49 protein-coding genes and 2 pseudogenes (2 of these 51 only partly in view) are annotated in these 57671 nt (G+C 64.4%); 23 read left to right on the top strand and 28 right to left on the bottom strand.

Annotated features, from left to right (window positions below; translation table 11 throughout):
- The 5 genes from M3A49_RS06605 to M3A49_RS06585 all read left to right on the top strand — a co-directional run.
- Positions 1-139, top strand: the final stretch of a protein-coding gene (locus tag M3A49_RS06605) for an acetoacetate decarboxylase (RefSeq protein WP_266227977.1). 659 nt of this gene lie to the left of the window's left edge; 139 of the gene's 798 nt are visible here — the last part of the coding sequence; its start codon lies beyond the left edge, outside the window; the stop codon is at positions 137-139.
- Between the two features lie 34 nt (positions 140-173).
- Complete coding sequence (locus M3A49_RS06600) at positions 174-956, top strand: 3-hydroxybutyrate dehydrogenase (protein WP_266227976.1); 783 nt, start codon at positions 174-176, stop codon at positions 954-956.
- Positions 957-978: 22 nt separating this feature from the next.
- Positions 979-2241 (top strand): DUF3734 domain-containing protein, encoded by a 1263-nt coding sequence (locus tag M3A49_RS06595; RefSeq protein ID WP_254354574.1) that lies wholly within the window; start codon positions 979-981, stop codon positions 2239-2241.
- A 165-nt stretch (positions 2242-2406) separates the two neighbouring features.
- Positions 2407-2907 (top strand): hypothetical protein, encoded by a 501-nt coding sequence (locus M3A49_RS06590; protein ID WP_266227974.1) that lies wholly within the window; start codon positions 2407-2409, stop codon positions 2905-2907.
- A 79-nt stretch (positions 2908-2986) separates the two neighbouring features.
- On the top strand, positions 2987-3364 hold the full coding sequence (locus M3A49_RS06585) for a hypothetical protein (protein WP_266227973.1): 378 nt from the start codon (positions 2987-2989) through the stop codon (positions 3362-3364).
- 41 nt (positions 3365-3405) lie between these two features.
- Here M3A49_RS06585 and M3A49_RS06580 read toward each other — a convergent pair whose 3' ends face one another.
- The 11 genes from M3A49_RS06580 to M3A49_RS06530 form a co-directional block, all read right to left on the bottom strand.
- Complete coding sequence (locus tag M3A49_RS06580; RefSeq protein ID WP_266227971.1) at positions 3406-4572, bottom strand: alginate O-acetyltransferase AlgX-related protein; 1167 nt, start codon at positions 4570-4572, stop codon at positions 3406-3408.
- A gap of 4 nt (positions 4573-4576) precedes the next feature.
- Positions 4577-5986, bottom strand: a complete 1410-nt coding sequence (locus tag M3A49_RS06575; protein ID WP_266227970.1) for an MBOAT family O-acyltransferase — start codon at positions 5984-5986, stop codon at positions 4577-4579.
- Positions 5987-5990: 4 nt separating this feature from the next.
- Positions 5991-6731, bottom strand: coding sequence for a cell division protein FtsQ (locus M3A49_RS06570; protein WP_266227969.1), 741 nt, complete (start codon positions 6729-6731; stop codon positions 5991-5993).
- A 40-nt stretch (positions 6732-6771) separates the two neighbouring features.
- Complete coding sequence (locus M3A49_RS06565) at positions 6772-7422, bottom strand: SGNH/GDSL hydrolase family protein (RefSeq protein WP_266227968.1); 651 nt, start codon at positions 7420-7422, stop codon at positions 6772-6774.
- A gap of 44 nt (positions 7423-7466) precedes the next feature.
- The gene (locus M3A49_RS06560; RefSeq protein ID WP_266227967.1) at positions 7467-11465 is read right to left on the bottom strand and encodes a cellulose biosynthesis protein BcsC; all 3999 of its coding nucleotides are present in this window, start codon (positions 11463-11465) and stop codon (positions 7467-7469) included.
- Positions 11466-11478: 13 nt separating this feature from the next.
- Positions 11479-13809, bottom strand: a complete 2331-nt coding sequence (bcsB, locus tag M3A49_RS06555) for a cellulose biosynthesis cyclic di-GMP-binding regulatory protein BcsB (protein WP_266227966.1) — start codon at positions 13807-13809, stop codon at positions 11479-11481.
- 40 nt (positions 13810-13849) lie between these two features.
- Entirely contained in the window at positions 13850-16216 is a 2367-nt protein-coding gene (gene bcsB / locus M3A49_RS06550; RefSeq protein WP_266227965.1) for a cellulose biosynthesis cyclic di-GMP-binding regulatory protein BcsB, read from the bottom strand.
- Complete coding sequence (gene bcsA, locus M3A49_RS06545) at positions 16213-18438, bottom strand: UDP-forming cellulose synthase catalytic subunit (protein ID WP_266227964.1); 2226 nt, start codon at positions 18436-18438, stop codon at positions 16213-16215. Before bcsA ends, bcsB (M3A49_RS06550) begins: the two co-directional genes overlap by 4 nt.
- Positions 18439-18455: 17 nt before the next feature.
- Positions 18456-18902, bottom strand: a complete 447-nt coding sequence (gene bcsR / locus M3A49_RS06540) for a BcsR/BcsP family cellulose biosynthesis protein (protein WP_254354585.1) — start codon at positions 18900-18902, stop codon at positions 18456-18458.
- A 98-nt stretch (positions 18903-19000) separates the two neighbouring features.
- Complete coding sequence (gene bcsD, locus M3A49_RS06535; protein WP_254354586.1) at positions 19001-19420, bottom strand: cellulose biosynthesis protein BcsD; 420 nt, start codon at positions 19418-19420, stop codon at positions 19001-19003.
- A gap of 461 nt (positions 19421-19881) precedes the next feature.
- Positions 19882-21498 carry an MFS transporter gene (locus M3A49_RS06530; RefSeq protein WP_254354587.1) on the bottom strand — a complete coding sequence of 539 codons (1617 nt, stop codon included), beginning with the start codon at positions 21496-21498 and terminating at the stop codon, positions 19882-19884.
- 211 nt (positions 21499-21709) lie between these two features.
- Between M3A49_RS06530 and M3A49_RS06525 the strand changes: the two genes are divergently transcribed.
- Positions 21710-23788 carry an esterase/lipase family protein gene (locus M3A49_RS06525; protein WP_266227963.1) on the top strand — a complete coding sequence of 693 codons (2079 nt, stop codon included), beginning with the start codon at positions 21710-21712 and terminating at the stop codon, positions 23786-23788.
- 13 nt (positions 23789-23801) lie between these two features.
- Here the strand turns inward: M3A49_RS06525 and M3A49_RS06520 are convergent, their stop codons facing one another.
- A complete protein-coding gene (locus M3A49_RS06520; protein WP_254354589.1) occupies positions 23802-24254 on the bottom strand; it encodes a monooxygenase family protein in 453 nt (150 codons plus the stop codon).
- Between the two features lie 61 nt (positions 24255-24315).
- Here M3A49_RS06520 and M3A49_RS06515 point away from each other — a divergent pair, with 61 nt between their 5' ends.
- The 5 genes from M3A49_RS06515 (at position 24316) to M3A49_RS06495 (ending at position 28421) form a co-directional block, all read left to right on the top strand.
- Positions 24316-24879 carry a TetR/AcrR family transcriptional regulator gene (locus tag M3A49_RS06515; protein ID WP_254354590.1) on the top strand — a complete coding sequence of 188 codons (564 nt, stop codon included), beginning with the start codon at positions 24316-24318 and terminating at the stop codon, positions 24877-24879.
- A gap of 75 nt (positions 24880-24954) precedes the next feature.
- Entirely contained in the window at positions 24955-26073 is a 1119-nt protein-coding gene (locus tag M3A49_RS06510) for a patatin-like phospholipase family protein (RefSeq protein ID WP_266227962.1), read from the top strand.
- An 81-nt stretch (positions 26074-26154) separates the two neighbouring features.
- Positions 26155-26568 (top strand): hypothetical protein, encoded by a 414-nt coding sequence (locus M3A49_RS06505; protein WP_266227961.1) that lies wholly within the window; start codon positions 26155-26157, stop codon positions 26566-26568.
- A gap of 19 nt (positions 26569-26587) precedes the next feature.
- Complete coding sequence (locus tag M3A49_RS06500; protein WP_266227960.1) at positions 26588-27370, top strand: phosphoribosyltransferase; 783 nt, start codon at positions 26588-26590, stop codon at positions 27368-27370.
- A 199-nt stretch (positions 27371-27569) separates the two neighbouring features.
- The gene (locus M3A49_RS06495; RefSeq protein ID WP_266227959.1) at positions 27570-28421 is read left to right on the top strand and encodes a lipase family protein; all 852 of its coding nucleotides are present in this window, start codon (positions 27570-27572) and stop codon (positions 28419-28421) included.
- A 24-nt stretch (positions 28422-28445) separates the two neighbouring features.
- Here M3A49_RS06495 and hydA read toward each other — a convergent pair whose 3' ends face one another.
- The 5 genes from hydA to M3A49_RS06470 form a co-directional block, all read right to left on the bottom strand.
- Positions 28446-29921 (bottom strand): dihydropyrimidinase, encoded by a 1476-nt coding sequence (hydA, locus tag M3A49_RS06490; RefSeq protein WP_266227958.1) that lies wholly within the window; start codon positions 29919-29921, stop codon positions 28446-28448.
- A gap of 44 nt (positions 29922-29965) precedes the next feature.
- Positions 29966-31468: an NCS1 family nucleobase:cation symporter-1 gene (locus M3A49_RS06485; protein WP_266227956.1), complete on the bottom strand. Its 1503-nt coding sequence runs from the start codon at positions 31466-31468 to the stop codon at positions 29966-29968.
- Positions 31469-31547: 79 nt separating this feature from the next.
- Positions 31548-32825, bottom strand: coding sequence for an NAD-dependent dihydropyrimidine dehydrogenase subunit PreA (preA, locus tag M3A49_RS06480; protein WP_254354597.1), 1278 nt, complete (start codon positions 32823-32825; stop codon positions 31548-31550).
- A gap of 62 nt (positions 32826-32887) precedes the next feature.
- On the bottom strand, positions 32888-34282 hold the full coding sequence (locus M3A49_RS06475) for an NAD(P)-dependent oxidoreductase (RefSeq protein ID WP_266227955.1): 1395 nt from the start codon (positions 34280-34282) through the stop codon (positions 32888-32890).
- A gap of 123 nt (positions 34283-34405) precedes the next feature.
- Positions 34406-35671 carry a Zn-dependent hydrolase gene (locus M3A49_RS06470; protein ID WP_254354599.1) on the bottom strand — a complete coding sequence of 422 codons (1266 nt, stop codon included), beginning with the start codon at positions 35669-35671 and terminating at the stop codon, positions 34406-34408.
- A gap of 346 nt (positions 35672-36017) precedes the next feature.
- On the opposite strand from M3A49_RS06470, the gene M3A49_RS06465 reads away from it, so the two are divergent.
- Entirely contained in the window at positions 36018-36737 is a 720-nt protein-coding gene (locus M3A49_RS06465) for a TetR/AcrR family transcriptional regulator (protein WP_375541727.1), read from the top strand.
- 42 nt (positions 36738-36779) lie between these two features.
- Here the strand turns inward: M3A49_RS06465 and M3A49_RS06460 are convergent.
- Positions 36780-36866 (bottom strand): annotated as a pseudogene (locus M3A49_RS06460) (AraC family transcriptional regulator); the annotation flags it as partial.
- A gap of 314 nt (positions 36867-37180) precedes the next feature.
- Between M3A49_RS06460 and M3A49_RS06455 the strand changes: the two are divergent.
- From M3A49_RS06455 to M3A49_RS06425, 7 genes and pseudogenes are all read left to right on the top strand, one after another.
- A complete protein-coding gene (locus M3A49_RS06455) occupies positions 37181-37669 on the top strand; it encodes a MaoC family dehydratase (RefSeq protein WP_266227952.1) in 489 nt (162 codons plus the stop codon).
- The gene (gene phaC, locus M3A49_RS06450) at positions 37666-39363 is read left to right on the top strand and encodes a class I poly(R)-hydroxyalkanoic acid synthase (protein ID WP_266227951.1); all 1698 of its coding nucleotides are present in this window, start codon (positions 37666-37668) and stop codon (positions 39361-39363) included. Before M3A49_RS06455 ends, phaC begins: the two co-directional genes overlap by 4 nt.
- A gap of 273 nt (positions 39364-39636) precedes the next feature.
- A complete protein-coding gene (locus M3A49_RS06445) occupies positions 39637-41553 on the top strand; it encodes an SMP-30/gluconolaconase/LRE-like region family protein (protein ID WP_266227950.1) in 1917 nt (638 codons plus the stop codon).
- A 91-nt stretch (positions 41554-41644) separates the two neighbouring features.
- Complete coding sequence (locus M3A49_RS06440; protein WP_266227949.1) at positions 41645-42286, top strand: PadR family transcriptional regulator; 642 nt, start codon at positions 41645-41647, stop codon at positions 42284-42286.
- A 2-nt stretch (positions 42287-42288) separates the two neighbouring features.
- On the top strand, positions 42289-43608 hold the full coding sequence (locus tag M3A49_RS06435) for an FAD-dependent oxidoreductase (protein WP_266227947.1): 1320 nt from the start codon (positions 42289-42291) through the stop codon (positions 43606-43608).
- A 1813-nt stretch (positions 43609-45421) separates the two neighbouring features.
- Positions 45422-45838 (top strand): annotated as a pseudogene (locus tag M3A49_RS06430) (hemerythrin domain-containing protein); the annotation flags it as partial.
- 400 nt (positions 45839-46238) lie between these two features.
- On the top strand, positions 46239-47000 hold the full coding sequence (locus tag M3A49_RS06425) for a YoaK family protein (protein ID WP_266227946.1): 762 nt from the start codon (positions 46239-46241) through the stop codon (positions 46998-47000).
- A gap of 37 nt (positions 47001-47037) precedes the next feature.
- On the opposite strand, the gene M3A49_RS06420 is transcribed toward M3A49_RS06425, so the two are convergent.
- The 3 genes from M3A49_RS06420 to M3A49_RS06410 form a co-directional block, all read right to left on the bottom strand.
- Complete coding sequence (locus tag M3A49_RS06420; protein ID WP_028204655.1) at positions 47038-47334, bottom strand: H-NS histone family protein; 297 nt, start codon at positions 47332-47334, stop codon at positions 47038-47040.
- Between the two features lie 118 nt (positions 47335-47452).
- A complete protein-coding gene (locus M3A49_RS06415) occupies positions 47453-47782 on the bottom strand; it encodes a hypothetical protein (RefSeq protein ID WP_254355501.1) in 330 nt (109 codons plus the stop codon).
- Between the two features lie 83 nt (positions 47783-47865).
- Positions 47866-48459 (bottom strand): J domain-containing protein, encoded by a 594-nt coding sequence (locus M3A49_RS06410; protein ID WP_266227945.1) that lies wholly within the window; start codon positions 48457-48459, stop codon positions 47866-47868.
- 68 nt (positions 48460-48527) lie between these two features.
- Between M3A49_RS06410 and M3A49_RS06405 the strand changes: the two genes are divergently transcribed.
- Positions 48528-48824 carry a hypothetical protein gene (locus M3A49_RS06405; RefSeq protein WP_266227944.1) on the top strand — a complete coding sequence of 99 codons (297 nt, stop codon included), beginning with the start codon at positions 48528-48530 and terminating at the stop codon, positions 48822-48824.
- A gap of 58 nt (positions 48825-48882) precedes the next feature.
- On the opposite strand, the gene M3A49_RS06400 is transcribed toward M3A49_RS06405, so the two are convergent.
- Positions 48883-49080 (bottom strand): hypothetical protein, encoded by a 198-nt coding sequence (locus M3A49_RS06400; RefSeq protein ID WP_028204658.1) that lies wholly within the window; start codon positions 49078-49080, stop codon positions 48883-48885.
- 81 nt (positions 49081-49161) lie between these two features.
- On the bottom strand, positions 49162-49455 hold the full coding sequence (locus M3A49_RS06395) for a phasin family protein (protein ID WP_266227942.1): 294 nt from the start codon (positions 49453-49455) through the stop codon (positions 49162-49164).
- Between the two features lie 423 nt (positions 49456-49878).
- On the opposite strand from M3A49_RS06395, the gene M3A49_RS42605 reads away from it, so the two are divergent.
- Entirely contained in the window at positions 49879-50151 is a 273-nt protein-coding gene (locus M3A49_RS42605; RefSeq protein ID WP_416338923.1) for a hypothetical protein, read from the top strand.
- A 173-nt stretch (positions 50152-50324) separates the two neighbouring features.
- On the opposite strand, the gene M3A49_RS06385 is transcribed toward M3A49_RS42605, so the two are convergent.
- Positions 50325-50705, bottom strand: a complete 381-nt coding sequence (locus M3A49_RS06385; RefSeq protein ID WP_254355497.1) for a BON domain-containing protein — start codon at positions 50703-50705, stop codon at positions 50325-50327.
- A gap of 198 nt (positions 50706-50903) precedes the next feature.
- Between M3A49_RS06385 and M3A49_RS06380 the strand changes: the two genes are divergently transcribed.
- A complete protein-coding gene (locus tag M3A49_RS06380; protein WP_254355496.1) occupies positions 50904-51419 on the top strand; it encodes an RrF2 family transcriptional regulator in 516 nt (171 codons plus the stop codon).
- Between the two features lie 96 nt (positions 51420-51515).
- On the opposite strand, the gene M3A49_RS06375 is transcribed toward M3A49_RS06380, so the two are convergent.
- Complete coding sequence (locus M3A49_RS06375; RefSeq protein ID WP_266227940.1) at positions 51516-52721, bottom strand: NAD(P)/FAD-dependent oxidoreductase; 1206 nt, start codon at positions 52719-52721, stop codon at positions 51516-51518.
- A 157-nt stretch (positions 52722-52878) separates the two neighbouring features.
- Positions 52879-54063, bottom strand: coding sequence for a TIGR03118 family protein (locus tag M3A49_RS06370; protein WP_266227939.1), 1185 nt, complete (start codon positions 54061-54063; stop codon positions 52879-52881).
- On the opposite strand from M3A49_RS06370, the gene M3A49_RS06365 reads away from it, so the two are divergent.
- Positions 54062-54220 (top strand): hypothetical protein, encoded by a 159-nt coding sequence (locus tag M3A49_RS06365; protein WP_154677964.1) that lies wholly within the window; start codon positions 54062-54064, stop codon positions 54218-54220. The two genes, M3A49_RS06370 and M3A49_RS06365, sit on opposite strands and share 2 nt — an antisense overlap.
- Here the strand turns inward: M3A49_RS06365 and M3A49_RS06360 are convergent.
- Positions 54211-55530, bottom strand: a complete 1320-nt coding sequence (locus M3A49_RS06360) for a tetratricopeptide repeat protein (protein WP_266227938.1) — start codon at positions 55528-55530, stop codon at positions 54211-54213. The genes M3A49_RS06365 and M3A49_RS06360 overlap by 10 nt on opposite strands.
- A 201-nt stretch (positions 55531-55731) precedes the next feature.
- Positions 55732-57671, bottom strand: partial view of an MGH1-like glycoside hydrolase domain-containing protein gene (locus M3A49_RS06355; protein WP_266227937.1) — the 3' portion only. The gene runs 790 nt beyond the window's last position; 1940 of the gene's 2730 nt are visible here — the last part of the coding sequence; the start codon falls outside the window, past its right edge; the stop codon is at positions 55732-55734.

The following is a 57671-nucleotide window of genomic DNA, read 5'->3' as shown; positions in this document are numbered from 1 at the left end:
GCCGGTGCGCCGCGTGGTGGGCGCACGTCACGTCATTGCGGACCTCACGCTCGATATCGGCGAGGTCGCCTTCGACTATCTCGCCGCGGCATCGAGCCACGACGCGGCCCTGGGCGAACCCGAAGCCGAGCTCGCCTGATCTGTTTATCAATCGCTTTTAGTAAGGAATACACATGTCTTTGAAAGATAAGGTTGCCGTCATCACGGGCGCCGCCAGCGGCATTGGCGAACATTGCGCGCGCACGTTCGCGAGCCAGGGTGCGGCGGTCGTGATCGCCGACCTCAATCTCGCGAACGCCGGGAAGGTGGCGGACAGCATCTTAGCCGCGGGCGGCAAGGCCCTCGCCGTGGCGATGGATGTCACCAACGAGGAAGCCGTGAATGCCGGGATCGACGAAGCGGCGAAAGCGTTCGGCGGGATCGACGTGCTCGTGTCGAACGCGGGCATCCAGATCATCAGCCCGGTGGACGAGTTCCCGTTCGCCGACTGGAAGAAGATGCTCGCGATCCATCTCGACGGCGCGTTTCTCACCACCAAGGCCGCGCTCAAGCATATGTACGGCAGCGGCAAGGGCGGCTCGATCGTCTACATGGGATCGGTCCACTCGCACGAGGCGTCGAAGCTCAAGGCGGCTTATGTCACGGCGAAGCACGGTCTGCTCGGCCTGGCCCGCGTCGTGGCGAAGGAAGGCGGACCGCGCGGTGTGCGCGCCAACGTCGTGTGCCCGGGTTTCGTGCGTACGCCGCTCGTCGACAAGCAGATCCCCGAGCAGGCCAAGGCGCTCGGCATTTCCGAAGCCGACGTCGTCAAGAACGTGATGCTTAAGGACACCGTGGACGGCGAGTTCACCTCGCTCGACGACGTGGCTAACACGGTCGCGTTCCTCGCGGGCTTCGGGTCGCAGGCGTTGACGGGCCAGTCGGTGCTCGTCACGCACGGCTGGTCGATGCACTAAGCAACCAACGAACGGAGAACGTATGCGCAGCAGCAATCTAACCGCCCGCACGGAGCGCAAGCCCTTTGAGCTGCCGCGCTACGATGAAATCGCCCTTGTTTTGCAGGGCGGCGGCGCGCTCGGGTCTTATCAGGCCGGCGTGTTCGAAGGGCTCGCGCAGGCCGGGGTCGAACCGCATCGCATTGCGGGCGTGTCGATCGGCGCGCTCAACACGGCGATTATTGCGGGCAACGAGCCCGCGCGGCGCGTCGAAGCGCTGCGTGGTTTCTGGGAGTCGATCTGCCATCCACTCGACTGGTTCGGGAACCTCGGCGCGCTCGCCATGCCGCTGTTCAGCCATCAGGAATTGTCGCGCCGTTGGGCCAGCATGTGGGCCGCGGGTCGCGCACTCACCGAAGGCCAGCCGGGGTTTTTCGCCCCGCGCCGCCCGCTGCCGGTCGCGGGCTGGCAGAAGGCGATGCCGAGTGCGGTGAGCTACTACGACACCGCCGCGCTGAAGTCGACGCTGCAACGTTTCGCCGATTTCGACCGTATCAACGACGGCCCGATCCGGGTGTCGGTGGGTGCCGTGAACGTGCGCAGCGGCAATCTCGTCTATTTCGACAACGCCAAAATGCGGCTCGAGCCCGAGCACTTCATGGCATCGGGCGCGCTGCCGCCTGGTTTTCCGGCCGTGGAAATCGAAGGCGAGTACTACTGGGACGGCGGCCTCGTGTCGAACACACCGCTCACGGAGGTGCTGCGTGACGCGGACCACAAGGACACGCTCGTTTTCCAGGTCGATCTATGGAGCGCGAGCGGCAACGTGCCCGCCGATTTCCTGGACGTGGCCGAGCGCGCCAAGGACATTCAATATTCGAGCCGCACGCGCGCCATCACCAACATGCTTGCCGATCGGCAAAAGCACGCGCGCTTTATCAAGGAACTCCTCGAGCACGTGCCCGCCGAGGCGCGCCGCAGCGATCCCCTCTTCGGGCTCGCCGAGAAGGTGGCCGATGGTTCGTCGATCAATGTGGTCCATCTGATCTACAAGAACAAGCCTTACGAAGGGCATTACAAGGACTACGAATTCAGCGCCGACACCATGCAAGAGCACTGGTCGAGCGGCGTCGAAGACATTCGCGCGTCGTTTGCGCAACCGGACTGGTTCGCGATCCCGAGCCGCGAGCAAGGCTTCGTCACGCACGACATCCATCGGCGCGCGGGAGAAGTGCCCGAATCGGATCGCGCCGAGCTGAGCGCCGGCGCATCCGGACAGGTGGATCTGACCCGCAAGGTCGCGTAGGGGTAGAAATGTTAGTGGAGATATCAACCTCCTACGATTGACGAGAGGCCGCTCTGCCCAAAAGGTGGAGTGGAGCCTCGATGTGCGCCGCCAGGTCGCAGACATCAAGCCGCTGAAATCCTATCCTTGCAGTTGTCCGAGTACCAATTGCACAGGAGCCGCAGCGTGGAAAACATCAAGCCCCTCCGCCCCGGATCGAAGGCGATACCGTCTTTCCACCTCGCACACGTTCGCTCCCTGATTAGGTGTCCCGGCACGGGTGGCAACGCAATCGATCCGGCTCCGAATAACACGGCGCCCACCTGCGAGGCGCGCGTCGCCGGTCAAGTGACCGTTCTCCTGCCCAGTGGAAACGTGAGTCGCGCCCTTGCCTTCCAGTCCCCGGCTTGCGACGAAGTCCCTTCGCACCGCCTCGCACACGGCGTCCTGGATGGGACCACCTACTGGTTTCGCTGTTCCGACGCTCCGGACGTGCGTGGCGATTCGCCCTGTTTCCGGGCGTACTTCGCGCGCGAGGGCGCGTGGTTCTTCTTCTACACCCAGGACTGCGCGCTGCCGTTCGGCTCGGAGGTCAGCTTCTCCGAAGGCAGCCATCGGGCCGATATGGAGCGTTGCGAGTGCGGCTTGAGGCGACGACATAGGCGCGCGCTTGAGGGTTTTCCTTGACGCCGGGCCCGGCAACATCGCCAATGGTTGACCGACGGCGGACGTGCTAGGCTCCCTTCAAACAACTCCGGAGACTGCGATGCCGTTCATCTGCGAAAACGTTGAATGTCGTGCCGTGCTGGCTCGCGGGCAGGTCAGATCCAGTCAGGAGGACGAGGGTTGGTGTTTCTACTGCCCGGACTGCAACGCCCGCAACGAGTTGAAGGATGTCGGCATGCCTGATGGTCCTGCCCAGCTGGTTCAGCCAGAAAGACCCAGCCCTCCGCACAGGATCATCGCGACGGCTCACCCCCTGGAGGACGGCAGGTACGCAGCGCAATTACGCGTGCAGAGGGCGCTCGCGATAAAAGGCACATACGCGGTCGAGGAGCGCTGGGAGGAACTCGGCGTGTTCATCAACGCGCAAGAGGCCGTAGCGCATGCGAATTCTTTCGCAGCCGAGCTGCTGAAGGCCTGACCGCAGGCGGCCCGCTGCATCGATTACCCGGACCGGAAGCCTCAACGCGAAGCCATCGTGCCGACCGGACGGGATTTCGCTACGACAACGTCGTCTTCCGCTTCGAGCGGCGCCTGCAAATCCCGTTCGTCGAGTTCCCAAACCACGAGTTTGGGCGGCGTCTGGGCATACGCGGCGCTCGCGAAATACGCGCGCGCCGCGCCGCCGAACTTGCCGCCTTCGCGCGCGAAATTCCCCACGCCCTGGCCTAATGCCAACGCCAGTTGCGGCACGAAATCGGACGTCGTCGAATACGAGGTGCCGATGACCGCGATACCCGGCAGATCGGCATCGCCGAACAGGTCGTCCGCCGACGCAGCCGCCTGGGCCACATGAAGGTAGGCCCGGCCAGTCACGATCTCCGCTCGCGGCTGCCAGGACACCGGCAACGCATCGAGCCCCGCCAGCCGCACGAGGTCGCCCGGCCGCCGGGCGGCCAGCTTGTCGGCAACGCGGTAGCCGGGCTGGCTCGACACGCTCGAACCCGGCGGTTCGTCCATCGCCCGAATGCGCTGCGCCACCGCGCGCGCCGCGGCGCCCGCGCCGTCCTGGGTCCAGTGCGTGTCGGTCCGGAAAAATGCATCGCGCGGCACGCCGCGCAGCGCCGGGCCCAGGTCCACCACGGGCACGCCAACGGCTGCGAGACGCGCTGTCCAGTCGCTCAGGCGCGCACTCAGCGATACCGGCCGATACAGGCCGCACAGATGTTGCGGTTCGATGCGCGACTTGTCGGGCACCACGGCGACGAGCAACGCAATGCCGCGACGCGCCAGTTCGCGCTGCACGGCGGCGACCGTTTCGGCGCGCGCCGCGAGATGGCGGTCGCCGTCGGCATACACATTCAGTTCGTCGCGCAGGAACAGCCAGCCGGGACAGCCTTGCCGCACGCGCGGGCCCAGATCGCCCAGCGTCAGCCAGCCCAGCGCGCGCTGCATGCGCGCGGCGTCGGCGGCGATCGGCGTATCGGCCATGCGGCTGGCGAGTTCCTTCGACACCGTGCCGTCCAGCATGCCCGCACGCGTGACGGCGTGAGGCAACAGCGCTGCCGTCGTCGACGCGAACCGGATATTGAAGAACAGGCCCGCGAACAGGAAGCCCATCAGCATGACGGCAACGACCTTGCCGGCGCGCGTAGCGGGTAGTAGCGGTAGCGGCTTGGGATCTTCCATGGCGTCAGAACTGGAAGTAAAGGAAAGGCACCGCGCCGCGCGCGACGATCAACCCGAACGACAGCAGAAAGCCCGCGAGCGGCCACACGGCCTGCCACAACCGGCCTGGAGCCGTATCCGCGAGGCGCTCCCAGCGCGATTGCCAGACCGGCAGCAGCACACAGACGATGCCCAGCGCGGCGGCCAGCCCATGCACGGGCCGCAGCAGCACGATCGTGGCGTCGCTGAAGCCGATTCCGTTCAAGCCGAACTGGCCACGGTACATGGCGAGCGCCGCATGAAAACCCACCGCGCGGAACAGCGTCCACGCGAGCATGACGAACACGAGCGTCAGCACGTGCGACAACCAGAGCGGCACAACGGGCATGCCGGCGCGCCGCCAGAGCCGCGCCACCGTCAGTGCCACACCGTGAGCGATACCCCACAGCAGGAAGTTCCAGCTATCGCCGCCGTGCCACAGGCCCGCGAGGGCCATGGTCAGCAGCAGGTTCCGGCAGGTCTGCCACTCGCCATCGCGGTTGCCGCCTAGCGGGATGTACAGGTAATCGCGAATCCAGCTCGACAGCGACAAGTGCCAGCGACGCCAGAAGTCCTGAATGCTGCTGGCGAGGTACGGATGATTGAAGTTCTCGGGGAAGCGAAAGCCCAGCATCTGCCCCAGCCCGATGGCCATGGCGCTATAGCCCGCGAAATCGAAGAACAGCTGCAGCGTGTAGAAGCCGCAACCGAGCCACGCGTCCGCCAGCGTGGGGGCATGCATGGCGAAGACCGCGTCGACGATGGGCGACAGCGTGTCGGCCACGAGCACCTTCATGCTCATGCCCACCATGAGCCGCCGCGCGCCCGCTGCAAAAGCGTCCCAGTCGACCGTGCGCGACACCAGCTCGCGCTTGACCCACGCGTAGCGAATGATCGGCCCGGCGATCAGGTGTACGAACATTCCCTGATAGGCCCCATAGCGGATCACACTGCGGTCGGCCGGGACCGTGCCGCGCTGCACGTCGATCAGGTACGAGATCGATTGCAGGACGATGAAGGACAGTCCGATAGGCAACACGACGTGTTGCCAGGGAATCGGCCCCGCATGGCCTGCCGCCAGCACATTGTCGAGACTATCGACCACGATGTTGGCGTACTTGTACCAGCATAGGATCGCAACGTTCACAGCGATGAAGACCGCGAGCCATCCGCCGCGTGCACGGGGGCTCGGCGCGCGGTCGATGACCACGCCGCCGAACCAGCCGCAGAGCGTCAGCGCGATGAACAGCAACAGAAAGACCGGGCTCCACCAGGCATAGAAGAACCAGCTGCAAAAGAGCAGCACGCCGTTGCGCCAGCGCGCGGGCGACATGACATAGATCGCGAGGAAGGCCGGCAGAAACAGCGTCAGGAATTCGAGGGACGCGAAAACCATGCGATCAGCGGCTCACCGCGTCGTTCGCGAAGAAGATGCGCGACTGTGCACCGGCCGGCACGAGGAACACCGTATAACGCTGTCCCGCGACGAGCGTGCCCAGATTCAGCGGCTGCCCCACCGGCTGACCGCCGCAGGCGAGCTGCACCGACAGCGCGACCGGGTTGACCTGCCGGCGCTTGCTCTGGCCCGCGGCCACGCCGTCGAGCAGCACGATGTCGCGGCCCGGCACTTTCAGCGTGGGCGTCGCGCAGTGCGCATCGAGGTTGTAAAAGCCCACCGAGGCTTTGAGCGCGTTGAAGTCGTCCGGTTTTTCGCGGATCGTCACGACCTGCGAACGCGCGCCCTTCTCCACCCCGTCGAGCGCGACGATGCTGACGAACTCGCCGGGCTTAACGGTCGCGCTTACGTCCTGGTGCGCCCCGCCCGCCGTCAGCGTGCCGGCTACGGGTTTGCCCGCGGCGATCGGAAAGAAGCGGCTGGCCGGGTTCTCGGCATCGAGCGTCAGGCGTGCTTTCGAACCTGCCGAGGTCACATCCACGGGATGCGATCCGCCATCGACGAAACGCACGAACGACGAATCCTCCGCGGGACCGGTCGGGTACAGCGGGATATCGGCGGCCATGGCCGGTTCAATGGCGAACGGTACGGCCAGTTGGACGGCCAGTTGCGCGGACAGCGCGAAGCCGGACAGCGCGAGGCCGCGAACAACGAAGCGCAACGGCTGGGAAAGGACGTTTTTCATTGTTTTTCTCCAACTCTCGATGTGACGAAGCGGCGGCGTCTTACTTGTGCTGGACGACCGGCAGCTTGACCAGCGCCTTCATGATGTCGGCGCCCCAGTACTTGTAGCCGGTCGTCGTCAAATGCTGACCGTCGACCGTCGCCCATTCGCCCGGCTTCGAAAACGTGAGCGAGTCGATGTACTGGCACGGCGCGACATTGGTGGCGAGGAACGACGAGAGCTGCTTCACGCGCGCAAAGGTCTTCTGGTACTTGCCGCCCTCCGAGCCCCACGCCGGCCCGACCCAGACGCACGCCGTCTTGCTGGCGGCCAGGTCTTGCGTGAGCGCCGTGACCTGCTGCCACGCCCAGCTCTTGGGAAAATCGTCCTTGCCGTATCCGCCGAACGTGTCCCCTTCGACGATGATGACGAGGTTGGCCTTGTTCGCCGCGACCAGTTGATCGATAGGCTGCGTCTTCGCGCTGTGATCGACGACGAGCGGTGCCTTGCCGTTGCGCGTGGCGCCGCCGCAGGTGCCCGGGACCGACTTCACCCAGTCGCCCGGCACGCTGCCGCACACCCCGTAGGTATGCACCTGCGCGCCGGCGGCGATCAACTGGTCCTGCAATGTGTCGATGAGATAACCCGGCTCGCTCAGATGGCTGTCGCCAATCATGAGAATACTGAGACCTGCAAGTACGGAAGCAAGCATGAACTTAAGACTCCTGAAAAACGATCGATCTCCGACCGACCGGGCTACTGATCGTTGTAGTGCGACTGGTAAGGCATGACCGGCATATCCAGCGACTTCGTCTGCGGTGCGAAGCTGAAGCGCAGATACAGGCCAGCCACCCACTGGCGGTAGCTGGACGAGTTGTTGGCGCCCACCGACGCGCCGCCCGTGAGGTGATTGCTGAAGCGGTATTCGGCCGCGGCCAGCAGGTTGTAGCCGATGCCGGTCTTCGACTGCGCGGGATGGACCGCGCCGTCGCTCAAGCCAAGCGACGATGCTGCTGTGACGGCGGCCGCCTGCAGCGTGCTGTCGGTCGGGAAGTACGCCCCGCCGGCCTCGTGGTAGTACTGCAGACCTGCCGACCCTTGCAGCTTGTAGGTCCAGCGATCCGAGCGCTGCGCCCACGTGATGGGCACGGTGAACGCATAGAAGCGCTGCGGACTGAAGTAGCCGCCGTTGCCGTAAGTGAAGTTGTTTTGGTCGTGGCGGTAGAACTCGCCGCTCAGATTCATGCCGATGGTCAGCATGTTGCTGGCGCTGCGAAGCAGGTACCAGTACGTGCCCGCGCCGACTTCGGCGCCTTCGTTGGACTGGACGCTATAGCCGTCCAGGTACTTCACGGAACCGTAGCCGTAGAAGCCGAAATCCTGGTTGTCGAGGCCGATCGCGCCATGCAGCCCCGTGGCGGTCACGCCGCCCCAGCGCAAGCCCGAGCGCGCGTCGGTCGAACCGGCGAACGACGTGATGCTGTCGGTCACGGCGCGGCGCGACACGCCCGCGTTGAACCAGCTGCCCGCCTTCGCATCGATGGCGCTCTTGAACGACGCGCCGCCGACGACATTGGTGTACTGGAAACCCAAAGGCGTCGTGCCGATGTCGAACGCCCACTTGCGCGTCTCGTAACCCACGCCGAGACCCACGCCATGGGCGCTCTGCGCACCGGGCGCGGCGACCGTGCCGTCTTTCTGCGCCTGCGCGGCGACCGGGCCGCCGCCGAACTGGCTGCTGCTGTAGACATCGGTGCCGAGCGTGCCGCCCTCGAGTTCCACCGGCGTCACGCGCAGCGACAGCTTGCCGTTGCCGACCGGCAGCAAGGCTTCGAGCGGCTGCTGCACATCCGTCAATTGCGAGGTCCCGCCGGCGCTGTTGTTCGACGAGACGAACAGGCCACCGCGAATTTCCGCTGAGCGCTCCGAGCGGATATCGTCGAGTTCGTTGCGCATGTCGTCGAGCGAGATGGCGCCCTCCTGAGGCGCGCTCGTGGCCACCGCGTCCTGCGGCGCCTGCTCGCCGATCGGCGTGCCGGCCACGGAAGGCAACGCAGACGCACGCGCCGCCTTCGACGTCGTTGCAGGCGCGAGACCGGAAGCCGTTCCGGCGTCGTTCACGAGCGCGCCATCAGTGGCAGCGCCTGCTGTGCCCTGCGCGGCAAACGCATTGGCAGCCGGCTGGCGCTTCTCGCGAGCCGCACGGCGGCGGCGATCGTCGTCGTGCACGAAGGGATTGCCCGCCACGTGGACGCCTTGCGCCTGCACGCCGAGCCGCTTTTCCTTGGCGGCGATGGCCGTCACCAGCAGCGACTGCGCCTCGCGGGTCTTGCCCTGCATGACGTAGATGCGCGCGGCGCCCGCCAGCACGTCCGGATCGTTCGGCGCCTTCGCAACGGCCTGTTTCAAGGCGGCGTCCGCCACGCCGCCCTCGCCGGCCTGCACCGCCGTCATCGCCACGCCCAGCTCCAGACCGGGGTTGTCGGGATCGTTCGCGAGCGCCTTCCGATAAAGCGACAGTGCCTTGTTGTATTGGCCGTCGGCCGCATACATGCGCGCCAGCGCGGCGTTGGCCAGGCTGTCGTTGGGCCGCTTCGCGAGAATCGGCGCGAGCGTGTCGTAGGCCTGCGCAAGGTCGCCTTGCTGGCGTTGCTGCTCGGCCAGGCGCACGGCGTAGAGGTAGTTCAGATCGTCCAGTTGCCGGCGCTGGTCTGCGGTCAGCGTCTCGCCCTGCAACCCGCGGATCACGTCCTGGGCCTGAACGTTCTGGCCGGTCTTGAGCAGCAGACCCCCATAGGCCAGTTGCACATCGGGACCGCTGCCCTTCAGGCCGCCCGGCATCAGCCCGTGCATCAAGGCCATCGCGCGCGGCAGATTGCCCGCGTCGACATAGGCCTGGGCCAGTGCGCTCACCCGCGCCGGGTCCTTGCCCGCCGACGCTTCGAGCCGCGCCAGCATATTGCGCGCGTCGTCCAGATTGCCGTCGCGCGCCAGTTGCGAGGCTTGCGCCGCCACCGCCTGGAAATCGATCTGCTGCGCCGTCGCGACCATGTTCGGCGTTCGCGCGGCGGTGGGAATGCGCGCCATCGTGTCCTGTGCGCGCGTCCAGTCGCCCATCTGCATGGCGAGCAGCGTGCTTGCGTAGAGGGCGTCGGGATTGTCGGGGTTCGAAGCGAGCAGGCCGTCCACGAGTTCCCGCGCCTCGTCGGCATGGCCCTGCCTCAGTTCGTAGCGCGCCAGTTCCAGACGGATCCACGGATTGTCGGGATCGCGGCGCTGCGCGTCTTCGAGGATCCGTTGCGCGGCATCCAGATCGCCGCGCTGCTCGGCGGCGTCGGCGCGGCCCGCGGCGACGGCGGCACGCAAACGGTCGAGGCCGCCGATGCCGGCCTGCTGCTCGGGTGGCATGCCGTCGACCCACTTCTGGGCCTCGTCGGCGCGCCCCGTCGCGGCGAGGATATCGACGAGCCCGCTCACCGCCTCGCGGTTGTTCGGATGTGCCGCCAACACCTCGCGGTAGACCTTTTCGGCGCGGACCAGATCGCCCTGCGCCGCATACAGCCGGGCCGACGCATTGCGGCCGCCCGGCTCCGCGGGGTCCATGCGCAGCGCCTGGTCGAGCTTGCTGCGCGCGGCGGCGTAGTCGCCCACGCTTTGCGCGCCTTCGGCCTGATTCACCAGCAGCCAGAAGCGTGCCGAAGCGAGCGCCTTGTTCCAGTTGGCTCCGGCGCCCGGACGCGCGACGGCGCGCGCGAGCAGCGTCTGCGCCTGCGCCAGATCGCCCTGTTGCATGCGCACCAGACCCAGCCCGCCGAGCGCATCGGTGTCGTTGGGTTTGTCGCGCAGCACATCGGTGAAGGATTGTTCCGCGGTCGTGATGTCGCCCGCCTTGAACGCCGCGAAGCCGCGCGTCAGGCGCGGGTCCATGACCGGCACGGCAGGGGCGCCCGCCGCGCGCGGCGAGAGCATCTGATGGCGGATTTCATCGTCATCGGGATGCAGCTTCAGATAGTCCTCGAACCACGACTTGTTCTTCGGCGTGGGCGTGACCCAGGTCAGCACGGAGCGCCAGGCTTCCGTGGCCGCGCCGCCGATGTCCGGGCGCGCGGCCAGCTTTTCCAGCAACGCGACGCCCGCGGCACGATAGCGTTCGTCGCGCACCTGATGCTGGGCCAGCGCCAACTGGGTATACGGATCGGGCGTCTCGGCGTTCAGGCGCGTCAAGCCCTGAATGGCCGGATCCACGCCGCCGTCCGTATAGCCGAGGAAGGTGTAGTACTCGCGCGCCACGCTGCCCTGCGGGGCCTTGCCACCCAATGCCCTGTCGTATTGCGCGATCGCGGCCGCCAGCGCCTTCGGGTCGTTCTGGTTGACGGCGTCCTGCGCCATCTGGCGCGCCTTGGCGAACGTCGACTTGCCAGGCTCCACGGCAAGACGCAGGTCCTGCTCGAGCAGCGGCACAAAGCGGCTGTCGGGCGCAGCGGCGCGCAGCCTCGCCAGATAGTCTTTGGCGACGGCAAACTGCTTCTTGCCCACCGCGATCGACCCCATGCCATAGAGGCCTTCGGGCTGCTTCGGATCGGTCAGCAGCAGCTTCGACCAGGACTGCGCGGCCAGATCGGGCTTGTCATGCGCCTGCCAATAGCGGCCCTGCTCCAGCAGCATTCTGGAGCTAGCGTCCTGCGCCCACGCGGGGTGGCTGACCGAGGTGAGCAACAAACCCAGAACACAGGCCTGGCTGCGGCTGACTAACATGAAGGTTTCCTGATTATTGTTGCGCGTGCTGCTTTGCGCGCAGCCGCGCCTCGGCTTCGGCATCGCGTCGCGCCTGACGGCGCCGCAAGGCCACGAACCCACCTGCCGCCAGCAGCACGAGCGCGACGACACCGAGCGCCTTCAGCAGCGAGGCCAGCGACACGCCGAACGAAGCCAGCCACCAGTCGAGGCCGCGCCACAGGCCCAGATGCCCGACGTAGTACGTGTGCTCGCCCACGAGCGCATCGACTTCGGTGCCGCGGATCGACACGAGGCTGCCCTGGATGGGCTGCTTGTCGTAGTTCGGCACGCCCAGCAACGCCGCGGCCGCATCCTTGAGACCGTCGGGTTGATTGCTGACCAGCATGACCACGCTGCGGCCCTTTTCCTTCGGCGACTCGAAGCCCGCCAGCACGGCGCTTACGCCCGGCCCCGTCCAGGCGAGCGACAGGCGCCCGGGTGCCGAATCGAGACGCGGATTGGCGTGGAACCACCCACGCACGCGGCCGGGCAGATCCGAGAGCGAGAACTGCGCGCCGTGGTCGTACGCCGCGGGCATGTACGCCGCCCAGTCCTTGAGCCAGGCCTGATCGGCGCCCGAGGCGATCACAAGCAGATCCTTCGCCGCAGGCATGGCGTCGATGCGCTGGCCGCGCAGCACGGTCACGCCGCGCGCCGGATAGCCGGTCGAGTCGCCCATGCGGCCCATCACGGCCAGATACGTGCTGTACTCCTGCGGCCCTGCATTGGCGCCGAGCACGACGTCCGTGTCGGACAGGTCGGCCATGCGCGCGAACGGGAAACCCGCCTGGGCGAACGCGGCCAGGTTCGGCATCGCGATGTAGTGCGGATACCTCGACAAGTCGATCGTCGATTCGGGATCGATCGCGCCGCGCACGTTGTCGATGATGATGTCCCGGCACTCGCCCTGCTTGATGTAGTCGTACATGTAGCGGAACTGCAGCTGCGTGTTCGGCTGCAGAAGCGACTCCAGCGGCACTTCCAGTTTCGCCCGGCGCGGCAGGCTGCTGTCGGGCAGCACTTCGGCGCGCAGCTTGTCGCCGCCTTCCAGGCGCTCGAGCGGCAGCAGCGGAATCGACTTCATGAACTGATCGCTGACGCTGAACAGCAGCGACGAATTGACCATGTAAGGCTGCGGCGTGTAGCGGTAATGCAGGTCGATCGGCACGTTGGACGCGTGCCAGCCGAACAGGTCGGGCGGCACGCGCGTATTGATGCGAATGAGTTCCGGGCTGTAGCCCGACACGCTCAACTGTGTGGTGTCGATCAGCTTACCGAACGATACGGGGCGGTCGGTGCGCAGCCAGCGCGGCGCATCGTAGGGCTTGCGCGGCGCGAGATCGGCGAAATGCGTGATGAGCGCGCTCGAGCCCGCCAGCGTCTGGCTGCCCGTGACCAGCGCGTCGGCCGCCTGCTTGAGTTCCTTGCCGTCGCGGCCCATGACGAGCAGCAGCTTGCCGTTGGGATCGTTCGGGTTGCTGACGATGGCGAGCGTCGGACCTTGCAACGGCGCTCCGGCGAGCGCCGCCTGCTGCGCGCCTTCGACGATGACGACAGCGTTGCCCTGCGCGGGCACGGTGGAGAGCGACACCGGGAAGTCTGCGCCCCGATAGCTGGCCAGCGCGCCGAACCACGACGACACCGCGCCTGCGGCCTCGAGCGCGGCCGTATCGGGATTGCCCGCGAACACGACCGGCAGGTTCAGCCGGCGGATGTCCTGGCCGTCGAAGAACGGCTTGGGCAGGCGCGCCAGATCGTTGGCCTGCGGCAGCGGCTGCGTATCGACGCTCAGCGTGCTTTCGTTGCTGATGTTGGCCCACAGGCTCGAATGCAGCGGGTCCTCGCACTGCGTGGTGTAGTGGCCGATCAGTTGCAGGCGCAACTTGCTGTTCGAGGTGAACAGATACGCCGGCAGTGCGATCGTGCGCTGCAGGCTCGCGCCGGCCGTATCCTTCGGCACCGCGATCGAGGCCGCCACCTGGTCGTTGACCAGCACGTTGATGTGCGAGAGATCGGGCAGCAGCGCCGGCGAATAGGCATAGCGCAGATTCAGGCGCGCACCGCTCACGACCTGATCGTCGCGCACGCCGACCGGCACCGTGTTGCTGCCGTCGACACCGCGCAGGTTGAGCGCGTATTGCGCACCCAATTGCCGCAACGACCAGGTCACGGTCGTTGACGACGCCGCCGTAGCCGCAGCGGGCTGCGCCTGCGCGTTGTTTGCGCCATTGCCGCTAGCCGCGGCCTGGGCGTGCGCCGTCGAGGCGAAGGTGCAGCCGAACAGCAGTGCCGGCAACGCCCGCAATACCGGCTGTACGGTCATGCAACGCGCGAGGCGTGCCCGGGAAATAGCCGGCCGTCTTTTAAACATGAGAACCTCGTCGTCCTTCTTCACGTTGCGATGTCTGGGGAATGTCCAGATTCAGGCGTCTCAGGGCGCGCCGATGTAGGAGCACGCCGCCGAGCAAACCGATGAGCACGACGCTGACGAGCGTCGCCGCGAGCAGCAGCACGATGTGACTCGCGAAGAACCACTCGATCGCGAGCCGCAGCGGCAAGGAGCCGATGAAATAGCTCTGGTCCTTGTTCAGCGTGGTGAGGATGCCGTCATTGACGACCACGAGGCTGCCGCCGATCGTGTCGTCGACGCGGTAGTGGCGCGCTTGCAGCGCGTCCGCGACCGCGCTGAGGCCGCCCGGCGTATTGCCCGATACGACCACCACGCTGCGGCCATGCGCGAGCGGCGACTCGAACCCGGCTACCATGCCGTCGTGGTCGTCGCTGCGATAGAGCGCGGCGATGTCGGCTTCGCGCCTGGCTTGCGTCTGGCCGCCCGTCAGCTTGTCCCACCAACCGGCGAGCCCGTTGCCGGACGACGGAGCCGGTGCGAAGAACCCGCGCGGCAAGTCGCTGCGCCACGCCTTGAGCAAAGGCTGGTTGTCGCCCGATGCCAGCACGAGCAAGTCCTTTTGCCGCAGCGATTCGACCTGAGCCGGATCGGCCACCGTCACGCCCAGCACCGGATAGCCGGTGGCCTGCCCCATGCTGCCCATCAGCGTCAGATAGGCGGAGTCGTCGTCCGCGGCCGGCTGCGTGGGCAGGATCACCGCGGTTTCGGACAGATCGGCGAGGCGCGTAAACGGAAAGCCCGCGTTGGCGAACGCGCCCAGATCGGGCATGGCCGTGTAACGCGGCAACTGCGAAATATCGATCGTCGAAGTCGGATCGATGGCGCTCAGCAGCGGGCCGCCGGGCACGTCCTGCCAGTGGTCTTTCGTCTTGACCGGCTCGTAGCGATAGTCGAATTGCAGCGTCGTCAGCGGCGGCAGCAGATACGTCGGAATCCGCATCACGGCATGGCCGTCCGATGCGTCTCCCGGCAGCGGCAACGTCGCGATCGGCGTGTTGCCTGCCAGCACATTCAGCGCCGAACGCGTCGACTCCGGGCGCGCCGTATAGCGATAACGCAAGTTCAGCACCGCGCCGCTGTTGTTGAAACCGAACAGGCCCGGCGGCAGGCGCAGGTCCACATCGATCGCGCCGGGCCGGAGCCCCTGGATCGTGAACCGGTCCGCCGGCAACAGTTCGCCCAGCGCCACCGGGCGGTCGCCCGGCAACCAGTTCGGTGCGTCAAAAGGCTGGCGCGGTGCTGCGGCAACGGGACCGTCGATGCGGACCTGCGGGCCCGCCAGCGTCTTCGCGCCCAGCACCAGCGCCAGCGCCGCCGTGCGCAGTTGCGGCTCGTCGCGGCCCGCGACCAGCAGCAGCTTGCCGTTGGGGTCGTTGGGGTTGGGCACGATCGCCAGCGTCGGGGCGTCGACGGCGAGCGGGGCCAGGCCCAGGGAAGGCAACTCGTCGCGCAGCGCCAGCACGACGGCATGGCCATGTGCGGGCAGCGCGCCGAGACTCGCGGTGAAGTGCGAGCCGCGATAGCCCGCCTGCGCGCCCAGCCACGAGGCCACGATCCCCGCGGATTCGAGGCGCCGCGCGCCCGGTGCGCGCGGCAGCACGACGGGCAGATTCACGCGGCGCTCATCGCGCGCATCGACGAAAGGCGCGGGCAGTTGCGACAGGTCGCTGGAGACCGCCGCCGGCGCCACAGTCAGTTCGAGCGCGCTATTCGGGCCGGCTTTCAGCCACAGGTCGGGACTCAGCGGATCGTTACCTTGATCGCTGGCTTTGCTATGCGCAATCAGCTCGAGGTTGAGGTGATTGAACTCGCCGAGCAGCGACACCGGCAAATCCACGCTCACCTGCGTCGACGTGCGCGGCACAGGCTCCGGCAACGCAATCGTCGCCCCCACCACGCCGTTGAGCAGCACATTGAGGTGCGAGAGCGCGGGGAGCAACGTAGGCGAATAGCGGTAGTCGAGCACGAGCCGCGCGCCGACCACGCGCTCGTCACGGCGCAAACCGAAGTCCATGCCGCCATAGGCGTCCTCGCCGAGCAGCGTCAGGCCTTGCACAGCGTTTTGCCGCAGCAGCGGGATGCGATAGATATAGGTATCGCCCGAGTCGGTGGCGGTCTGCGGCTGCGCCGATGCAGGCGCTTCGGCCGTCACGGCCTGCGACGCAAACGGCGGCGCCGATGCGGTCGGCGCGCTGGGCGCGCTCGCGGCCAGCGCAACGTTGCCACCGAGCGCAAGCACGGCGAGCACCGAACCCAACCGCGGCGCCAGCCGGCGCGCGCACGTCAGGGCGCGCAAAGGCAACAGATGGACGGGACTCACGATTGCTTCGATCCCAACTCGCGCGCGTGCGCCTCGGTCGAGCGTGCGAGACGCTCGCGTGAGCCCATCAGCAGATGCCGGAACAACTCCTTCAGGCCGCGCACGCCGACGCCGAGCACCTCGAACAGGCTGCGCAACGGCCGGTCGCGACGATAGCGGCCCCAGGAAGCAATCCAGCTGTCGGCGCGCGAGAACGTCACGCGCATCAGGTCGCGTTCCTGATCGATCGTCAGGGCCGGGAAACTCACGCCCACGGTGCGGCCGCGGCACACCTGGACCTCGGCGGGAAACTTGCCCTCGTAGTCGTCGCGGAACACCGAGACCACGACGCGCTCGCCGCGCTGCGGCAGCGGCGCGTCCTCGGGCAGCACGAGTCCGAGGCCGCCGTGCGAATAGTCGCTGGTCTGGCAGACGACGCGACGCCCGTCGGCCAGACGGATGGCGGCCGGCAACTCGATCTGCACGCGCGGCATGAGGCGCAGCTGCCTCGACTCGGACGCCACGCCTGCCGCCGCGCTCAGGTTCATGACGTTGTAGATCACCCAGACCAGGTTGAACAGAATACTCATCGCCTCGGGCCAGCCGGGACTGCGGATCAGACCGGCCACCCCCACTGCGAAGCCGGCGAGGTTGATGAGCAACAGGACGATGTAGGGCCGCGCCATCGCCCAATCCAGGAAGGACTGCCGGATCACCCCGCCCTTGGACGTCACGTTGAAGCCTCTACTGCCGGGAAACAGCACGGCCTGGAGTGCGGGCAGAATCACGTACCACGCCAGCACCGTTTCGTAGACCTCGCTCCAGAACGAATGGCGGAAGCGCCCCTGAATGCGCGAGGCGCCGATGCTCGAAATCACGAGATGCGGCACGGCATAGGCGAGCACCATTAGCGCCGACGCATGAAAGACGTGCGCGCCGAAGAACAGATAGGCCATCGGCGTGATCAGGAACACGATGCGCGGCAAGCCGAAGAAGAAGTGCATCATCGCGCTGAGGTAGCACAGCCGTTGCGGCAGCGTCAGCCCCGAGATCAACAACGGGTTGAACTGGCGGAAGATCTCTGCCATGCCGCGCGCCCAGCGAATCCGCTGACCGATGTGGCGGCCCAGGCTTTCGGTCGCCAGCCCCGCCGCCTGCGGAATGGCGAGGTAGCCCGTGTTGTAGCCCTTCATGCACATCTTGAGCGCGGTCAGCGCGTCTTCGGTGACGCTTTCGGTCGCCACGCCGCCCACTTCGTCGAGCGCGGAGCGCCGCAACACCGCGCAGGAACCGCAAAAAAACGCGGCATTCCAGAGATCGTTGCCGTTTTGCAGCACGCCATAGAACAGGTCGCCCTCGTTGGGTACCTTGCGGTAGGTTTCGAGGTTGCGCTCGAACGGATCGGGCGAATAGAACACGTGCGGCGTCTGCACCATGGCCATCTTCGGATCCTTCAGGAACCAGCCCATGCAGATCTGCAGAAACGAGCGCGTGGTGACGTGATCGCAGTCGAACACGGCGATGTACTCGCCGTGGGTCTTCGCCAGCGCCGCGTTGAGATTGCCCGCCTTGGCGTGCGTGTTGTCGGGGCGGGTCAGATAGTCCACGCCGGCCTGCTCGCAGAATGCCCGAAACTCGTCACGGCGGCCGTCGTCGAGCAGGTATACGCGCAGCTTGTCGGCGGGCCAGTCGAGCAGCGTCGCGGCCAGCACCGACTGCCGCACCACGTCGAGCGGCTCGTTGTAGGTGGGGATGTAGACGTCCACCGTGGGCCAGGCCGACGTATCGGCCGGCAGCGGCGCAGGCCGGCGATGCAGCGGCCAGAGCGTCTGGAAGTAGCTGCACAACAGCATGAGCACCGCGTAGCCTTCGGCCAGCAACAGCAGATAGCCGAAGGTCCTGTCCAGCGAGTTGGTGAAGGACAGGGTCTGCGTCACGCGCCAGTACAGGTAGCGCAGCGACATGAATACCGACAACGCCACCAGCGACACGGTGAGGACGCGGCCGCGCACGCGGCTCAGCGCGATCGCGACGCCCATGCACAGGATGGCGAACAGCCACTGCTTCGACACCGCCAGATGGACCGTCACGGCCGACGTGAACAACAGCACGGCCGCCAGCGTCACGAGCACGCGTGACCAGCGCGACGCGAGCAGCGACGCCCCCGCTTGCAGCAGTGTGTCGTCCCAGTCTCCGGCATCGTCACTTTGCCCCGCACCGGCCGCTTGTCGTTGCGGCCGCATCGATTTCCGCTTGACGATCATGGCGCACCACGCTGCGCAACATCGCCACGAGGTTCATTGCGTTCCATGAGGCGCGCAAACACACTGCTCAGCGCGGCGGACTGCTGCACCGCGACGACAGGCTCGGGCGTGGGTTGAACGACAGGCTCTTCGAGTGCGGCCTGCTCTGCCGGAGGAGGTTCGGACGCGGCAACAGGCGTGGCGCAAACCGCGTCGGGTGACGCATCGGTCGTAACGGGCGCATCGAGCGCATCAGTCGCAACGGGAAGATCGGCCGGATCAGCGGCGTCGCCCTGCGCCGACGCGACAGGCGCGGGCGCGACGGGGTCCGGCTCCGCCGCGTCCAGCGTGGACCAGCGCCCACGCAGACCTTGCGTCTGCTCCGCCCTTTCCACTTCCCGGTACTGCGATGGGCTTGCGTCCGCTACCTCGAAAAGATTCGCAATGTCCGATGCACTGCTCATGCCCCGACCCCGTAGTATTCGTTGTGCTGTCCATCAAGGCGCGTCATGCGCGCAGCACGTTTTGTGTTTTTTTTCCTGAACTGCCGACCTGCCGACCTCTACTTACCAAACAGGAAAACCATCGTGCCCGACGCATCCGCAGGACCCGCCGTGGTCATGCGCAACTGAGTGTCGGCGCCCAACTGATGCATCCACGCTTCATAGGCCCCTTCGAGGAACGCCCCGGCCCACGCCACGTTCTCCGCGCCGAATACGGCCGTGAGCGGTGCGTGGTAATGCGTGAGCACCAGCCAGTCCTGAGCCTCGCGTATCTCGACCCGGCCCCAGTCCAGCTCGCCCCACACCTGATTCATGGCGTCCCGCATCGCAGCCACGGTGGCCGCCTCACCAGGTGCATATTGATGCGCGAATTGACCGCCCGCAGCGCGCATAAGCTGGGCCAAAAACCTGGGCGTCAGGTTCTGCGTCAACGCTTGCGTGAGGAACGACAGGAACGGACGCCATTGCGGTGCTGGCATGGAATTCATCACCTATTCATGCGCCCGGAAAGGAGACGCACAGGGTCAACAGAATTTGCAGAAGCAGCCATAGTCACCATTCGGGCAGTGACCGGCGTTAAGCGCAGGCGATCCTTGTGGGTGATTCCGGAAGAACGGCGGATCAACTGACGCGCGGCGGATTATACGTATTATTCTCGCCGTGTTTATTATTTAATTTGTCTGCAGCGCTAAATTTGTCACGCGTTCGCGACAAATCAAAAACGAAAACGTTTGCGCATAAAAAAGGGGCGCGCGAATTTAACGCCGCATCGAATTCATTAACCCATACCGCCGGCTTCCCCGAATACGAAACACGAATTCGGTCGTTTTCATTTTGAGCTGGCAATTTCTCCGCGCATTTATAAATTCACCTGGATTCGCTAATTATTCATGCCGAAGTGTCATTTCCGCGAATTCGATCAGGTGCAAACGTTTGCAGCTCATTTCCTGTGCTGTATGGCTAGCGCCGCAATACCCGCTCCAGCGAATGCGCACGCGGCAGACACAATGGCGACGGCACGCAGCGCGTCGATCATCGCGTCCGCTTCCGCACGCGCCACCAGCGTTGCGTGCGGCGTGCCGGCGCCGTCCGATGCGAGCCCGCCTTGCCCCTCCGGCTCCAGCAGCTGCCCCGTCTGGCGTGCGTTCACCGGCACGTGCAACGCGTCGAGGCGCGCCGCCAGCGCTGCGTGATGCGACCACACGAACACGATGCCGAGCACCGCCACCGCCAGCAGGCTCGCCACGCGTGCAACGGCGTTATTGATGCCAGATGCGACGCCGGTGCGCTCGCTCGACACCGAGCCCATCACGGTCGTGGTGAGCGGCGCGACGGTGATCGTCATGCCGAGCCCGAGCACCGCGAGCGCAGGAAAGAATCCGGTCCAGTAGCTGCCGCGCACGAACGGCAACGCCAATAGCGTGAACCCGAGCCCGGCGACGCCCGGGCCAACGGTCAACAGCGCGCGCGGGCCAAAGCGGCTCGTCAGGCCACCGGTGAAGCGCGACAGCAAGCCGATGATGACGGGCACCGGCAGCAGCGCCGCGCCCGCTTCGGTCGCGGTGAAACCATGCGCGCGGATCAGCGTGAACGGCAGGAAGAAGAATGCGCCGCCGAGCCCGAAGTAAAGCAGCAGTGTGACGAGGTTTGCGCCGGTGAAGTCGCGCGAACGGAATACATCGAGCGGCATCATGGGGTTGGCGCTGCGCGCTTCGATCATGACGAACGCCGCGAGCACGAGCGCGCCGGCGCCGATTGCGACCAGTACGACCGGATGCTGGAAGCCTCGCGCCGACGCCTGGGTCAGCCCGAACGTCAGACTGGCGAGTCCCCCGGCCGCGGCAAGCGCGCCGGGCCAGTCGAGCTGCCCGGGCGCATCGGGCCTGTGGCTGTTGGGCACCGATGAAATGGCGAGCGCGATGGTTAGCGCGGCGAGCGGGACGTTCAGGAAGAAGATCGCGCGCCAGGAAAATGCATCGACGAGCCAGCCGCCCGCCACGGGCCCCACCGCCGACGTGATCGCGCCGACGCCCGCCCAGGTGCCGATCGCCCGGCCACGCGCTTCGTCGTCGAACACCGCGCCGATGATCGCGAGGCTGCTGGGTACGAGCAGCGCCGCGCCGATGCCTTGAACCGCGCGCGCGGTGATCAGCGCAGCCGCATTCGGCGCGAGACCGCAAGCCGCCGACGCCAGCGTAAACAGCGCGATGCCCGCGATAAATACCGTGCGGCGGCCAAGCTTGTCCCCCATCGACCCGCCGACCAGCACGAGGGAGCCGAGAAACAGCAAATACGCGTTGACGACCCATTGCATCGCGGCGACGCTCGCACCGAGTTCGCTCTGAATGGACGGCAGTGCGACGTTGACGACGGAGCCGTCGATGAACGCCATGCTCGAACCCAGGATCGTCGCCGCGAGCGCGAGACGCTTGCGCCGGCACGGACGATCGACTGAGGTGGGCTGCGTGCGGATCACGAGCTCGTCGCACGGGCTCGCCTGCGCGGCGACGACATGCGCGCCCTTCGGCCCGCTTTCAACAAGATCCGGGTTGGCCAAGTTCGCTCCCGTGTCGATCGATGGTGACTAGAGTCTGTTGATGCCAGCGGCGCGAGTCAACCCGGCAGAGCGCAAAGGCGTCGGCCGCGGATCACCGTGCGGACGCAATCCAGATCAGGCTGGTATACATCGGTCTGCCGGCCACCGCGCTGCGCCGTCCCCCATTTCGCCACACGCTTGAGCGCGACCGCGCGAATGGCCTGGATCCTTCATGACGCGCCCTTACCCACCACGCATGTCGCGTTGCCCGCCGTTAGCCCATCTGTTGGCCAATGTGTCGGCCCTCGTCGTTGCCGCGCTGCTATGCGGCTGCGCGATGGTGCGCGTGAACTCGCTCGGCCCGCAGCAGTACTTTGCCATGCGTCGGGGAGATATTCTCTCGACCGGCCAGTTGAGCGCGGCGACACAGGCCACGTTGCGGGTTGCGGCCCTGGACGAAAGTTCGTGCCAGAGTGCACCGCAAGCGTGTATCGATACGATCGCAACCGTCGGCGGACTCAGTACCGGACAGCGCCTTGCCTGCCTCGCCGAGTTATCGCTCCAGATGGCGCTCGAGCAAACGCCGCCTGCCGGCGCCCCCTGGACCGACGCGCAATTCGATTCGTGGCTCAAGACAGCGCGATACGCGTATGCGTTTCTGTTCCTCGGCCAGCGCACGGCTGGCGAACGGGCCTTCGAGGACCGCCAGACGCAGGTTCGCGACTACTACAACTATGCGGTCCAGGAGCTTGCCGGCGCGCTGTTTCTGCGCGGCACCTCCACTGAAACGACCACCGGCCAGCGCGATTCGGCAAAGCAGTTCATCGCAGGCTGGACCATCCATGTCGACCTGAGAGAGGTCCGGCTGCCCGAGGGCGTACGCGAACTCAGCGAAGTCATTCCCGCCTCGGGGCTGTCGTTCGCGGGACTCCACAGTACCTATCGCCGTGACGGTCTGGGTGCGGATCTGGTTGCGGTCACACAGCCCGCCCAACCCGACCCGGATAGCGCGACGATTAACAACGCAGCGACAACCGCTGAAGACGATGCGAATGCGAACGCAGGCGCAACCATCTGGTTCGCACCCGGCTCGCGTCCATTCAATGAAATGCCTTCGCCGAACGTCACCGCACTGCTGCTGTTCGGCAATGGCACGCTCGAGCAGCTGCTCGATTCGCACGACGTGGTGTTCTCCGCCTACGATCCGTTTCGCGTAGAGAGCGTAGAGATCAATGGCGAGACCGTGCCGCTCGCGGCCAACTTCAGTGCGGGCTACGGCATCTGGCTTGCCCGCTCCGGCTTTGCCAGGCAGTCCTTGCGTTCGCTGCTCGGCCGCACGAGGGGTATCGATCGTCCGCGCATCTACATGATGCAACCGTTCGATCCGGACCGGCGCATCGTGCTGATGTTGCACGGGTTGGCCAGCAGTCCCGAGGCATGGGTCAACGTCGCCAACGACCTTCAGGGTGACGAAATGCTGCGCCAGCATTTCCAGGTCTGGCAGGTCTATTACCCGACCAACGTACCCATTCTCATCAACCTCGCGAGAATTCGGCGGGCGGTACAACTGACACTCGCGCATTTCGATCCCGCAGGCAAGCTGCCGGCTTCGAACGGTATGGTGCTGATCGGGCACAGCATGGGCGGCGTGCTCGCGCGGTTGCTCGTCTCGTCCTCCGACGACGTACTGTGGATAACCATCCAGAACAAGTACCTGCCCGAAGGCGTCGACATCGTGCGCGAGGACGAGCGGCTCGATCGTCTGCTGCGCTTTACGCCGATGCCACAGGTCGAGCGCGCGATCTTCATCGCCACGCCACATCGCGGCACGCCGTTCGCGAGCAATCGCCTGTCTCGCTGGGTCGCAAACCTGGTGCGCCTGCCGCTTGCGCTGTTCAAGGAGATCGACGAGATGCTGCAGAGCGCCACCAACGCGGATAGCACCCAGCGGGCCGGAAAGACCATCCCGATTCCCAACAGCATCGAGCAGTTGCGGGAGACCGATCCGATCATCCAGTCGATTTCACGACTGCCGATCAGCCCCGATGTGTGCTTTCACTCGATCATTGCGCGACGCCGTGAGACGGGCCCGCTCGAAGATTCCGATGACGGGGTCGTCCCCTATCGCAGCGCGCACCTCGATGGCGCGCTCTCCGAAAAGGTGATCGTTTCGGGACATAGTGTTCAGGAAACTCCTGAGGCGATTTTCGAAATCCGCCGCATTTTGCACGAGGATATCGAGGTGTTTGATAACCAGGGCGCACACGAAGGCGCTTGCCGCAGGCACCAGGCTGTGCGTGAGACGCAGTGAATGGCGCCTTCGTCTAGTCTGCCGCCATGCGCTTTCGCGCGGTCATAAAAGGTCCGGTCGGCTGGCGCGCCGGCGCGAAGCGGTCGAAGCCCACGGGGCCGGGCATGTCGATATAAACCGCCTCCATCCCTTGCCGGCTATAGCTTTCATGCCAGAAGCCCGCGCCGCCGCTGTCGCGCAGAAACTCGCCCCACCAGCGCGAATGCGGCGCGCTGCGGGTAAAGGCTTCGAGGCTTTCGAGGTCGCGCCAATACTGGCGGATACCCACATGATTGAGTGCGAACAGGAACTGCTCGCTCGAGAGCAATCCTGCAGGCGGATTCAATTCGATTTGCCGCAAGCCTTTGCCGATGCCGAACAAGGTGGCGATTCCCCGCAGCCGGCGCACGCGAAAGCCAAGAATGATGACCACAAGATTCGGGTACGTGCTGAGGTCGACGGACCTACGGGAAACAGAGGCTTGCATGGGGGCTCCCGGTTGTTTACGCTGTAAGCATAGTCCCGAATGATTACAGTGTAAACAACGAATGAGCGATTCGAATTTGTCCCTCCGTGACCGTCTGGTCGATTGCGCGCTGGCCTTGCTCGAACAGGGCGAAAGCGACGTCAGCCTGCGTGCGGTGGCGCGTGCCGCCGGCGTTTCGGCGATGGCGCCCTATCGCCATTTCGAGGACAAGGCGGCGCTGATGGGCGCCGTCGCGCTCAAGGGCTTTGCCATGCTGGAGGCAGGCGCCGCGCGCGCCAACGAGGCGGGCGACGCGCGCGCAGCGCTCGCCGCGCAGGGCCTGGCCTACGTTGGCTTCGCCCGCGCGCATCCTGCGCTGTTCCGGCTGATGTTCGCGGATGGCGCAGGACTCGCCCTGCCCCATGAAGATTGCCGAAGTGCGTATACGCTGATGGCGCGCCGGGTGGCGGAGCTGGCGCCGCATTGCGTCGAGGGGGGGGCGCTCGCCTGCTGGGGGCTGGTTCACGGTCTGGCGACGCTGGCGCTCGACGGAAGAATTCCGGCCGACCCGGCCGCTGAGCGTGCGGCGATCACGCTGATGACCCACGCGCTGAAGGCCGCACCGCCCGTCCTCATCAATTCCTGAGGCGGCATTCGCAGCACGCGCATTCCCTCTCGCGCGTACGATTGCGTGCAGCGCGATGACGACGAGAGAGGAGCCATGGCGATAGAGGAATCCACGAGCGGCGTGCAGCAGTCCGGCCCCAAAGTCGCGCTTGCGCTGCAAGGCGGCGGCTCGCACGGCGCCTTCACGTGGGGCGTGCTCGATCGATTGCTCGAATCGACATCGCAGGGCACGCCGTTCAGCGTCGAGGCGATCAGCGGCGCGAGCGCAGGCGGAATCAACGCGACGCTCTGCGCGGCGGGCCTGGCCAGCGGGGGCGCCACGAAAGCGCGCGAGAGGCTGCGCACCTTCTGGGAAGCGGTGTCGCGCGTCGGGGAGCAGACCGGCAATGCGCTCTTCGGCTTTTCCGAGCCCGGGCCGTTTGGCGGCTGGAATATCGACTGGAGTCCTGGGGCCATATTCTCGGAGATCGTGGGACTCGTCGCTTCGCCTTACAACAATCCCTTCTATCGCGATCCGCTCGGCCCGGTGATCCGCTCCGCGCTCCCGGAATCCGATCTCTCCACGCTCAACGCGAAGAGCGGGAGCCTGCAGCTTTTCATTTGCGCGACCAACGTACGCACCAATCAACGCACCATCTTTACGCAGCCCGAAATTTCCGTCGATGTGCTGCGCGCTTCCGCGTGCCTGCCAAGCGAATTCCGCACCGTGAACGTTCACGGCGTGCCGTACTGGGATGGCGGTTATCTGGGCAATCCGCCTTTGGCGCCGTTGATCGCCCATGCCCAGGACCTGATCCTGATCCTCGTGAATCCGTTCGTACGCCGCGACATGCCGCCGAAAAATGCGCGCGGCATTCTGGACCGGCTCAACGAAATCGGTTTCAACGCTTCCGTCGTGCTGGAGATCAACGCGATCGAAGCGGTCAACCGCGTGCTCGACTCGGTTGGCGAGGAAGCCGCGAGCAAAAGCCGCTTCAAGACCGTCAGGTTTCACCTGATTCGCGACGACGACTTTCTCGCGCAGTTCGGCTTCGTTTCCAAGAGCAGCACGTCCTGGTCGCTACTCAAAACGCTGTTCGAGCGTGGACGCGAGGTGGCGGACGGGTGGCTCAAGAAGGACTACGCGAATCTCGGGCAAGCGTCTTCGCTCAACGTCAAGGATGCGCTGCTCGATCCCACGCTCAAGCAGGTCAGCGGATCGCAAACGCAATAAAGCGCGTGGCGTAACATTCTGGCCTGGATCGGCTGAGCGGGGCCAGTGCGCTGGCCCCGCTCGCCTTGAGGGAGCAGACCAATGCCGTTCGCATATATCGACGTCGAAACAGCCGTGCAGCGCGATGGCTTGCGCATGGTCGTGGTAGGTGGCGTTCCGAGTCCCTGGAGCGAAGCGGCCAAGGGCATTCTGCACATCAAGGGTATCGAGTGGGCTGCCATGCGACTCGCCTACGACAGCGAGACGCTGAAGCAGTGGACCGGGGAACTGAGCGCGCCCGCGCTTATGGTCGGGCAGGAGCGACCGCGCCGCGGTTGGGCGGATATTCTTCTACTCGCGGAGCGGTTGGTGCCCGCACCTTCGTTGTTGCCGGAGGACCCCGCCGAGCGTGCTCTGGCTTTCGGCCTCGCGCATGAACTGTGCGGTGAAAGCGGTCTGGGGTGGTCTCGCCGCCTGATGTACGCGCGACATCTTGCGTTGCCGCTATCGCTGTAGGTGAACGGAGCAAAACCAGGTGAACACAGAATTTGCCAGACTTCCCGTCTACTTCTATGGCTACGACGACATAGAAATTTTTTGCCTGTCTAAAAGAGAGCAACTGGTTCAGGAAAACATCGGTTTGATACTCGGCATCTTGCGCGGAGGCGCCATACCGGCCCTGATGCTTTCGCAGATGTTGGGCCTGCCCGTCGAGTTTGTACACTACGATCGTCGGGAAGCAAAGGCTGAAATCAACAACAACAAAGTGTTTAATCTCGTCGACACCTGCATCAAGGAGGGCAAGAGAATCCTGCTGGTGGACGATGTTGCCGGCGTTGGATATACGCTGGCCAATTGCTACGAGTATTTGCTTTCGTTTGTTAAAGACGAGTCTTTGATCAGGGTTCTGACGTTGGTGCACCACGTAAACAGCAGGACGAAGGCTGATTACTGCCGAGACTGCACCTCCGTGCGCGCAATATTGCCCTGGGAGCGGTATGTCACCAGCCGCCAGTGCCTCGATGATTTCGTGAAGGCGGAAGCGGCACTGCTAGAGGATCAACGCTATAAGAAGACGTTGGCCATCGACGATTCCGCCTACCCGTTGAACTTGAAGCATGAATGGAGGGTGGATTGCCACGTGGAATTCAAAGGTGACCACAACTCACTATTCGATACCATCAAAGCCGTTGGGCCAGAGGAGATTTATTGCAACAACGAATCCCTGATAGGCCTCATTCTGGATGAATTTCCGTTTTCCATAATGTATAAAACAATTAACAACAAGCGATACAGAATAAGTGCCTTTGATCAATGACTGATTCGGCACTCGCCGCCCCTGTCCGGGCGAATGAACTGTTCCAGACGCTGATTGGCTAGAACACGTTCGAGGTCGCAAAGATCGCGTGGCTGTCCATCAGCCGGTGATGCGTCAAGATGTGACCGAAACGCTCGCGTCGATTTTGAGGCCGAAATCCGCGAGCGCCTCATTTCCCAACGATACCACCGAGGTGCACATGCCTATCCCCTACGACCCATCGCGCGACGCGCTCAACTCACCGGAACTCAGGCCGACTGTGTTCACTGCCGGTGGCAACTACGATATTGACGCACTGTGCGCGGAGTTCGCGCGGCTTGCCTATGTACGCTACGAGAAAGGCGGCGCTGAACTCCAGCGGCTCGAACAAGCGCTCGCCCTGGTGGGTTTTGAAGGCGCTGCTCCCTTCAACAATGCCGACGACGACACGCATGGCTTCGGCGCAGTGAGGCGCTCCGATGGCCTCGCCGTGCTCGCGTTCCGGGGGACAGAGCCGCAATCGCTTACCGATATCGCTCTCGACCTCGAAGGCAGCTTGTCCGCCTGGACGGAAAGCGCCGGCCAGGTTCATGCTGGATTTGCACGCGCCGCCCGCGGCTTGCGCGAAGCAGTCGGCAACTGGTTGAACGAAACCGCGCCGACGAGAAAACAGCTCATCTTGACGGGCCATAGCCTCGGTGCGGCCATCGCGACGCTCTTTGCCAGCCTGTGCACGCCCAACGCCCTCGTGACGATCGGTTCGCCACGCGTCGGCGACGCGGCGTTTGTCGCCACGCTCGCCCATGTCGACATCACGCGCTATGTCGATTGCTGCGATCTCGTCACCGATTTGCCACCGCCCATTGGCGGATACGTTCACGCGGGAGCGTCGAACTACATCACGCGCGAAGGCAAACTGGCACCGCATGCCGACGATGCTTTCGTGCAAGCGGACCGCGCCGCCGCGCGCGACGACTATCTGCTCCAATACGCGTGGCGCATCGGTGACGTCATGGTGCGCGACCTCGCGGATCACGCCCCAATCAACTACGTGAGAAGTCTGGTTCCCTGAAACGACACGTCGCCGTCAATCAGACTACCCGAGCCCTTTCGCCTCGCTAGTCGCATCCCCCTCACGATGCACGGGCTGCGTCTCCTTCAGGCTCTTCGCGAGCCGCGACGCCTGCAGATAGCCAGGATTCGCAGGCCGCTTCAAGTACCGCCCCGCACCGCGCCGCGCCCGCAGATCGCCGTTCGCCCACACCAGTTCACCTTGCGAGACCGTATGCGTGGGCACGCCGCGCACCGTCATGCCTTCGAAGACGTTGAAGTCGACGTTCTGATGGTGCGTCTTCACCGAGATCGTGCGCGTGGCCTGCGGATCCCACACGACGAGATCGGCATCGGCGCCGACAGCCACCGTGCCCTTGCGCGGATACAGGTTGAAGATCTGCGCGGCGTTAGTGGAAGTCACCCGCACGAACTCATTCGGCGTGAGCCGGCCCGTGTTCACGCCCTGGTCCCACAGTACCGCCATGCGATCCTCCACGCCGCCGCACCCGTTCGGAATCCTTGTGAAATCATTGCGGCCCATTGCCTTCTGCGAAGCACAGAACACGCAGTGGTCGGTCGCCGTGGTGTGCAGCAGCCCGCCTTGCAGCCCGCGCCAGAGCGCGTCGCGATGCTCTTTCGTCCGGAACGGCGGGCTCATCACATGGGCGGCGGCGCGCGCCCAGTCCGGGTCGCGATACACGGACTCGTCGATCACCAGATGCCCCGCGAGCACCTCGCCGAACACGCGTTGCCCTTCGCTGCGCGCACGGGCGATGGCTTCGAGCGCGTCTTTCGCCGAAACATGCACGATGTACACCGGCACGCCCAGCACCTGCGCAATGCGAATTGCGCGATTTGCCGCCTCGCCTTCGACTTCGGGCGGCCTCGAAAGCGGATGCGCCTCGGGCCCCGTGAAGCCGCGCGCGAGCAACTGCCGCTGCAACTGGAAGACGAGTTCGCCGTTTTCCGCATGCACGGTAGGCAAAGCGCCCAGTTCGAGCGAGCGAGCGAAGCTGTTCACGAGAATCTCGTCGTCGGCCATGATGGCGTTCTTGTACGCCATGAAATGCTTGAAGCTCGACACGCCGTGTTCGTTCACGAGCAGGCCCATGTCGCGATGTACGCTGTCGTCCCACCACGTGACCGCTACGTGAAAGCCATAGTCGGCGGCAGCTTTTTCGGCCCAGCCGCGCCACTCGCGAAACGCGTCCATGAGCGGCTGCTTCGGGTTCGGAATCACGAAATCGATGATCGACGTCGTGCCACCCGCCAGGCCCGCCGCCGTGCCCGTGTAGAAGTCGTCGCTCGCCGTCGTGCCCATGAACGGCAGTTCCATGTGCGTATGCGGGTCGATGCCGCCCGGCATCACATACTGGCCGCCGGCGTCAACCACGGCCGCGCCCGCGGGCGCGTCGAGGTTTTCGCCCACGGCCTGGATCACGCCGCTTTCGCAGAGCACGTCCGCGCGCCAGCTCTTGTCCGCATTGACGACGGTGCCGCCTCGAATCAGGATCGCCATGATGCCAAGTCTCCTTCAGTTGAACGAATTCGCGCTGCCACAACTCACGCGTTCGCCACGCTCGGGCGCCGGCTCTTGCCGAGCTTCATCATCACGCCGTAGACGAGCGCCGCGATGGCGAGCCCCACGAACCACGCATAGGTGTAAATGCTTTTGAATGCGTCGGGCACGGAGGGAAACACATTCGGGAACGCGGTGTAGAGAAAGCCCGGCAGATTGGGCAGCACCCCTAAGACCAGCGCGACGACGGCTGCCACGTTCCAGCCGTTCGAGTAGGCATATTCGCCGTTCTCCTCGAATAGCTCCGCAGTATTCAGGCGCGTGCCGCGAACGAGGAAGTAATCGACGATGAGAATGCCCGCCACGGGTCCGAGCAGCGCCGAGTAGCCGACGAGCCAGGTGAAAATGTAGCCCTGCGTGGTGGCGAGAATCTTCCACGGCATCATGACGATGGCGATACCCGCGGTGATGAGCCCACCCGCCTTGTACGAGATCGCCTTGGGCCAGAGGCTCGAAAAATCGTAGGCCGGCCCGACGAGATTCGCGGCGAGATTGCAGCACATCGTGTCGAGCGTGAGGATGACGAGCGCAATGCCCACGCCCACGCCTTCCATGCGGCTCGTGAGATCGATAGGGTCCCAGATCGCCTTGCCGTAGATCACCACCGTGGCCGAAGTCACGACGACCGAGACCACCGAAAGCAGCGCCATCGGAATCGGCAGGCCGATGGCCTGCCCCACGAACTGGTCCTTTTGCGTTTTCGCGAAGCGCGTGAAGTCGGGGATGTTGAGCGCGAGCGTGGCCCAGAAGCCCACCATGGCCGTGAGACTCGGCCAGAACGTCGCCCAGAAGAGCCCCTCCTTCTTGCCGCCAGCGGCGAACTGGGAAGGTTGCGAGAGCATCGAACCCACGCCGCCCGCCTTCGAACAGGCCCACCACACGAGCACCACGCACATCACGACCTTGATGGGCGCGGACCAGCTTTCGAGCCAGCGGATCGAATCGGTACCGTGCAGGATGAAATAGAGCTGCAGCACCCAGAACACAAGGAAGCACGCGCCCTGGCCGATCGAGATGCCGAGAAACGGCAGCGCGTCGCCCACCAGCGCGTTGTGCGTGAGGATATTGGCGAGCGTATAGATGGCGCTGCCGCCAAGCCACGACTGGATACCGTACCAGCCGCACGCCACGATGGCGCGCAGCATGGCGGGCAGCTTCGCGCCCTGCGTGCCGAACGAGGAACGCACCAGCACCGCGTAGGGAATGCCGTATTTCGTGCCGGCGTGGCCGATCAGCAGCATCGGCACGAGCACGATGAGATTGCCGAGCAGCACCGTGAGCACGGACTGCCACGGCGACATGCCCTGCTCGGTGAGCCCGGCCGCGAGCATGTACGAGGCGATGTTCATCACCATGCCCACCCAGAGCGCCGCGAAGTGATACCAGCGCCACGTGCGCTGTGCTGCGCCGGTCGGCGCGAGATCGTCGTTGTATAACTCGCTTTCGGCGCGGCGCACGCTCGCGTCGCCTGTCAATGGCTGACTCATGGTTGCAGTTCTCCGTGGCTTGTCGTTGGTCTGGTTCGGCTCAGTTCGGCTCAGTTCGGCTCAGTGCTGTTTCGATGCGTCAGGCGGCTTTCGGATCGGCCACGCGCGCCGGGTTGTTGGGATGCGTGGTCCAGTTCGCGTAGCGGGCCGAGTCGACGCGCTCCATCGTGATGCATTGGTCGACCGGGCAGACATGCATGCATAAATTGCACCCGACGCAGTTTGCGTCGACCACCTCGAAGTGACGCTTGCCGTCGCGCGTGGCCGTAATGGCCTGATGCGAGGTGTCCTCGCAGGCGATATGGCAGAGCCCGCACTGGATGCAGCGGTCCTGATCGATGCGCGCCTTGATGTCGTAGTTGAGGTTCAGGTACTGCCAGTCGGTGACGTTGGGCACGGCGCGGCCGCGAATGGCGTCGAGATTCGCGTAGCCCTTGTCGTCCATCCAGTTGGAGAGGCCGTCGATCATATCGCTGACGATTCGGAATCCGTAGTGCATCGCGGCGGTGCAGACCTGCACGCTTCCCGCGCCCAGCACGATAAATTCGGCGGCGTCGCGCCAGTCGGAAATGCCGCCGATGCCGGAGATGGGCAAGCCGTGCGTTTGCGGGTCGCGCGCGATTTCCGCGACCATGTGCAGCGCAATGGGCTTCGCGGCGGGGCCGCAGTAGCCGCCGTGCGTGCCTTTTCCATCCACGGTCGGCAGCGGCGCCATCACGTCGAGATCGACGCCCACGATCGAGTTGATCGTATTGATGAGCGAGACGCCGTCCGCGCCGCCCTTCATCGCCGCGCGCGCGCCGTGGCGTATGTCGGTCACGTTCGGCGTGAGTTTCACGAGGCAAGGCAGGCGCGTGCCCTCCTTCACCCAGCGCGTGACCATTTCGATGTATTCGGGCACCTGCCCCACGGCCGCGCCCATGCCGCGCTCGCTCATGCCATGCGGGCAGCCGAAATTGAGCTCCACCGCATCGGCGCCGGTATCTTCCACCTGCGGCAGGATCCACTTCCAGTCCTGCTCGGTGCACGGCACCATCAGCGAGACGATGAGCGCGCGGTCTGGCCAGTCGCGCTTCACCTGCGCGATTTCCTTGAGGTTCACATCGAGCGGGCGGTCGGTAATGAGCTCGATATTGTTCAACCCCGCAATGCGCTGACCGCGCCACGTGGTGGCGCCATAGCGCGAGCTCACGTTCACCACGTGCGGGTCGAGCCCGAGTGTTTTCCAGACCACGCCGCCCCAGCCCGCCTCGAAGGCGCGGTTGACGTTGTAGGCCTTGTCGGTGGGTGGCGCGGAGGCAAGCCAGAACGGGTTCGGCGATTCAATGCCGGCAATCGTGCAACGCAGGTCGGCCATGATGCGACTCCTTCGTATTGTCTGGATTCGGTGTGTTGCTCGCCTGGATCGAGCTGCGCAGTTCAAGCGGCTTTAGCGGACTGACTCGCGAGGTAGCGGTCGATCGCGCGCGCGGCGAGCTTGCCGTCCTGCACGGCCTGCACGGTGAGATCGGTTGCGCCATGGGCTGCGCAGTCGCCGCCTGCGAATACGCCTTCGATGGAGGTCGCACCATCCGCATCCACGGCAATGCGCGCGCCGCCCGCGGCAAGTTGCAGGGCATCGAGGCCAACCAGACCTTCTGGCAAGAGCTTTTGGCCAATGGCTTTCAGGACCATGTCGGCTTCTACACGCACGATCTCGCCGGTGCCGCGCAACGCGCCGCCCGCATCGAGCGCGGTGCGCTCGAACTCCACGGCCTGCACGCAGGTGTCGCCGGTAATGCGCAGCGGCTTCATCCATTCGACCAGCCCCACGCCCTGCGCGCGTGCGAATTCCTGTTCGGCCCAGGTGGCACTCATCTGCGCCGCGCCGCGCCGATACGCAAGCGTCACCTGCTCGGCGCCCAATTTGCGGCTTTGCACGGCGGCATCGATGGCCGTATTGCCGCCGCCGATCACCACCACCTTGCGGCCCACCGCAAGCGTAGAAAGATCGTCGGCTTCGCGCAGGTGTGCGATAAATTCCACAGCATCGCGCACGCCGTCGAGCGCTTCGCCTTCAACGGAAAGCGCTTGCGTGCCCCCAAGACCCACGCCGACGAACACGGCGTCATACGCGGCTCGCAATTCAGTAAGCGTGACGTCACGACCAAGCCGCTGGCCCTGACGTATGTCGATCCCGCCGATGGAAAGCAGCCATTGCACTTCGCGCTGTGCAAAATCGTCGACGACCTTGTACGCCGCGATGCCGTATTCGTTGAGCCCGCCCGGCTTTTCGCCGGCGTCGAACACGCTCACGCGATGCCCGGCGAGCGCAAGCGTATGCGCGCAGGCAAGCCCCGCCGGTCCGGCCCCGACCACGGCCACGCGCCTTCCCGTCTCGCTCGCGCGTTTGAAGAGCGCTGGCGCGCCGGTGGCTTCGCGCGCCATCTGAAAGTCGGTGGCATGACGCTGCAGTGCGCCGATCTGAACTGGTTCGCCATCCTGATGATTCCGGACACACGCGCCTTCGCAGAGAATTTCGGTTGGGCAGACGCGCGCACACGTGCCGCCCAGCGGATTCGCGCTCAATATGTCGCGCGCCGCGCCCTTGAGATTGCCATTGCCGATCTTGCGGATAAAGCCCGGAATGTCGATGCCGGTCGGGCAAGCCGCGACGCAGGGCGCGTCGTAACAGTAGTGGCAGCGGTCGGCGGCGATGACGGCTGCATTGTTGGAGAGTGGCGGCGCGACGTCGGCAAAGTTGCAGCCAAGCTGTTCGGCCGTGAGGCGGCCAGGCGCGATGCCGTCGGCGGCATTCGAGTTGGGCTGGGACATCCGGATGCTCCTTGCGAGGCAAAACACGGGTCCGCCGGCTGTGCGCGACGCGCGCAGCCGGTACGTGGGGACAACGGGAAAGCAAACGCGGCTCTCAGGCCGCTTGCGTTAGCGTCAAAGGCGTCAGCCTGGTTCGCTCGCGCGTTCGAGCATGGCGTGCAGCAGCACGTTCGCGCCCGCCTCGATCCATTCGATCGTCGCGTCCTCGACTTCGTTGTGACTGATGCCGTCGATGCATGGCACGAACACCATCGAAGTCGGCGCGACCGTCGCGAGATAGCACGCGTCGTGGCCCGCGCCCGAAACGATCTCGCGGTTCGAGTAGCCAAAGCGCTCCGCCGCCGCGCGCACGGAGTTCACGCAGGCCTTGTCGAACGGCACCGGTGCGTAATAGAAAATCTGTTCGACCTGCGTTTCGAGCTTGCCTTGCCCGGCAATCCTTTCAATTCCTTCACGCAGCTCGGCGTCCATCTGCGCGAGCACGTCGTCCTGCGGATGGCGGAAATCGATGGTAAAGAACACGCGGCCCGGAATCACGTTGCGAGAATTCGGATGCACCTGCATCATGCCGACCGTCGCGCAGGCCAGCGGCGCATGGCGCAGGCCAATTTCGTTGACGAGCTGCACGACTCGCGAGGCGCCTAGCAGCGCGTCACGACGGCGCGGCATGGGCGTCGGGCCCGCGTGCGCTTCCTGCCCCGTGAGCACGACTTCGTACCAGCGCTGTCCCTGCGCGTCCGTGACGACGCCGATGGTCTTGTTTTCGGCTTCCAGTATCGGCCCCTGCTCGATATGCAGTTCGAACGCCGCGTGAATCTTGCGCCCGCCGCACGGCAGTTCGCCCGCATAGCCGATGCGCTGCAACTCCTCGCCGATGGTCTTGCCATCGACATCCTTGCGCGAGAGCCCGTAGTCGAGCGTAAAGACGCCTGCAAACACGCCCGAGGCGACCATGGCCGGAGCGAAACGCGAACCTTCCTCGTTGGTCCAGATCACGGTTTCGACGGGGCGCTCGGTTTGAATGCCGTGATCGTTGAGCGAGCGGATCACCTCGAGCCCACCCAGCACGCCATAGATGCCGTCGAAGCGCCCGCCCGTGGGCTGGGAATCGGCGTGCGAGCCGGTCATCACCGGCGGCAGGTCGTTGTTGCGCCCCGCGCGGCGCATGAACACGTTGCCCATCTGGTCGACGCTCACCGTGCAGCCCGCCTCCTTCGCCCATTGGACGATGAGATCGCGCCCTGACTTGTCGAGATCGGTGAGCGCGAGACGGCATACGCCGCCCTTGGGCGTGGCGCCGATTTTCGCCATCTCCATCAGGCTGTCCCACAAACGCTGGCCGTTCACGTGAATCGCGGTCGTCAGCGCGGCTTCGCTTACTGCGTTCATGCGTGTTCTCCTGTCCGTGTTCGTCAAACGTGCATTGGTGCCACCTTCTGGGGCGGGAAGAGCCATGGCGGTGCACGCTCGAATGGCGCTTCGCGACTCCCGAAACCTCGCCCCGCGAATCCTGTCCGATTGGACAGGTTGTAGACGATAAACTTTGCGAATTCAATGCGGTGTTACCAGCGAGAACCGTGCCATCGATGCTGCAGTGCGCGAAAACGCCCACGCGCTCCGTGCGTTTTCCCCGAGGGCGGTGAATGCACGAGGCGCTTACATCGTGGCTACAATGAAGCCGACATGGGCGCGCCAGCCGTGCGCCGCCTTTTCCCTTCTGAACGGACCGACCATCATGCGCGACGACGAACCCACCACGCGAGCCGCGACCCGCGCGATGCGCGTCGCGGCGCTGATGCGGGAGGCCGCTGACGCAACGCACAAGCCGCGCCGGCGCAAAGCTGCCATTCGCGAGTCGAACGAAGCGCATCTGCTTGCCTGCGCGGAAGCCGTGTTCGCCGAGCGCGGCTTCGAAGGCGCGAGCACGGCGCTGATCGCGGAGCGCGCGGGCCTGCCGAAGGCCAATCTGCACTACTACTTTCCGACCAAGCTCGCGCTCTACTGGCGCGTGCTCGACGATCTGTTCGAGGAATGGAACGCGGCCGCCAATACTTTCGACGCGAGCGACGATCCGGTCAAGGCCATTGGCGGTTACGTGCGCGCGAAGATGGAACTCTCGCGGCGCAGGCCGCTCGGGTCGAAAGTGTGGGCGAACGAGATCATCAGCGGTGCGACGCATATGCAGGACATCCTGCTCAAGCGTGTGAGGCCTTGGATGGAAACGCGCGTGAAGCTGATCGACCGATGGATTGCGGAAGGGTTGCTCGCACCCGTCGATCCGAAAACGCTGCTATTCATGATCTGGGCGACCACGCAGCACTACGCCGATTTCGAGGCGCAAATTCGCGCGCTCTCGGGCAAGCGCGCGCTTTCATCGGCGGGGTTCGAGGCGAGCACCGAGGAAGTGGTGCAGTTGATTTTGCGCGCGTGTGGAGCGCGCTCGCCTGGGCTTTGAGCGAAGCGCGCCCTCGCTCCGAGGATTTCTGCGGCCGTTATCTCAGCGGTAAAACTCCGAAGGCGCGACGCCGAAATGCCGCTTGAACATCGCAGCAAACGCGCTCTGGCTCGTGTAGCCGTGACCGAGCGGTGGCGCTCGCCGGCGTGCTGCTCGCGCAAACGTGGCGCGCGCCGCTTGCCTCCCTTTTTCCCCCCGATTCCAAAACGAACGATGGCGCGAAATATTAAAACCATGGCGCCCAATCGGAAATGCGAGATCCGCGTTTGCCGTATCGTGCGATTTCGACCATGAACCCAGTACCGACGACACTTCGTGTGAAGAATCACGACATGACGGTCGGGCCGCGACAGCATTCTCCGCCCCGCTACGCGAGGTGATCGTCTTCCCTGCACGGACCAGCAAGGCGGCTGAAAGCGATCACCATTTCCTTAGGATCACGTATGAACGATATTGCAGGATACGACTTCGAAGACCTCGCACCAGGGATGAGCGCGAGCTTCGCCAAGACCATTACCGATGCGGATATCGTGCTGTTCGCCGGCGCTTCGGGCGACAACAACGCCGTGCACATCGATGAAGAGTTCTCGCGCAAAACGGCCTTCAAGGGACGCATTGCGCACGGCATGCTCAGTGCAAGCATTATTTCCGCGGCCATCGCCGGCCGCTTGCCGGGCCCCGGTACGATCTATCTCGGGCAGAACCTGCGTTTCAAGGCGCCGGTCAGGCCGGGCGATACGGTGCAGGCGACGGTGACGGTGCGCGAACTCATTCCAGGCAAGCGCCGGGTCGTACTGGACACCGTTTGCACCGTACAAGGCAAGGTGGTCATCGACGGCGACGCGCTCGTCATGCCCACTTCGCGCGCGGATCGCGCCAGCGAAGCGCGTTGCGCGGACGCTTCGACGAATACCGCAGTGGAACCGGCATGAGCAATCACTTCAATATGCCCGACGAGGTCGCGCACGGATTTTCCCGCTCGGCGAAAGACTTCCTGAACGCATTGGCCGGCATCCCGGCAAGCGCAGCCGTTGCGCCGGCTGTATTGCATGAAGCCGGCGCGCGCTACTGGGGACAGCAGTGGGCGCTGTGGACGAACATGCTGAACCCGCAGGCGGCAGCCAGTCAGGCATGCCGCGACCCACGGTTTCGGGCGAACGAGTGGAGCAGTAACGTCTGGTACAGCCTGCTCCGGCAGAGCTACCTGGCCAACGCGGGCCTGCTCGAAGACATGGTCGGCGCGACAGGCTATGACGAGAGCGAAAAGCACAGGCTGCGCTTTTTCATGCGCCAGTTCATCGATGCGGCGAGCCCCACCAACTATGCCGCGACCAATCCCGAAGCGATCCGTACGGCCATCGAGTCGAACGGCGAAAGCCTTCGTACGGGCATGACGAATCTGTTTGGAGACCTCGCGCGCGGCACCATTACGATCACCGACGAAGCCGCTTTCGAAGTGGGTCACAACGTTGCCGTGTCCAAAGGCGCGGTTGTCTTCGAGAACGCCCTGTTTCAGCTAATCCAGTACGCCCCGCTCGGTACGCACGTAGCAAAGCGTCCTTTGCTGATCGTGCCGCCTTGCATCAACAAGTTCTATATTCTCGACCTTCGGCCCGAAAACTCGTTTGTGCGCTTCGCCGTCGAGCAGGGACAAACGGTCTTCATGGTGTCGTGGCGCAACCCCGATGCGGACGCTGCGCATACGACCTGGGACGACTATCTGGAAACGGGCGTGATGCAGGCAATCGATGTTGCGCTTGCGATCACCGGTGCGGACAAGGTCAACACGGTAGGCTGGTGTGTGGGCGGAACGATCCTCTCTTCGGCGCTTGCGGTGTTACGCGCGCGCGAAGAAGAAGAGAAGGTTGCGAGCCTGACGCTTCTGACGACCATGCTCGACTTCACCGATCCGGGCGATCTCGGCGTGTTCATCGACGAGCAAACCGTGTTGCAGCGTGAGCGTTCGATAGGCAGTGGCGGCATCTACCCGGGGCGAGAACTCGGCTTCGTGTTCCAGATGCTGCGCGCCAACGATCTGATCTGGCCTAATGTGATCAACCACTATCTGAAGGGAAAGAGCCCGGCGGCGTTCGACCTGCTCTACTGGAACGCAGACAGCACCAATCTGGCCGGCCCGATTTACACCTGGTACCTGCGCAATATGTACCTCGAAAACACCCTGCGCGAGCCCGGCAAGCTCACCATGTGCGGCGTGCCGATCGACCTCGGCCGCATCGACATGCCGGCCTACGTGCTGGCGACCCAGGAGGATCACATCGTGCCGTGGAAATCGGCGTGGCGCAGCACCCGGCTTCTTGGCGGCGAAAACCAGTTCGTGCTGGGGGCGAGCGGACACATCGCCGGCGTCATTAATCCGGCTACGAAGAACAAACGGAGCTATTGGGTCAACGGCGGGGTCGACGGCGTGAACGGCAATCCTGAAAGTGACGCTGATGAGTGGTTCGCATCCGCGCAGCAAACTTCGGGCAGCTGGTGGACTCACTGGATCGCGTGGCTGCGGCCGCATGCGGGTGGTCAAGTCAAGGCGCGCACGAAGCTGGGAAGCACGAAGATTCGGCCGATCGAGCCCGCACCTGGCCGTTACGTCAAGGCGCGGGCGAATTGAGTCCACTCGCACGCGCAGTCATTGCATGTAATACGTTTTCCTGATTATCTTCCAGTGACCCAATACAAGCTGATGCGCACTGAATCATTCGCTGCGCATCCTTTATCGAAATCCATGAACGGGTTGAAACGCTGAACGCGATTTACTGACTACACTCCAGATACACGCGCTCACAGAGCACGACCTCCCGATTGCGGCGCGGCTTCATTATCGGTCACTTTATGCGCCGCGATTCACGCCATCGCGGCGCGATGTCCAGGGGAAGCCCAGCGTATGTTCAAGAACCGGATTCGCGCCGCATTGCTGGGTCTTTTTGTCACCGCAATTGCACCCGCCAGTCATGCGCAATACACGACTGACTGGCTCGCCAACAGCTTCGGCACGCTCGCCGCACACGTCGGTAACGGCGCGCGCTCGTTGTGGGTCGCGCCCGAGGGTGTCATCTATACGTCATCGCGCTGGGACGAAAACGCGGGCGGCATCGCGCTCTATCAGAACGGCGCAACGCTCGGCACCATCGGCGCGCACGACGAGTTCCAGGGCAGTGCGATCACGGGCAACGCGACGTCGGTCTTCGTCGCGCTCGGTTATAGCCGGGCGTACGGCAGCGGATCGGTGGGCCGCTACAGCCGAAGTTCGAACACACGCGACCTTCGCATTGCCGTGAGCACCTGGACCGGCATCCAGAACGCGGACGTGATCACCGGCCTCGCAACTGCCGGCACACTCCTCTACGCCAGCGACTATTACGGCAACCGCGTACGTGTGTACACGACCGACGGCGTCTGGCAGCGCGACATCGGCGTCCAGCAACCCGGCGCACTCGCGGTCGACGGTGCGGGCAACGTCTGGGTCGCGCGCGCAAACGCCGGCGTGATCGCGCAGTTCAGCCCGGCTGGCGCGCCGATGAACACGATCCAGATGGCCGCGGGCGCCCGGCCATCGGCACTCGATTTCGACGCGCCGACGAACCAGCTGCTGGTTGGCGACGAGGGGCCCGACATGAACATCAAGTGTTATGCCCTGACCGGGGTGCCTGCGCTGGTCGGCACGTTCGGCGTCCAGGGCGGCTATCTCGACACCACGACGGGCATCAAGGGGCAGGTCGGCGACAAGCGCTTCACGCGCGTCGCCGGTATCGGCAAAGACGCCGCCGGCAATCTGTACGTGCTCAACAACGCATGGGGCGGCGACTGGGACATGGGCCGCAACGGCAGCACCGACATTCATTCGTACAACTCATCGGGCACGCTGCAGTGGACCTTGCAGGCACTCAACTTCGAGGCGATCGCGGCGCCCGACCCAGCAACCGATGGCGCGAACTTCTACAGCGGCAACAACATCTACACGGGGACATCGGGCGGCACGTTCGTAGCCAACACGATCGATCCGTTCAGTTGGCCGGCCGACCCGCGCCTGAACATGAACGACTATCAGCGCGGCCAGCTGTTCGCGCAACTCGTGGTGGTGGGCGGCAACCGCATTCTCGTCGCCTCCGGCCAGAATCCCGACACCTTCAACTTCTTTCATTTCCAGCCGTCGAGCGGGTACATTGCCATTCCCGACGGCTCGATCCCGGGCAAGGCGTTCAATACGAATACGAAGGTGACGGGCGGCTTCGCGATCGACGGCAATGGCGACGTCTGGGCCGGCCTCGACCGGACCAACCAGATCTACCACTACCCGCTACCCGGCTTCGACGCGAACGGCAAGCCATCATGGGGAGCCGCCAGGGCGATCCAGATCCCGCGGACCGTGCGCCCGCTCACGCGCATCATCTATCAGTCGGACAGCGACACGATGATCCTCGCGCAAGGCATTGCCAGGAGCTGGGACTGGACAGCCATGAACGGACACATCGAGATCTATCACGGCTGGAAAGCGGGCAACACGAGCGCGCCGGGCCCGGTGATCGATCTCACCAGCGCGAATCCGAAATCGATCGCGGCGGCGGGCCACTACCTGTTCGTGGGCTATGTGCATACGGTGCCGAATATCGACGTGTTTGATCTCGCCACCGGCAGTCTCGTCACGACATTGACGAACTCGAACGCGTCGGCGATGGATGTCGGCAACGACGTGGATTCGATGTATGGCATTCGCGCGTACCTGCGCTCGACCGGCGAATACGTCGTCACGAAAGACAATTACAACGGATCGAGCGTCGTGGTCTATCACTGGCACCCGTGACACCTGTCCTTGAAGGAACTAGCGTGCGTGCGCGCCTTGCATTCCCGCGTGTCTAGTCATAATAGAACTAGACACAAAGTTACTAGCCGCCATGCTCCGACATTCGCCGCTCGCCCTCGCCGTTCTCGCCATGCTGACCGAAGCGCCAATGCATCCCTACCGGATGCAGCAGCTCATCAAGGCGCGCGGCAAGGACGAAGTCGTCAACGTGCGGCAGCGCAACAGCCTCTATCAGACGATCGACCGGCTTTTGCGCGGCGACCTGATCGCCGTGCGGGAAACGGAGCGCGACGGCGCGTTTCCCGAACGCACGATCTACGAAATCACCGACGCCGGGCGCGACACGGCCCGCCTGTGGCTGCGCGAGCAGCTCGCACAGCCCGCGCGCGAATTCCCGGCGTTCCCGGCGGCGCTCTCGCTGCTGCCCTTGCTGCCGCCCGACGACGCCCGCCGTCAACTCGAAACGCGCGTGGCGGCCCTCACGCGCGAACTCGCCCGCATGGACACCTTGTACGCGAGCGCCGAGGCGATGCAGGTGCCGCGCCTGTTCCTGCTCGAAGGCGAACTCATGAGAGCGGCGCTCAAGACCGAGCTCGACTGGGTCACGAGCGTCGTGGGCGACCTGAAAGCCGGCCATCTCACGTGGAGCGAGCCCTGGCTGCGCGAACTCGCCGAGCGTTTCGCACCGCCGTCGGACGCGCCTGCCGCCCGCGAATCATCGAAGGAGAAATAGCCATGTCGAACGTCAGCCCGCACACTCCGCTCTCGGTCATGATCATTGGCGCGGGAACCGGCGGCCTGTGTCTCGCGCACAGCCTGCAACGGGCCGGCATCGACGTTCAGGTGTACGAACGGGATCGCACGCGCGTCGACGGTCTGCAAGGCTATCGCGTCGGCATCGATCCACACGGTCTCGCCGCATTGAAGGCCGCGCTGCCGCCTGAACTCTTCGCTACGTTCCTCGCCACCTGTGCGCGCACGCCATGCTACTTCAACATGCTGACGGAGCGCATGTCGGAACTGCTCTCGGTCGGGATCGGCGCAAGCGAGATCGACGGCGGGAAGTCCGTGAGCCGCATGACGCTGCGTCAGGTCCTGCTAAGCGGCCTCGAAGATCGCGTGCACTTCGACAAGACCTTCGTCGAATACGAGCAGCACGCCGATGGCCGCGTGAGTGCGCGCTTTGCCGACGGCACGAGCGCGAACGCCGATGTGCTTGTCGGCGCGGACGGCGCGCGCTCGAAGGTGCGAAGGCAGTTGCTGCCGCACGCAAGGCTCGAGAACACCGGCATCGTGAGCATCGCGGCCAAAGTGCCAATGACCGAAGAAAACCGCGCGCTGCTGCCGCCAAAGGTACGCGACGGCATTACGCTGATCTCGGCGCCGAAGGGCTACGGCGCGATCATCCACGTGATGGCGTTCAACTGGGACCGGGGCGGCGCCAGGTCCGGCGTCGGTGGCAACGACGCCGCGTTGATCGAACGCTGGCCGGGCCTGCTCTACGACAACACACGCGACTACCTGATGTGGGGCGTGTGGGGCGCGCGCCGCAACGTCCCCGCCGACCCGATGAAGCTCGAAGCGCCGGCCCGGCTCGCGCTCGCCATGCAGATGACCGACGGCTGGCATCCCAATCTGCGCGCGTTGATTCGCGCGTCGGACCTCTCGACCACTTTCGCCCTGGACGTGCGCACTTCGGTGCCCGTCGAGCCCTGGCCGGCCTCGAACGTTACCGTGCTCGGCGACGCGATTCATCTCATGACGCCGGGCAGAGGCGTCGGCGCGAATACCGCGCTGCGCGATGCGCAACTGCTCGGCTCGCAACTCGTGCGGGTAGCGCGCGGCGAGCTGGCGCTAGTGGATGCGATTGCCGGCTATGAAACGCAGATGCGACGTTATGGCTTTCACGCGGTGGCTGAATCGCGCAAACAGTTCGACGAGCGCGACGCAATACATCGGCCCATTGTCGGACGCTTCGCGCTCGGTGCGATGCGCACGGCAATGCGCGTCGTCAACAATGTGCCGCCCCTGAAGCGGCGCATAATCGATTCGTAAAACGCTTTCGCGGCAGCGAAGAAGAAAACACAGTGGCTTCGCATTAGGACACGCTGCCGGGCCTGACCCCGTTCAGGTACGGACGTGGCCGACTTCCCGCTTAATTAAAAGCGTTTATTGAAAGCGCTCTGTTTGCCCGAACCAACGCCATTCGCTAGCATTTCTTCGCCAACCTGGCCCATCTCAGCTGCTAGCCCGGACAATCCACCTATAGGCTACGTCGTTTAACGAGCCTGCAAATCATACGAATGGTATTGATTCGCAATGCGAATCAAGTGAGCGAAGACGTGGCTTTCTAATCGCCGTATCCTGGAGCGATACGTCATTGCGTTCCGTTTATGAGAAGCGGAGTCGCAATGAAGATAGTTATTCTGAACAATTCCGACGACACGCACCGGGGGAGCGCGTTGCGGCACATCGCTTGCGCGCGTGTTTAACCAACGCGCGGAGCGGTTTTGCGCGGGCAAGTCGGGCGTTTGAAGCGGCTTGCACGAACTAGGGGGGAACGATGAACCGATCAACGAAGCAGACCGTGGTATGGGTGCTCGCTTTGGCCCTGTCGGGTGCGGCTTATGGTGCGGCCGGTGGTAATGGCGGGGGGAACGGCGGCGGTAATGGCGGAGGCAACGGCGGCGGTAACGGCGGAGGCAACGGCGGCGGTAACGGCGGAGGCAATGGCGGCGGCGCGGGTGCTGGTGCTGGTGCGGGCGGTGGCCATGGCTCTGGGTCGGGCTCTGGGTCAAGTTCAGGATCAGGCTCTGGGTCGAGCTCTGGGTCGAGCTCTGGGTCAAGTTCGGGATCAAGCTCGGGCTCTGGTGCCGGCAGTTCCGGTGCAGGCAGTTCCGGCGCGGGCAGTTCCGGCGCAGGCAGCTCCGGTGCAGGCAGTTCCGGCGCGGGCAGTTCCGGCGCAGGCAGTTCCGGTGCAGGCAGTTCCGGTGCAGGCAGCTCCGGTGCAGGCAGCTCCGGTGCAGGCAGCGCCGGTGCAGGCAGCGCCGGTGGAAGTAGCGCCGGTGCAGGCGGTAGTTCGAGTGCGGGTAGCTCCTCTGGTAGCGCGAGTGCAGGCGGCCCCGGTGGACCTATGGGCCGCGGCGGCTCACCAGGCATGAGTGCACGGACGGCCACGGTCGAAATCGTGCCGCCTCCTCCACCGGCGCCGATCGTAAGCGCACCGGTGACAAACGCATATAGCCCACCACCGCACGCGCCCGACTCGGATTATCGTCCGAATGCGTTGGTGATACCCACGCCAGCCCGGACCGCCAATGCCCCGCCACCGAGTGTGACCACGTCGGTCCGAGGCACAGCCAGCGGGGCAGCCACCGCGCCGGTTGCGAACTACGCACCGCCGGCCGCGGCGGCCCCGGCCCCTGTTGCGGTCGCGAGGCCAGCTGCCGCGCCGGTTGCAAACGACTACGGTCCGCCGGGCGTGGGCGGCACGAGCAGCGGCCCGGGTCCTGCACGGGCTGCCAACAACTATGGACCGCAGGGCGCGGGCGGCGCAACCAAAGCGGGCTTCGCCGTGGATACGGGCGGGTATGAACCGCCAATTCTGACGCCGACGAGCACGCCATAAACGCATTCATGCTCTCGCGCGACACATCGCTTCGGTATCGGCACGGTGACGCATCGCCGTGCCGAATTCCTGTGTCGCAGCGCCGATGAGCGGCCCGCACCGCGAGCACGAATTGACAAAAATCAATGCATCTTGAAACGCCGGGCGCATAGTGAATCAGCCGCGGCTGACCACGCAGTGCCGCCCCCACTCCCACCGCTCCCTTACCCCAGGTCGGCCGCTCCTCTCACGGAGCCCGACATGGAACTCGCCACCCGACGCAGTGCGATCCAGGTGATATTGAGCGAACACCGCCGCCTGACGAGCATCGTCAGCGGCATGCTGCGCGTGGTCGATGGCATGGCGTCCGGCTTCGGCCTAAGCAGCGCGATGCTGATGCGGGCGATGCTCTACTACATCAACGAATTCCCCGAGCAGGTTCATCATCCGAAAGAGGAGCAATACCTGTTCGCGCGGCTTCGAGCGCGCACCGCAGAATTCGACGCGGTCATCGGGGAACTCGCGCGCCAGCACGAGGAAGGCAAGCTGCGCGTTCGCGCGCTCGAACGGGCGCTCACACCGTATGAACTCGCCGGCGCCGACATGCTGCCCGCGTTGCGCGAGGGCGTGTATGGTTACGCCGACTTCTACGCCAATCACCGGCACCTGGAAGAGTCCGTCATCCTGCCCGGCGCGCAACGTTATTTGACCGTACCGGACTGGGTGGAGATCGACGAGGCGTTCGGCGCGAATCGCGATCCGTTCGAGAGTCTGGAGACCGAGGACAATCTCAACGATCTTTACAGATTGATCGTCCAGACGATGCCCGAAGCGCAAGCACTGAACAACCTCACCGCGCTGCGCATCGTGGATCGCCGCCCGTCCGGCCTTGCTGACGCTCGATCGAGACCCGGGGCTTGCGCGAAAAAGACATGTGCAAGCGGATTACACGAATTCGCGACAACGTGGCGAGCCCTGCGGCAAACAACCGCACCCCCGGCGCCACGTGGCATTGGGCTGTGGAATCAGTCCGCGTCGTACACTGTGCGTTTCGACGCTCGTAGCCCGGAACGCCGTCGTGCCCATTCACTATCTGCGCAGCTTCACCTCTGTCGAACGCACCGAGCGGGCCAACCTGCGGCTCGGCCGTGCGCTGGCCTGGGTCGCTGGCGCAATCAATGCCGGCGGGTTCCTCGCCGTTGGGCAATACACGTCGCATATGTCGGGCATCGTCTCGTCGCTCGCCGACAGCACCGCGCTTGGCGATAGCGGCATCGCGTTGTCCGCTATCAGTTCCGTCCTTGCCTTTGCGAGTGGCGCCGCGACGTCCGCCATTCTGATCAGCTGGGGACGCCGCCGTTGCGCGCGCAGCGTCTACGCGCTGCCGCTCCTGCTCGAAGCCGCCCTGCTCCTTTGCTTCGCCGCGCTCGGCGCGAATCTCGGCATCCATCGCGTTCTCTTCGTGCCGCTGACGGTGGCTGTGCTCTGTTACATCATGGGCGTGCAGAACGCCATGATCACGAAAATCTCGCAGGCCGAAATCCGCACGACGCATGTGACCGGCATCGTGACAGATCTGGGAATCGAACTTGGAAAAGCGCTCTACTGGAACTGGGGCGTGCCGTCTTCAGCGTCGCATCACGTGGCGGCCGATATGCAGCGCGTACGCGTACTCGGCTCCCTGCTCGGAATGTTTTTACTTGGCGGGACGCTAGGCGCCGTGGCTTTCCGGCATTTTGGATTTGCCGCGGGCGTTCCCTTGTCGATGCTGCTGGTGATCCTGGCGAGCGTCCCGATCACCGACGATTTGCGTCGCCTGCCGCTGCGCGACCTTTTTTGACGAATACATCGGTCGCCGGCGGCCGATACCCACCAACTCATTCGCTTATCAAAAACCGGTCGCGATTCTTCGCGTCCTTGATCCAGTTCGGCGCGCGTCCCCTGCCGGACCAGGTCGCGCCGCTTGCGGGATCGCGATATTTCGGTGGCGCCGCGCTATGCGAAAGCCCCGACCTGCCGCGACGGCTACCAAAGATGTCCTGCTGCGTGTACCCGAATTCGGCCACCTTTGCGCGGATATCGGCGAGAACCGTCTCGAATTCCTGCTGACGGGCGATGGCCGCCTGACGCTCGAGTTCCGCGAGTTGCGCCTTCAATTCCTTGTACGTTGCCACGAATCGTCTCCTGCGCGTGGACACCATTCGCTAATCATAGTGGCTTTCGCTCACGCCCCCTTCCAACGTGATCGCACGACTTTTGCCGCGGCAAAAGCAAGCCCACGCAGCAGACCGTTCAGGCCGTGACGAAGACGATTGCCCCCCCATCGGCAACCTGGGCGAACAACCGTACGAAACGATAGCTTTGCGCCTGGATAGTCAGTTCGTTGAGCCCTGAGCGCGTGCCCTCCAGTATCGCCCGGGCCACCGGCTCCGGAATCGCGCCAAGGTGCGCCCAGTCTTCCTGCAGCAGCGCGGGATCACCCAGATAGACCTCGTTTTTCCCGCCAGGCGTTCGAACGAGAATCAGGCTTCCCCCCTTGTCGAGCGCAATCTCCAGGTACTCGGACAAGGTCGCCAATGCCTCTGTGTCGACATCGCGGGCGGCATGTGAGTTCGAAGTCATAGGGAGGCCACGCTGAGTAGTATGTCGATCACTATCGTACCCCCGCTCCTGCCTGTTCGGCGCATTTTGGCAACGGGACGCGTTCAGGGATGTAACCCGAACATACCGTGCCAGATCGCACTAAAGAGGTTGGCGTGACGGCGATCGTCGGACTTTTGCGACTCCTCGTCGCCTGCGCCGTGCGATGAAGACGGCGGCGCACCCTCGTCCGGCTCCGCGGCATTGCGCGGCGTGGCGTTGTCCGCCTGTCTCGACAGGTGCAGCGCGACTGCGCCGTCGGCAATGCGCCCGGCCAGTTGGGACTCGCAATCGCCGGCGAGCAGTGCGCCGAACACGACGTCGCGGTTGTAGCCCTGCTCCGCGAAGCGCATGGCCACGCTCACGTGCCGCGCATACGCCTCCTGACGCGCCGCCTCCTGCAAGCGCGCCTCTTCTTCCCGCTCACGGACCATACGCCCCATCTCCTTGGCATAGACCGCGTCGTAGACGCTGCGCTGCGCCGGATCGGAAAGAATCGCGTAAGCTTCCTTGATCTCCTGGAACTGCGCATGAGCAGCGGCTTCGCGTCCCATATTACGGTCGGGATGCGCTTTCATCGCGGCCCTGCGGTAGGCCCGCTTGATGTCCGCGTCGCTCGCGTCGTCGCTTACGCCCAGCAAGTCGTACAACGTCGCCATGGCTCGCACAAATTGAAGTGAGATGCGGTCGATCGTAGCATGTCGTCCGCCGATGCATCGCACGTGCGATGGCGATCGCCAGCCGGCAATCGATCAATTATCCTAAGCAAACGGGCAGCGCATACCGAAATCCGCCCGCGCCGCCAGCGCGCAGCACCGGGTTATCAGCGTCGAACCCGCGTCCAGCGACACCACTCGTGGTGATCGAGATTGCGCAGCAAATCGGCCCTGCGCCGTTCGCGCCGGTAGTGAGCGGTGACACCAACTGCGGCTATTACGAGCACGATCGTGCCGGCAGCCATACCCAGCCAGGACTGGTCCACGTCAGCCTCCTCGGATCCATGCGGATCGCAACCCAATTGTGAGCAACGCACTCTGAATATAGCCGGTCTGTGTGACAGACTATGCGGCCTCGACCGCCAATCAGCGCACGCGGGCAACCGCTCTCAGGAGCGCATCGCCCTGAGGCGTCACGCGGGGCGTAGGGAAGCCGGATTCGGGCGTATCGACGATGACCAGGTGGAGATCGCGAAGCGCACCGAGTTCCTCCCGGTCTGGCTCGATCCGCCCTGGCGCATTCTTTATCAGCATCAACGTGGCAAGTTCGTGGGGGCTCAACATGTTATTTCCCTCCCGCTTGATCCTGTTTGATCACGCTTCTTCGCGACTGCGAGCGCACTCGCCGCGCAAACTCGATGCGAGCTACCGCAGCTTCGCCGCAGTCTCCGACGCGATGTCCATGCATGCGCGCGTGTACCCGGCCGCCTGCAAAGCAACCCACGGCAATATCCCGAGCTGGCTGCGGACAAATTGCTCGGGCGTCTGTGCGGACAACATGCCTTCGATGTGCAGTTGCGACCCAGCGAATATCGACCTGCAAGTCGCAAGATTCAGGCGTGAGAGCTCACAAAAACCATCGAATAGATGACCAGTCAACGTAGTGAACTTTGCGGCCGACGATTCGCTTGCCGCCGCCGCGAATTTTTGATTAGACATACTAATTTAACCCCCGTGCATTTCATCAATCGTTATGTCTGTATCGACCGCGTTTGATGTATGGCTTCTCAACGCGAGTGGCGTTGCTCATTCAGAAGCGAATGCCGGTGTCGATCTAGAGCCTTGATTCTAACTTTGTTAAATCCGCCTCATGAATGCTAGTTGAGTCAGGAGTTTCCCCAATTCATTACGCAGACGGGTTCACCCCGAAGTATGGCGGCGGTAGAGGTCGAACAGGCTTGCGAAAAGCTGACTTGTCAGCCGGGATCCCAGCCAGTCAGACAAGAAGAGACGAATCACGGGTTTCGCACAGCCTGGTGACGCAAGACGTCAAACAAGGTACCGCTGCGATGAAGGTTCATCGCAAGCGGATTATGAGTACAGCGCTGTTGCACCCTCGAGCGAGGATGAGCTGGCCATTCAATGCGCGGCGACTTTCACCGCGTTATGTTGCGCAAGCAACTCGCGTATGCGCGCCAGATGCAGATCGCCAACGGCCGTATGAAGGGGCTCGACCTTTCGGGCACGACGCGCAGCAGGCGGCCACGCACCGAGGTATCGGCACAGCGCGGAAACGAACGGCCGCTTCCCTCCGCCAGCCAGCCGCTGGGTCGCAGTGGCAACGCGATCCGCCCCTACATTTGCCACCAGCCATTCAAACGCCTGACGGTCTTCGTCATTCACGATGCGAATTAGCGATTCCATGCGACGCTCCTACTGGACATAAACACATACTGTGAATTTATACAGTATTTTGCGTCAGTGCAAGGCAAGTTTGAACTTGCTCCTGGGGAGCGTTCGCCGGGGTAAGGAAAGATCGGGAGTCGCCTTCTGGCGGCGTTGCCTCGGGTGGACGCGCGGGCGAGTCACTACTCGCTGGCCGCGGCGTCTCCTTTCTGTGCTTTCAAGCGGTTCGTCACGGCCTTCACGCCCAGCACGGGCCTTGCCGCATTGCCTGCGCGCGAGATCTGCCAGGTCTCCGGGACTGTGCCCGAGAGCGTGACGACGCCATGGCTGACCCGAATGTGAATGTTCGAATCGTCGAGATCCGGAACGCGCCTGATGGCACGGCGAACATCACGCACCACCGAGGTATCCGGCCGGCTTCCGGGTGTCGATGCCGAGACTCTTTGCACGGCCACACCGGCCGGCTCGCTCACACCGGTTTGCGCGTTCGCATTGGCAGCGCAGTTCGCGATAGCCACGAACACCAATGCACCGAGCGTTCCGTTCGCACCGTTTCTGTTCATGCTGCCTCCATCGGGCCGAGTCAACCGAGGAAAAGCGCCTCTTCTACGCGTATGTTCGCACAGGAATTCGCGCGTCGCGTTCTCGATGGCCTGCCCCGCCCCGCTGGCCGCCCGAGCGTATACGACGACGCAGCGGATGACTTCGGCGCCGCGCTGCGCTACCCTAACAACTCCGATACAGAAAGTCGTCGTATAACCATGTCGCACATCAGCACGGGCGTCGAATACGGGCTGCATTGCCTGCTTTATCTTGCCGGCACGTCCGCCGGCGTGCGCGAGGCGAGCGTGCGCGACCTCGCGGAAATGCAGGGCGTGCCCGTCGACTACGCCGCCAAGCTCTTCACGCGTCTCGCCAAGGCCGGCATCGTCGAGTCGACCGAAGGCATACGCGGCGGCTTCAGGCTCGCGAAACCCGCGCGCAATATATCGGTGCTGGATGTCGTCGACGCCATCGACGGCGAAAAGGCGCTCTTCGACTGTCGCGAAGTGCGCCGGCAATGCGCCGTTTTCGACGACGAGCCCCCCGCATGGGCCACACGCGGCACCTGCTCGATTCATGCCGTGATGCAGGGCGCCGAGCGCGCCATGCGCGCAGAACTCAAGCAACACTCGCTTGCCGATCTCGCCACCCGCGCGTATTCAAAGGCGCCTGCCAGCTATCGCCATCACGTGGTCGACTGGTTCACCGAGCGCGCCGCCAATCGTCGCGGGTAACAACCGTCGCTCTGCAAGCCCTTCCAGCATGCGAAAAAACGCGGAGCCTCCAACGAGGCTTCCGCGTGCAATCACACCCGTCGTTGTCCTGAAGGATCAGGCAACCACGATGCGCAGCGGATCTGCGGAGGCGAGCGCTTGCTCGCGGTCCGCGCGAGGCGGATAGATCCATTCGGAGTTGATCTGGTGCTTGAGCTTCTTCGCCTCGGCGCCCTGCAACTTCACTTCGCGATCCCAACCTTCCGTGTAGACCGCGCCCCACGGGCCCAGGTCCAGGCAGGTCACGTACTTCGGCTGGCTATACGGAATCGGCGCGAGGCCTAGCAGATCGGCGGCCGCGTTGTGGCCTGCCGAGCGCCCGAGGTTCATCGCGTGCTGGCACGACATCATCGTATGATTGCCTTCATCGTCGGTGGCTGCACAGGCGACGTCGCCCGTCACGTAGACACCGGGCACACCCTCCACCGCGAGACTGCGATCGACGTGAAGACGCCCTATGGCGTCGAGACGGCCCGGAATCTGCGCGGTCAGCGTGCTCGCGCGCAGCCCGGCCGTCCAGATCACCGTGTGCGATTCGATACGCTGGCCGTCCGTTGTCGTGACGCCGCCGGCGTCCACTGAAGCCACGCCCGAGCCGAGCTTCCAGGTCACGCCGAGCGAACCCAGCGCCTCTTCGATAACCGGACGCGGGCCCGCGCCCAGGTCGGGGCCGATCGCATCGTTACGCTCGACGATGATCACCTGCACATTCGCTTGCTCGCCCAGCGCCGCGCGCAGGCGTGCCGGCATTTCCGCAGCGGTCTCGATGCCGGTGAATCCGCCACCCGCCACCACCACGGTATTGCGCGCGGGCGAGTCCGGCTGGCCGGCCAGACTGCGGATGTGCGCTTCCAGTTCGACCGCTTCGTCGGTCTGGTCCACGCTGAAGGTGTGATCGGCGAGGCCCGGAATCGACGGGCGGAACAACCGGCTGCCAGTGGCCAGCACGAGGCGGTCATAGCCGAGCGTAGAGGACTGGCCATCCACGCGGGTCAGATCCACTGCGCGACGCTCCACGTGAATGCGCTCGACCGTGCCCTGAATGAACTTGACGCCAGTCGCGTTGAAGATCTCCGTGAGCGGCGCCCGGAAGTTCGCGGGACCCTCTTCGTACAGTCGCGGACGGACATGCAGATGCGGGTCCGGTGCGACCAGCGTGATCTCCACGTCCGTGCGCCCCTGCTCATCGAGCAGCCGCGCCGCGCTCAGCGCGCTCCACATACCGGCGAAGCCGGCCCCAATAACAAGAATACGCTTCGACATTTGTGCCTCTCCAATGCAGGGATACGTGATATCGGTAGACCCGCACCGCGCCTGCGCAACGCATAACTCGGATTCTATGAGTCGTAGTTTAAACGCGCAAGCCCCCTTTTGGGACGCACTGTTGACGAATCAGGCAACGATGCCGCGTGGCCGAGCGCTACATGCCCATGCTCGTCCCTGCCCCCGTGCTCGTGCCCGTGCCGGTGCCCGTCGTCGTGCCCGGGTTCGGCGTCGCATTCAAATCGATTCGTCCATACACGCCATCGGCCTCGCCATTCGGCCCCGCCGCGAAAAACAGTGTACTGGAAGGCTGGTTGCTGAGGTCGTTGCCGAACGCAATGCCCCACACACCTGGCTCGACGAGCGCGTTGCCGTTCGACCCATTGAGCGGCCCCATCGACTGGCCGTTCGATGCATTGAACGCGTTGATCGCGCCATTACCGAAATTGCCGATCAGTATTGCGCCACTCATCGAGCCGAAGTTCGCGGGCGCTTGCGCAATGCCCCATGGCGCGTCGAGCGGACTGCCCGTCGCGAAGCGCTGCTTCAGGTTGCCGCCCGTGTCGTACACGTCGACCATGCCGCGCCCCGCGCCTGCAACATCGTCGTGCTTCGCCGCGTCCTGCATCGCATACGTGACGAACAGATTCGAACCGATCGCCTGAATGCCGAACGGCGCGAAGCCGGCTGGCATCGCCGGGTCCGTGAAGCCGCCGGGCATCGTAACCTTGTTGAATGAGGTATTGAAAACGTCGATCTTGTTGTTATGGAAGTCGGTCGCGTAGAGGAAGTTCGCGTTGTTCATCGTCGCGAGCGCGAGCCCCTTGTAAACGGCGCCGCCCGTGCCGTCGTCGTACATGACGAAGGCGTTGGTCGGCCCGACCGCAGGCGCCCACGCGGTGATGGTGCCGCCCTCGCCCGCGAAGATGAACGCGGCGACGCCGGACTTGCCGTTTTCCGTGACGGTGAAGCTTTGTGTGCCGTTGAAGACGATGCCCGTGGGCGATGCCGTGCCGTTCTTGCCGCTGGGTATCGCGACGATCAGCGATTGCGGCACGCCATTGCCGTCATAGAGTGTTGCGACGTTGGTGCCGTTGTCCGCGACCCAGGCAAAACCATTCGGATTGAAGGCGACACCCCACGGGTTCTTCAGATTCCCGTCGATGTGCGCGGCCGCCACCGCACCATCGGAAACGAGCGCCGTCGCCGCGAACGACGACGTGACCGGCACGCTCGCACTGCTGGAACCCGAACTGGAACCGGAACTGCCGCCACACGACACGAGCGTCGCGATGACCGCACCACATGCTACGACGCCGAATACGGCGAGTAGAGGCTTCATGACCGCACTCCTCGTTCAGTCCAAGGGACTAACGGACAAAGAACGAGGAGGACGCAGCGTTTATTCCAGCGAAGAAAAAGGGCTTGTTTCGCGGGCGATCGCAATGACTGAACTAGCTAGCGAAAAGCACATGGCGGGCAACGAGCGCTATGCGTGACTATCCGGCGCCTGCAGGCTCGCCGATGCCGGCGGCAATCTGCGCGGCGTACCAAGCAGGGCGAGTTGCTTCTCGTGCGGCGTCAGCGCGCCACTGTCGCGCTTGTCCGCTTCGGCATATTCTTGCGCTGCATGAGACAGATCGCCTTCGTCTTCCAGCGCCTGCCCCCACAGTTCATAAGAGGGCGCGAGATCGGGACGAAGCTCCACCGCGCGTGCCAGCTTGACGATTGCCGCCTCGTATTGTCCGTTGTCGACGAGCGCTTCTCCCCAGTCATGCAGGATGTTGACGTCGTCGTGATGCATTTCATCTGCGCGGTGAAACGCGCTTAGGGCTTCAGCATACCGATGCGCGTGCAACAAGACGTCGCCGAGCAAGCGCTGGTTCTCCGCGGTACTCCACCGCTCGTGAGCGCCCGCGCGAAGCTCCTTGATCGCCGCGTCGATTCTCCGCTCCTGTTCGAGCGCAATGCCGAGATTGGCCCGCAAGACGGCCGAGTGCGGATACAGCAAAAGTGCGTCGCGTGCCTGCTGTTCCGCCTCCTCAGCGTGGTTTTGCCTCAGCAGCAGCCAGCCTTTTCCAGCGAGCGCCCATTGGCGTTGCGGTGAGCCTGGCCGGGCGAGGACATCGTCATAGATGGCTTCGACGTCGCTGTAGTCGCATTGGCCCGGCGAACACCGTGTCTTTTGCACCGCCGTGAAGACATGGCTCGCGAGCGTATTCGGTTCGACAAGCCGCATGACCTCGATCGCGATGTCTCGCACCGACTGGTTGAAGTCCTTGCCGGTGAACGCGACGTCGTCGTGCATGGCGTTGAACGGGCCGTTTTCGATCTGGATATGCGCGACATACGCATCCGGGCTGTCGTTTACGTGCGTAATGCCGATATGGACGACCACGTCCTGCCTGTTCCTGAACAGCGTCGATTTCAGAAAGCCGACGATCGAGGCATAAGACATGTCTTGACCCGGCAGCTTGATATCCGGGCTGTCGTTATCCGCCAACGAGACATCGTGCGGAACCGCGTCGCTGTCGCTGCTGATGCCACGCATCGCCGAAAGAATTCGTTCTGCCAGGAATTCCGGGGTATAGCCGGTGTCGGCCAGCGCTTTCGGTGTTTCCACCGGCGGCACCAGCACGTGTTGCGTGAGCGCGCCGGAGATGACGAGCCAGCAAAAGGGAACGGTCAGGACCGCGATGACCCAGGTGAGCACAAAGGGCCACAGCTCCCGTGGCGCGCGGCCGATCAGCCCGACCAGAAACAACACATGAGATAGACCCGCAGGCCTGCCATCCGGAACGCTCGACATGCTGCACCTCGACTCGGCTGCAGTTGGCTGGGCCCAACTGTCGGTCGACGTGAACGCATCGAGTGTGCCAGCGCAAGCGAACGCTGTACTGCCGGGCGTTTCGGCGATGTTTGCGAATGTCACGCGTGGCAGGTGTTATCTCCTGACCAACGCTTGAACACGGCGAGTGCCGGTTCGCAGCAGACACCTGCGAATGCGCGCTCACTTCACCGCCTCCACGTCTTCGACCTCGCCCGCCACCGGCACGTTACCCGAGGGGCTCATCATGCGCGGCTGCAGCATCAGGGCGACGAGTCCTGTCCAGCCGGTCTGGTGCGATGCGCCGACGCCGCGCCCGTTGTCGCCGTGGAAGTATTCGTGAAACAGCACGAGATCGCGGCAGCGCGGATCGGCCTGCAGCAGCGGGTACGTGCCCATCACCGGGCGCTCGTTGTTGCGGTCGAGCAGAAAGAGCGTCGTGACGCGGCGCGCCAGCTCGTCGGCAATCTGCGCGAGCGAAAGCTTCTCGCCCGAGCCGGTCGGATACTCGACGCGAAAATCGTCGCCATAGTAGCGGTGAAATTCGTACAGCGACTCGATCAGCAGATAGTTGACCGGCATCCACACCGGGCCGCGCCAGTTCGAATTGCCGCCGAATACGCGCGAGTCCGATTCGGCGGGCAGGTATTTGACGCAGAAGTCGCAGCTGTTGTGCCGGTAAACGAAAGGCTCGTCGAGATGGGCGCGAGAGAGCGCACGCACGCCGTGGTCGGAGAGAAATTCGGCTTCGTCGAGCATCCGCCGAAGCAGTGCCTTCATGCGGTGCCCGCGCAATAGCGAGAGCAGCAAGGAATTGCCCTTGCCGGGCTCGTTCCAGCGCGACACGAGGCTGGCGAGGTCGGGCCGGTGCTGGAGGAAAAAGACCAGCCGCTCGCGCAGCCCCGGCAGGCCGCCGTGCACCCGCTCCTCCAGCACGCGCACGGCGAAGAAGGGAATCAGCCCGACGATCGAACGCATGCGCAGCGGCACGCTGCTGCCGTCCGGCAGCCTCAGCTTGTCGTAGAAGAACTCGTCCACGCTGTCCCACAGGCCTGTCTCGCAGCCGTCGTCGCAGCTCACGGCACCTGCGATATACAGGAAGTGCTCGAAGAACTTCACGCCGATATCGACGAACACATGGTTCGCGAACGCGAGTTCGAGCGCAATGCGCATCAGGTCGAGCGCGTAAGCCGCCATCCACGCAGTGCCGTCCGCCTGGTCGAGGTGCCCGCCTGTCGGCAGCGGCGACGAGCGGTCGAAGATGCCGACGTTGTCGAGCCCCAGGAAGCCGCCCTGGAAAATGTTGTGGCCGTCCGCATCCTTGCGGTTCACCCACCACGAAAAATTCAGCAGCAGCTTGTGGAAGATGAGTTCGAGAAAATCCCGGTCCGCCTTGCCGGTGATCGCGCGATCGATTTCATACACGCGCCACGCCGCCCACGCGTGCACGGGCGGATTCGCGTCGCCGAACGCCCATTCGTAGGCAGGCAACTGGCCGTTCGGATGCTGATAGCGGTCCTTCACGAGCAGCAGCATCTGCTTCTTTGCAAACATCGGATCGACCAGCGTGAACGCGACCGCCTGAAACGCGAGGTCCCACGATGCGTACCACGGGTACTCCCATTTGTCCGGCATCGAGAGGATGTCCGCGTTGCACAGATGCCGCCAGTCAGCGTTGCGCCCGCGCTGCCGCGCGGCGGGCGGTGTCGGCTGCAGCGGATCGCCTGTCATCCAGCGGTTCACGTCGTACTGGTAGTACTGCTTCGACCACAACATGCCCGCCAGCGCCTGGCGCTGCACGAGCTTCGCGTCGGCGCTCTCGATGTCGCGCTGCAGCGCGTCGTAGAACGCGTCTGCTTCGGCAATGCGCTGCGCGAACAGGCCGTCGATGTCGAGCGCCCCTTCCTCCTTCGGCGCGGACAGCGGACGCCAGCGGAACGTGACAACCGCGCGGCCGTGCGCGGCGATCTCGAGATGCACGCGCGCGGCCGCCTTCGTGCCCGCGTCGCGCCGGATCGCGTCGTTCTCGCCATGCACGACATAGTCGTCGAAACCGTCCTTGAATGGACCGGCGCCATTCATGCCGAAGAGACGCTTCACGTTGGTGTCATTCTCGCAAAACA

The sequence above is a fragment of the Paraburkholderia sp. CNPSo 3076 genome, from assembly GCF_026343935.1.
Classification (GTDB): Bacteria; Pseudomonadota; Gammaproteobacteria; order Burkholderiales; family Burkholderiaceae; genus Paraburkholderia; species Paraburkholderia nodosa.
This window is presented reverse-complemented; position numbering and strand designations above follow the sequence as displayed.

Bases quoted from the DNA above. Each gene is read 5' to 3' on its own strand.
- M3A49_RS06600 (WP_266227976.1), top strand. From the start codon at position 174: ATGTCTTTGAAAGATAAGGTTGCCGTCATCACGGGCGCCGCCAGCGGC.
- M3A49_RS06595 (WP_254354574.1), top strand. From the start codon at position 979: ATGCGCAGCAGCAATCTAACCGCCCGCACGGAGCGCAAGCCCTTTGAG.
- M3A49_RS06585 (WP_266227973.1), top strand. From the start codon at position 2,987: ATGCCGTTCATCTGCGAAAACGTTGAATGTCGTGCCGTGCTGGCTCGC.
- M3A49_RS06580 (WP_266227971.1), bottom strand. From the start codon at position 4,572: ATGGAAGATCCCAAGCCGCTACCGCTACTACCCGCTACGCGCGCCGGC.
- M3A49_RS06575 (WP_266227970.1), bottom strand. From the start codon at position 5,986: ATGGTTTTCGCGTCCCTCGAATTCCTGACGCTGTTTCTGCCGGCCTTC.
- M3A49_RS06570 (WP_266227969.1), bottom strand. From the start codon at position 6,731: ATGAAAAACGTCCTTTCCCAGCCGTTGCGCTTCGTTGTTCGCGGCCTC.
- M3A49_RS06565 (WP_266227968.1), bottom strand. From the start codon at position 7,422: ATGCTTGCTTCCGTACTTGCAGGTCTCAGTATTCTCATGATTGGCGAC.
- M3A49_RS06560 (WP_266227967.1), bottom strand. From the start codon at position 11,465: ATGTTAGTCAGCCGCAGCCAGGCCTGTGTTCTGGGTTTGTTGCTCACC.
- bcsB (WP_266227966.1), bottom strand. From the start codon at position 13,809: ATGACCGTACAGCCGGTATTGCGGGCGTTGCCGGCACTGCTGTTCGGC.
- bcsA (WP_266227964.1), bottom strand. From the start codon at position 18,438: ATGCGGCCGCAACGACAAGCGGCCGGTGCGGGGCAAAGTGACGATGCC.
- bcsR (WP_254354585.1), bottom strand. From the start codon at position 18,902: ATGAGCAGTGCATCGGACATTGCGAATCTTTTCGAGGTAGCGGACGCA.
- bcsD (WP_254354586.1), bottom strand. From the start codon at position 19,420: ATGCCAGCACCGCAATGGCGTCCGTTCCTGTCGTTCCTCACGCAAGCG.
- M3A49_RS06525 (WP_266227963.1), top strand. From the start codon at position 21,710: ATGACGCGCCCTTACCCACCACGCATGTCGCGTTGCCCGCCGTTAGCC.
- M3A49_RS06520 (WP_254354589.1), bottom strand. From the start codon at position 24,254: ATGCAAGCCTCTGTTTCCCGTAGGTCCGTCGACCTCAGCACGTACCCG.
- M3A49_RS06515 (WP_254354590.1), top strand. From the start codon at position 24,316: ATGAGCGATTCGAATTTGTCCCTCCGTGACCGTCTGGTCGATTGCGCG.
- M3A49_RS06510 (WP_266227962.1), top strand. From the start codon at position 24,955: ATGGCGATAGAGGAATCCACGAGCGGCGTGCAGCAGTCCGGCCCCAAA.
- M3A49_RS06505 (WP_266227961.1), top strand. From the start codon at position 26,155: ATGCCGTTCGCATATATCGACGTCGAAACAGCCGTGCAGCGCGATGGC.
- M3A49_RS06495 (WP_266227959.1), top strand. From the start codon at position 27,570: ATGCCTATCCCCTACGACCCATCGCGCGACGCGCTCAACTCACCGGAA.
- hydA (WP_266227958.1), bottom strand. From the start codon at position 29,921: ATGGCGATCCTGATTCGAGGCGGCACCGTCGTCAATGCGGACAAGAGC.
- M3A49_RS06485 (WP_266227956.1), bottom strand. From the start codon at position 31,468: ATGAGTCAGCCATTGACAGGCGACGCGAGCGTGCGCCGCGCCGAAAGC.
- preA (WP_254354597.1), bottom strand. From the start codon at position 32,825: ATGGCCGACCTGCGTTGCACGATTGCCGGCATTGAATCGCCGAACCCG.
- M3A49_RS06475 (WP_266227955.1), bottom strand. From the start codon at position 34,282: ATGTCCCAGCCCAACTCGAATGCCGCCGACGGCATCGCGCCTGGCCGC.
- M3A49_RS06470 (WP_254354599.1), bottom strand. From the start codon at position 35,671: ATGAACGCAGTAAGCGAAGCCGCGCTGACGACCGCGATTCACGTGAAC.
- M3A49_RS06465 (WP_375541727.1), top strand. From the start codon at position 36,018: ATGCGCGACGACGAACCCACCACGCGAGCCGCGACCCGCGCGATGCGC.
- M3A49_RS06455 (WP_266227952.1), top strand. From the start codon at position 37,181: ATGAACGATATTGCAGGATACGACTTCGAAGACCTCGCACCAGGGATG.
- phaC (WP_266227951.1), top strand. From the start codon at position 37,666: ATGAGCAATCACTTCAATATGCCCGACGAGGTCGCGCACGGATTTTCC.
- M3A49_RS06445 (WP_266227950.1), top strand. From the start codon at position 39,637: ATGTTCAAGAACCGGATTCGCGCCGCATTGCTGGGTCTTTTTGTCACC.
- M3A49_RS06440 (WP_266227949.1), top strand. From the start codon at position 41,645: ATGCTCCGACATTCGCCGCTCGCCCTCGCCGTTCTCGCCATGCTGACC.
- M3A49_RS06435 (WP_266227947.1), top strand. From the start codon at position 42,289: ATGTCGAACGTCAGCCCGCACACTCCGCTCTCGGTCATGATCATTGGC.
- M3A49_RS06415 (WP_254355501.1), bottom strand. From the start codon at position 47,782: ATGACTTCGAACTCACATGCCGCCCGCGATGTCGACACAGAGGCATTG.
- M3A49_RS06410 (WP_266227945.1), bottom strand. From the start codon at position 48,459: ATGGCGACGTTGTACGACTTGCTGGGCGTAAGCGACGACGCGAGCGAC.
- M3A49_RS06405 (WP_266227944.1), top strand. From the start codon at position 48,528: ATGGCGATCGCCAGCCGGCAATCGATCAATTATCCTAAGCAAACGGGC.
- M3A49_RS06400 (WP_028204658.1), bottom strand. From the start codon at position 49,080: ATGTTGAGCCCCCACGAACTTGCCACGTTGATGCTGATAAAGAATGCG.
- M3A49_RS06395 (WP_266227942.1), bottom strand. From the start codon at position 49,455: ATGTCTAATCAAAAATTCGCGGCGGCGGCAAGCGAATCGTCGGCCGCA.
- M3A49_RS42605 (WP_416338923.1), top strand. From the start codon at position 49,879: ATGCGCGGCGACTTTCACCGCGTTATGTTGCGCAAGCAACTCGCGTAT.
- M3A49_RS06385 (WP_254355497.1), bottom strand. From the start codon at position 50,705: ATGAACAGAAACGGTGCGAACGGAACGCTCGGTGCATTGGTGTTCGTG.
- M3A49_RS06380 (WP_254355496.1), top strand. From the start codon at position 50,904: ATGTCGCACATCAGCACGGGCGTCGAATACGGGCTGCATTGCCTGCTT.
- M3A49_RS06375 (WP_266227940.1), bottom strand. From the start codon at position 52,721: ATGTCGAAGCGTATTCTTGTTATTGGGGCCGGCTTCGCCGGTATGTGG.
- M3A49_RS06365 (WP_154677964.1), top strand. From the start codon at position 54,062: ATGACCGCACTCCTCGTTCAGTCCAAGGGACTAACGGACAAAGAACGA.
- M3A49_RS06370 (WP_266227939.1), bottom strand. From the start codon at position 54,063: ATGAAGCCTCTACTCGCCGTATTCGGCGTCGTAGCATGTGGTGCGGTC.
- M3A49_RS06360 (WP_266227938.1), bottom strand. From the start codon at position 55,530: ATGTCGAGCGTTCCGGATGGCAGGCCTGCGGGTCTATCTCATGTGTTG.